General features: G+C 57.5%; 43 protein-coding genes, 1 tRNA gene and 6 pseudogenes (2 of these 50 only partly in view). 39 read left to right on the top strand and 11 right to left on the bottom strand.

Translation table 11 applies throughout. The features are described 5' to 3' along the window. The 19 genes and pseudogenes from ON14_RS01670 to pyk all read left to right on the top strand — a co-directional run. A protein-coding gene (locus tag ON14_RS01670) for a hypothetical protein (protein ID WP_010202626.1) crosses the window boundary here: on the top strand, positions 1–1,654 show its 3' portion. It extends 323 nt beyond the left edge of the window; 1,654 of the gene's 1,977 nt are visible here — the last part of the coding sequence; the start codon falls outside the window, past its left edge; it ends in the stop codon at positions 1,652–1,654. Positions 1,655–1,708: 54 nt separating this feature from the next. Then, positions 1,709–2,628 (top strand): annotated as a pseudogene (gene fmt, locus ON14_RS01665) (methionyl-tRNA formyltransferase). Next, positions 2,625–3,989 carry an RsmB/NOP family class I SAM-dependent RNA methyltransferase gene (locus tag ON14_RS01660; protein ID WP_010202611.1) on the top strand — a complete coding sequence of 455 codons (1,365 nt, stop codon included), beginning with the start codon at positions 2,625–2,627 and terminating at the stop codon, positions 3,987–3,989. Before fmt ends, ON14_RS01660 begins: the two are co-directional and overlap by 4 nt. Positions 3,990–4,002: 13 nt before the next feature. Continuing rightward, positions 4,003–4,665, top strand: coding sequence for a ribulose-phosphate 3-epimerase (rpe, locus tag ON14_RS01655; protein WP_010202609.1), 663 nt, complete (start codon positions 4,003–4,005; stop codon positions 4,663–4,665). A 36-nt stretch (positions 4,666–4,701) separates the two neighbouring features. Then, positions 4,702–5,076, top strand: a complete 375-nt coding sequence (locus ON14_RS01650) for an FKBP-type peptidyl-prolyl cis-trans isomerase (protein WP_010202607.1) — start codon at positions 4,702–4,704, stop codon at positions 5,074–5,076. Between the two features lie 61 nt (positions 5,077–5,137). Beyond that, positions 5,138–5,401 (top strand): phosphoribosyl-ATP diphosphatase, encoded by a 264-nt coding sequence (locus tag ON14_RS01645; RefSeq protein ID WP_010202605.1) that lies wholly within the window; start codon positions 5,138–5,140, stop codon positions 5,399–5,401. A gap of 42 nt (positions 5,402–5,443) precedes the next feature. Further along, positions 5,444–6,286 carry an ATP phosphoribosyltransferase gene (gene hisG / locus ON14_RS01640; RefSeq protein WP_010202604.1) on the top strand — a complete coding sequence of 281 codons (843 nt, stop codon included), beginning with the start codon at positions 5,444–5,446 and terminating at the stop codon, positions 6,284–6,286. 2 nt (positions 6,287–6,288) lie between these two features. Continuing rightward, the gene (hisF, locus tag ON14_RS01635; RefSeq protein ID WP_010202603.1) at positions 6,289–7,041 is read left to right on the top strand and encodes an imidazole glycerol phosphate synthase subunit HisF; all 753 of its coding nucleotides are present in this window, start codon (positions 6,289–6,291) and stop codon (positions 7,039–7,041) included. Next, a pseudogene (hisI, locus tag ON14_RS01630) lies at positions 7,038–7,414 on the top strand (phosphoribosyl-AMP cyclohydrolase). The gene hisF and the pseudogene hisI overlap by 4 nt, the downstream one beginning before the upstream one ends. Then, positions 7,407–8,933, top strand: a complete 1,527-nt coding sequence (locus ON14_RS01625) for an anthranilate synthase component I (RefSeq protein ID WP_010202600.1) — start codon at positions 7,407–7,409, stop codon at positions 8,931–8,933. Before hisI ends, ON14_RS01625 begins: the two are co-directional and overlap by 8 nt. Further along, a complete protein-coding gene (locus ON14_RS01620) occupies positions 8,930–9,499 on the top strand; it encodes a Trp biosynthesis-associated membrane protein (protein WP_010202599.1) in 570 nt (189 codons plus the stop codon). Before ON14_RS01625 ends, ON14_RS01620 begins: the two co-directional genes overlap by 4 nt. A 60-nt stretch (positions 9,500–9,559) precedes the next feature. Continuing rightward, positions 9,560–9,790: a DUF6704 family protein gene (locus ON14_RS01615; protein ID WP_010202598.1), complete on the top strand. Its 231-nt coding sequence runs from the start codon at positions 9,560–9,562 to the stop codon at positions 9,788–9,790. Between the two features lies 1 nt (position 9,791). Then, positions 9,792–10,562 carry an indole-3-glycerol phosphate synthase TrpC gene (trpC, locus tag ON14_RS01610; RefSeq protein WP_010202597.1) on the top strand — a complete coding sequence of 257 codons (771 nt, stop codon included), beginning with the start codon at positions 9,792–9,794 and terminating at the stop codon, positions 10,560–10,562. Beyond that, positions 10,562–11,806, top strand: coding sequence for a tryptophan synthase subunit beta (gene trpB, locus ON14_RS01605; protein WP_010202596.1), 1,245 nt, complete (start codon positions 10,562–10,564; stop codon positions 11,804–11,806). The genes trpC and trpB overlap by 1 nt, the downstream gene beginning before the upstream one ends. Next, positions 11,806–12,588 carry a tryptophan synthase subunit alpha gene (gene trpA, locus ON14_RS01600; protein ID WP_010202595.1) on the top strand — a complete coding sequence of 261 codons (783 nt, stop codon included), beginning with the start codon at positions 11,806–11,808 and terminating at the stop codon, positions 12,586–12,588. The genes trpB and trpA overlap by 1 nt, the downstream gene beginning before the upstream one ends. 33 nt (positions 12,589–12,621) lie before the next feature. After that, the gene (lgt, locus tag ON14_RS01595) at positions 12,622–13,671 is read left to right on the top strand and encodes a prolipoprotein diacylglyceryl transferase (RefSeq protein ID WP_010202593.1); all 1,050 of its coding nucleotides are present in this window, start codon (positions 12,622–12,624) and stop codon (positions 13,669–13,671) included. 104 nt (positions 13,672–13,775) lie between these two features. Then, positions 13,776–18,349 (top strand): annotated as a pseudogene (gene gltB, locus ON14_RS01590) (glutamate synthase large subunit). Further along, positions 18,342–19,799: a glutamate synthase subunit beta gene (locus ON14_RS01585; protein WP_026037461.1), complete on the top strand. Its 1,458-nt coding sequence runs from the start codon at positions 18,342–18,344 to the stop codon at positions 19,797–19,799. Before gltB ends, ON14_RS01585 begins: the two are co-directional and overlap by 8 nt. Before the next feature lie 62 nt (positions 19,800–19,861). Further along, positions 19,862–21,307, top strand: coding sequence for a pyruvate kinase (gene pyk / locus ON14_RS01580; protein ID WP_010202591.1), 1,446 nt, complete (start codon positions 19,862–19,864; stop codon positions 21,305–21,307). Between the two features lie 368 nt (positions 21,308–21,675). Here the strand turns inward: pyk and ON14_RS01575 are convergent. Then, positions 21,676–21,758: transfer RNA gene (locus tag ON14_RS01575), tRNA-Leu, on the bottom strand. 39 nt (positions 21,759–21,797) lie between these two features. Here ON14_RS01575 and ON14_RS01570 point away from each other — a divergent pair. Then, the gene (locus ON14_RS01570) at positions 21,798–22,403 is read left to right on the top strand and encodes an ANTAR domain-containing response regulator (RefSeq protein WP_010202590.1); all 606 of its coding nucleotides are present in this window, start codon (positions 21,798–21,800) and stop codon (positions 22,401–22,403) included. Between the two features lie 19 nt (positions 22,404–22,422). Here the strand turns inward: ON14_RS01570 and ON14_RS01565 are convergent, their stop codons facing one another. Beyond that, positions 22,423–22,854 (bottom strand): PaaI family thioesterase, encoded by a 432-nt coding sequence (locus ON14_RS01565; RefSeq protein ID WP_010202589.1) that lies wholly within the window; start codon positions 22,852–22,854, stop codon positions 22,423–22,425. Positions 22,855–22,940: 86 nt separating this feature from the next. Here ON14_RS01565 and polA point away from each other — a divergent pair, with 86 nt between their 5' ends. The 4 genes and pseudogenes from polA to rpsA all read left to right on the top strand — a co-directional run bounded on the left by polA (position 22,941) and on the right by rpsA (position 29,343). Beyond that, positions 22,941–25,580 (top strand): DNA polymerase I, encoded by a 2,640-nt coding sequence (gene polA / locus ON14_RS01560; RefSeq protein ID WP_010202588.1) that lies wholly within the window; start codon positions 22,941–22,943, stop codon positions 25,578–25,580. Between the two features lie 50 nt (positions 25,581–25,630). Beyond that, positions 25,631–25,896: pseudogene (locus ON14_RS16475) on the top strand (HPr family phosphocarrier protein). Between the two features lie 37 nt (positions 25,897–25,933). After that, entirely contained in the window at positions 25,934–27,652 is a 1,719-nt protein-coding gene (locus ON14_RS01550) for a DUF885 domain-containing protein (protein WP_010202583.1), read from the top strand. Between the two features lie 224 nt (positions 27,653–27,876). Continuing rightward, entirely contained in the window at positions 27,877–29,343 is a 1,467-nt protein-coding gene (gene rpsA / locus ON14_RS01545; protein ID WP_010202579.1) for a 30S ribosomal protein S1, read from the top strand. Between the two features lie 73 nt (positions 29,344–29,416). Here the strand turns inward: rpsA and ON14_RS01540 are convergent, their stop codons facing one another. Continuing rightward, the gene (locus ON14_RS01540; protein ID WP_010202571.1) at positions 29,417–30,034 is read right to left on the bottom strand and encodes a DUF4126 domain-containing protein; all 618 of its coding nucleotides are present in this window, start codon (positions 30,032–30,034) and stop codon (positions 29,417–29,419) included. A gap of 39 nt (positions 30,035–30,073) precedes the next feature. On the opposite strand from ON14_RS01540, the gene coaE reads away from it, so the two are divergent. Both coaE and uvrB read left to right on the top strand, forming a co-directional pair. Continuing rightward, positions 30,074–30,691, top strand: a complete 618-nt coding sequence (gene coaE / locus ON14_RS01535; protein WP_010202569.1) for a dephospho-CoA kinase — start codon at positions 30,074–30,076, stop codon at positions 30,689–30,691. A 34-nt stretch (positions 30,692–30,725) separates the two neighbouring features. Beyond that, positions 30,726–32,798 (top strand): excinuclease ABC subunit UvrB, encoded by a 2,073-nt coding sequence (uvrB, locus tag ON14_RS01530; RefSeq protein WP_010202567.1) that lies wholly within the window; start codon positions 30,726–30,728, stop codon positions 32,796–32,798. A 95-nt stretch (positions 32,799–32,893) separates the two neighbouring features. Here uvrB and ON14_RS01525 read toward each other — a convergent pair whose 3' ends face one another. After that, positions 32,894–33,946, bottom strand: a complete 1,053-nt coding sequence (locus tag ON14_RS01525) for a glycosyltransferase (RefSeq protein WP_010202562.1) — start codon at positions 33,944–33,946, stop codon at positions 32,894–32,896. A gap of 67 nt (positions 33,947–34,013) precedes the next feature. Here ON14_RS01525 and uvrA point away from each other — a divergent pair, with 67 nt between their 5' ends. The 10 genes and pseudogenes from uvrA (at position 34,014) to ON14_RS01475 (ending at position 45,356) form a co-directional block, all read left to right on the top strand. Further along, the gene (uvrA, locus tag ON14_RS01520; protein ID WP_010202561.1) at positions 34,014–36,887 is read left to right on the top strand and encodes an excinuclease ABC subunit UvrA; all 2,874 of its coding nucleotides are present in this window, start codon (positions 34,014–34,016) and stop codon (positions 36,885–36,887) included. A 73-nt stretch (positions 36,888–36,960) separates the two neighbouring features. Further along, a complete protein-coding gene (gene uvrC, locus ON14_RS01515) occupies positions 36,961–38,886 on the top strand; it encodes an excinuclease ABC subunit UvrC (protein ID WP_010202560.1) in 1,926 nt (641 codons plus the stop codon). A gap of 12 nt (positions 38,887–38,898) precedes the next feature. Then, complete coding sequence (rapZ, locus tag ON14_RS01510; RefSeq protein ID WP_010202559.1) at positions 38,899–39,774, top strand: RNase adapter RapZ; 876 nt, start codon at positions 38,899–38,901, stop codon at positions 39,772–39,774. 45 nt (positions 39,775–39,819) lie between these two features. Continuing rightward, a complete protein-coding gene (whiA, locus tag ON14_RS01505) occupies positions 39,820–40,800 on the top strand; it encodes a DNA-binding protein WhiA (RefSeq protein ID WP_010202558.1) in 981 nt (326 codons plus the stop codon). A 109-nt stretch (positions 40,801–40,909) separates the two neighbouring features. Beyond that, positions 40,910–41,536, top strand: a complete 627-nt coding sequence (locus tag ON14_RS01500; RefSeq protein ID WP_010202557.1) for a superoxide dismutase — start codon at positions 40,910–40,912, stop codon at positions 41,534–41,536. Between the two features lie 108 nt (positions 41,537–41,644). Then, entirely contained in the window at positions 41,645–42,652 is a 1,008-nt protein-coding gene (gene gap / locus ON14_RS01495) for a type I glyceraldehyde-3-phosphate dehydrogenase (RefSeq protein WP_010202555.1), read from the top strand. Positions 42,653–42,664: 12 nt separating this feature from the next. Next, complete coding sequence (locus tag ON14_RS01490) at positions 42,665–43,882, top strand: phosphoglycerate kinase (RefSeq protein WP_010202554.1); 1,218 nt, start codon at positions 42,665–42,667, stop codon at positions 43,880–43,882. Then, positions 43,870–44,666: pseudogene (gene tpiA, locus ON14_RS01485) on the top strand (triose-phosphate isomerase). The gene ON14_RS01490 and the pseudogene tpiA overlap by 13 nt, the downstream one beginning before the upstream one ends. 46 nt (positions 44,667–44,712) lie before the next feature. Continuing rightward, positions 44,713–44,961 carry a preprotein translocase subunit SecG gene (secG, locus tag ON14_RS01480; RefSeq protein ID WP_010202547.1) on the top strand — a complete coding sequence of 83 codons (249 nt, stop codon included), beginning with the start codon at positions 44,713–44,715 and terminating at the stop codon, positions 44,959–44,961. A gap of 32 nt (positions 44,962–44,993) precedes the next feature. Next, positions 44,994–45,356, top strand: a complete 363-nt coding sequence (locus ON14_RS01475; protein ID WP_026037459.1) for an RNA polymerase-binding protein RbpA — start codon at positions 44,994–44,996, stop codon at positions 45,354–45,356. An 82-nt stretch (positions 45,357–45,438) separates the two neighbouring features. Here ON14_RS01475 and pgl read toward each other — a convergent pair whose 3' ends face one another. The 6 genes and pseudogenes from pgl to tkt all read right to left on the bottom strand — a co-directional run bounded on the left by pgl (position 45,439) and on the right by tkt (position 53,611). Next, on the bottom strand, positions 45,439–46,242 hold the full coding sequence (gene pgl / locus ON14_RS01470) for a 6-phosphogluconolactonase (protein ID WP_010202543.1): 804 nt from the start codon (positions 46,240–46,242) through the stop codon (positions 45,439–45,441). Further along, positions 46,239–47,213 (bottom strand): glucose-6-phosphate dehydrogenase assembly protein OpcA, encoded by a 975-nt coding sequence (locus ON14_RS01465; RefSeq protein ID WP_010202541.1) that lies wholly within the window; start codon positions 47,211–47,213, stop codon positions 46,239–46,241. Before ON14_RS01465 ends, pgl begins: the two co-directional genes overlap by 4 nt. Next, a pseudogene (gene zwf, locus ON14_RS01460) lies at positions 47,210–48,750 on the bottom strand (glucose-6-phosphate dehydrogenase). The gene ON14_RS01465 and the pseudogene zwf overlap by 4 nt, the downstream one beginning before the upstream one ends. A 35-nt stretch (positions 48,751–48,785) precedes the next feature. After that, positions 48,786–50,384, bottom strand: coding sequence for a glucose-6-phosphate isomerase (locus ON14_RS01455; RefSeq protein ID WP_026037458.1), 1,599 nt, complete (start codon positions 50,382–50,384; stop codon positions 48,786–48,788). Then, on the bottom strand, positions 50,381–51,493 hold the full coding sequence (gene tal, locus ON14_RS01450; protein ID WP_010202538.1) for a transaldolase: 1,113 nt from the start codon (positions 51,491–51,493) through the stop codon (positions 50,381–50,383). Before tal ends, ON14_RS01455 begins: the two co-directional genes overlap by 4 nt. Before the next feature lie 24 nt (positions 51,494–51,517). Then, a complete protein-coding gene (tkt, locus tag ON14_RS01445) occupies positions 51,518–53,611 on the bottom strand; it encodes a transketolase (RefSeq protein WP_010202534.1) in 2,094 nt (697 codons plus the stop codon). A 233-nt stretch (positions 53,612–53,844) separates the two neighbouring features. Between tkt and ON14_RS01440 the strand changes: the two genes are divergently transcribed. Continuing rightward, a complete protein-coding gene (locus ON14_RS01440; protein WP_010202532.1) occupies positions 53,845–54,765 on the top strand; it encodes a heme o synthase in 921 nt (306 codons plus the stop codon). A 15-nt stretch (positions 54,766–54,780) separates the two neighbouring features. On the opposite strand, the gene ON14_RS01435 is transcribed toward ON14_RS01440, so the two are convergent. After that, positions 54,781–55,719: a COX15/CtaA family protein gene (locus tag ON14_RS01435; protein WP_010202531.1), complete on the bottom strand. Its 939-nt coding sequence runs from the start codon at positions 55,717–55,719 to the stop codon at positions 54,781–54,783. 245 nt (positions 55,720–55,964) lie between these two features. On the opposite strand from ON14_RS01435, the gene sufB reads away from it, so the two are divergent. Both sufB and sufD read left to right on the top strand, forming a co-directional pair. Beyond that, entirely contained in the window at positions 55,965–57,383 is a 1,419-nt protein-coding gene (sufB, locus tag ON14_RS01430; protein ID WP_010202529.1) for a Fe-S cluster assembly protein SufB, read from the top strand. Beyond that, positions 57,384–57,671: the 5' end (the start) of a Fe-S cluster assembly protein SufD gene (sufD, locus tag ON14_RS01425; RefSeq protein WP_010202526.1), read on the top strand. Its footprint extends 900 nt past the window's final position; only the first 288 of its 1,188 coding nucleotides appear in the window; its start codon is at positions 57,384–57,386; its stop codon lies off the right edge, out of view.

The raw sequence follows: 57,671 nt of genomic DNA, 5'->3' as shown, positions 1-57,671 counted from the left end.
CCCTAAACGCCACGCCCGCGCAGAAAAGGCGCTGCCTGATCCGGCCTTAGCGTCCTACAAGCCCTCGACAGAGCAGCTACCGGTCACGCACTTTGATGCCGACTCGATTACGACGCTCCTTTCCCAAAACAAGCGTGCCGCGCTAGCTGCGCCGACGGGAGTCGTTGAGGTAGCGCCCGGAACCTGGGTCGGTCGCTGGGCTGTGACGATGGCGCAGTTGGCCGCCCAAACTCTTGCGCGCAGCTCGACAGCGATTCTTGCCACGCCAGATTTTCGGGACCAAGAGCAACTGGAGGCTGCGGTTGCAGCGCTGATCCCGGCGGATCGAATTTTGCGACTCGACGCGCGTCAGAGCGTGCAGCGTCGCTACGGAAACTTCTTGAGAACTCACGACGGCACTCCCTACGTCATCATCGGCAACAGGTCGGCGGTGTATGCCCCAGCGGCACAGCTGGGCCTCATTGCCATTTGGGATGACGGAGATTCGCTGTACAGCGAGAATTTGTCGCCGTACATCCATACTCGTGATGCTGCGTTGTTGCGCCAAGAGCAACAAAGGTGTGCCCTCGTATTCTTAAGTCATTCCCGCAGCACCGAAGTGCAGAGACTCGTCGAAGTCGGGTGGTTGGCGTCGATGAGTCCGGGGGGCATCCGCCCGCCCAAGGTCATTCCCTCGGCTAATCAAGTCAGTCAGGACCGTCTGGCCGCTATTGCGCGCATTCCTTCCTCCGCGTGGAAAGCAGCGCGTGCTGGCCTCGATGAGGGACCCGTGCTGGTGCAGGTAGCACGTCCCGGCTACGCGCCCAGGCTGGCGTGCGCAGATTGTGCCCAAACCGCAAGGTGTACAACCTGTGCTGGGCCCCTCGCGCAACGCTCCGCCTCATCCACCCCCAGCTGTGTGTGGTGTGGCGCATTGGCGGTGAAGTGGCGCTGCCGTGAATGTGACGGAACCCGTCTGAGGATGGTCGGGTCGGGCAGCGCCCGCACCGCCGACGAACTCGGGCGCGCATTTCCGGGGTACCGAGTCATTGTGGCCGACGGCGATCATCAGGTTCTCACTGTGTCGTCTGAACCTTCGCTAGTAATCGCCACTCGTGGTGCTGAGCCGGTCGCGGAAGGCGGCTATCGGGCGGTGTTGCTGCTCGACGGTGCCGGCATGCTGGCCCGCGAAAGTTTGCGGGTGTCAGAAGATTGCCTTCGCTGGTGGTCGAATGCGATCGCCCTCGCGGCAGATGGTGCACCAGCGGTGATCGTCGGAGTTGGCGGTTCGCTCGCGACCGCTCTCGTCACGTGGCGTCAAGAAGATTTTGCGAGTTCGGAACTTGCCGACCGCCGTGAGCTACGGTTTCCGCCGGCGATCCGTGTTGCCACTCTTACGGGAAAGGTTGATCTTGTAACGAACGCGATTAACCAGCTGCCCGTTGAACCACTCGACGTTCTTGGTCCCGTAGACCTGCCCGACGGTGTCGTACGAACGATCATCCGGTTCGATTACAAGGCGGGTGCTGCCGTCGCGGAGCAGCTCAAAGCACTGGTGGTTGCGGCGACTACGGTGTCGAGGAGCAATCGAAAACCGGGTATGCCGCGGGCCAGTCAGCCACCGCCTGGATTGCGAGTTCATCTAGACGATCTCGAGCCCTTTGTCGATCTGTAGCCGTCGTGTGCGAACGCTCATCCATTTTCGCGAGAGAATTGGTGGATGACTTCGTTGCGACTTCTCTTTGCCGGTAGCCCCGAGGTTGCTGTCCCGAGTCTTGATGCACTTGTGGAAAGTGACCATGAGGTTGCGGAGTGCTCACGCGCACCGATTCCGCGCAAGGACGTCGCCGCGTAATGACCCCGACTCCTGTCGCGGCGCGCGCCGAGAACGCTGGCATTGCGGTCATTCGTGCAAATCGCCTCGACGATGAAACAGGTGCCGCCATTGCTGCGCTCGACGTTGATCTGGGAGTGATCGTTGCCTACGGCGGGTTGGTGCCAAAGTCGGCGCTCTCGATCCCACGTTTGGGCTGGATCAACCTGCATTTCTCCCTTCTTCCTCACTGGCGCGGTGCTGCGCCCGTGCAGCGGGCAATCATGGGCGGCGATACTGTCTCGGGCGCGACGGTCTTTCAACTTGTTGAGAAGCTCGATGCTGGGGATGTCTTTGCCACGATGACCGAACCGATTGGTGCGCAACAGACCGCGGGGGCGCTGCTGCAGCAACTGTCGATTTCCGGCGCGGCATTGCTCTCACGCGTAGTCGACTCTTTGGCCGAGGGTACCGCGCACGCTGAGCCCCAGTCCGGTGAGGTCACGTTGGCACCGAAACTGTTGTTGGAAGACGGGCGCATTGACTGGTCACAGCACGCGCAAGTCGTACACAATCAGATTCGCGGTGTCACTCCAGAGCCGGGTGCTTCGACCAGCGTCGATGGCAAGAGGCTAAAAGTTATCGAGGCGGCAATCGCGCGCGATACCCCCTCGCTTGCCCCGGGACACATCAGCTTCGTCGGCAAGAAAGTTTTTGTCGGCACAGCAACGGAACCAATCGAACTTCTCCGGGTCCACCCGGAGGGGCGAAATGCAATGGATGCCGCAGCCTGGTGGCGCGGCCTGAATTCAGAATCAGAGGTGGTGGCTTCGTGAGCTACGCACAGTCAGCCCGTCGAGTCGCGCTCGATGTCATTATGGCGGTGCGCGAGTCGGATGCGTACGCCAACTTGCTTCTGCCGGTTCACCTTGAGCGGGCAAAACTGTCGACCGCCGATGCCGGGCTTGCCACAGAGCTTACTTATGGCACCCTGCGAATGCAGGGCTATTACGACGCGGTCATTGAGCAAGCTGCCGGTCGGACGGTCTCAAAGATTGATCCGCCAGTGCTCGACGTGTTGAGGCTTGCGACTCACCAGTTGCTGTCGATGCGGGTTCCTTCGCACGCTGCCGTCGACGAGTCGGTTCGTTTGGCGAAGACGATTGGTTCACGTTCCGCAGTGGGCTTCGTGAATGCCGTTTTGCGCGCGATCACTAAGCATGAGCCTGACGTGTGGCGTGAGCGTGTGATTGGTGCTGCAGGATCGGGCGAAGAAGCTCTCGCACTGGCGTATTCTCATCCGCTCTGGGTGACGCGTGCGTTCCGTCAGGTGTTGGTTGCTGAGGGCCGCGAGGCTGAGCTGGAGAGCTTGTTGGCCGCTGACAACGTTCCGGCCCGAGTGTCGGTTGTCGCTCTGCCCGGGTTCGCCGAGGCTGCGAAAATCGATGTCTCCGTCGCCGAGTACTCTCCGATTGGTGGCACCCTGCGAGAGGGCGACCCTGGCAAGAATTCTGCCGTGGCGTCGGGTCGTGCGCGCGTGCAGGATGAGGGTTCTCAATTGGCCGCGCTGGCCTTGAGTCGCGCTCGTCCGATTGCCGCGGGGGAGTCGTGGCTTGACATGTGCGCTGGCCCCGGAGGAAAGGCCGCCCTATTGGCGGCCGAAGCGCTTATCGGTGGCGCCAATCTGACCGCTAATGAACTGATCCCCGCTCGAGCGAAGCTAGTACGCAACGCTCTCGCGGTATTCGATGCTCCTCCTGAGGTCTGGGAGAAAGACGGTGTCGACATCGGTCAAGAACATCCCGGGGAGTTTGACCGGATTTTGCTCGACGCTCCGTGCACGGGTTTGGGCGCTTTGCGACGTCGTCCAGAAGCCCGCTGGCGTAAACAGCCCGGTGACGTTGCACAGCTGGGTGCTCTGCAGACAGCGTTGCTTCATTCTGCGCTCGATGCTCTGAAGCCGGGTGGGATTCTCGCTTACGTGACTTGTTCTCCGCACGCCGCGGAGACAAAGGCGATTGTTGGTTCGGTGCTCCGCAAAGTGACGAACGTTACCAAGATGGATACTCCGGCCGTCGTACACAGCATCACGGTGAACGAATTGGATCTCCCCGAGGCGACTCACGTGCAACTGTGGCCTCACCGCCACGGCACCGACGCAATGTTCATTCAGCTCCTCGTGAAGGCTGACTCCTAGATAGGCTCCCGGTATGTCTGTACGTATTAGTCCCAGTATTCTTGCTGCCGATTTCGTCAACCTCGAACGTGATATTTCGCGGATATCGAACGCCGATCTTGTGCACGTCGACATCATGGACAATCATTTCGTACCGAATCTCACGTTCGGGCTCCAGATGACGGAACGTATTCAACAGGTGTCGCCGATTCCTCTCGATATTCATTTGATGATTGATGACCCAGAGCGATGGGCTCCCGACTACGCAGCGTTGGGCGCGTTTGCCGTCACGTTCCATGCCGAGGCCGCTGCTGATGCTGTGGCGTTGGCACGCGCACTGCGGTCGCAGGGAACGAGGGCGGGCATCGCCGTTAAACCTGGCACGGCGATCGAGCCCTACCTAGAACTGCTCGAAGAGTTCGATCAGGTGCTCGTGATGACAGTAGAACCTGGTTTCGGCGGCCAGAGTTTCATGGAAGAAACAATGCCAAAGCTCCGCCAGCTGCGTGAACTTGTCGACAAGCGTGGGCTTGATGTGTGGCTTGAGGTTGACGGCGGGGTTGACGATCGCACGATCGAAATTGCCGCCGCGGCTGGAGCCGACACGTTTGTGGCCGGATCATCCGTTTATCGCGGAGCTGATCCGTCGCTTCGTGTCACCGAATTACGCGAACGGGCAAGCGCTCACCGCCACTAGTCAGCTCGGGCCAACCGCATCTGGTTGACTAGACCCATGAGCGATTCAGGAAAAACCAAGCCAGAGGTCGAGTTCTACGAGGGCCCAGCGCCCACTGAACTCGTCGTTATCGATATTGAAGAAGGAACCGGAGCCGAAGCAACTGCCGGCGCCACCGTTGACGTTCACTACTTGGGCGTCGATTTTGAGTCCGGTGAAGAGTTTGACTCCTCATGGAGCCGTGGACAGTCCATCAACTTCCCGCTAACTTCACTGATCAGCGGATGGCAAGAAGGCATCCCGGGTATGAAGGTCGGCGGTCGCCGCCAGCTCATCTGCCCGCCCCACTTGGCTTACGGCCCGGTCGGTGGAGGTCACCAGCTCTCTGGTCGCACCTTGACTTTCGTGATCGATCTTCTCGGCACCAACTAGCGACAACGCTTCATCTCACAAAACGGCAGGGGACCGTCCTTCGGGGCGGTACCCTTGACGTGTGAAAGACTTCGACGAACTTTTTGCAGAACTGAGCCGCAAAGCGGTTGAACGCCCCGAAGGCTCGGGCTCCGTTGCCTTGCTCGATGCCGGAGTGCATTCGATTGGCAAGAAGATCGTTGAGGAGGCTGCCGAAGTGTGGATGGCAGCCGAGTTTCAATCTGACGAAGAAACTGCGGACGAAATCTCGCAACTTATTTATCACCTCCAGGTTCTGATGGTCGCCAAGGGGCTTTCTCCCGAGGATGTGTGGCGACATCTCTGACGCCAACACACCCCTTTTCGCGCGAACTGACTGAGAGTTGACATGTTAAGAGTTGCAGTGCCCAATAAGGGTTCACTGAGTGATACCGCATCAGAAATGCTTAGTGAGGCCGGCTACGTTGGCCGTCGCGATCCTCGTGCCCTCAACGTGCGAGATGACCGCAACGGTGTTGAATTTTTCTACCTGCGCCCCCGTGACATCGCGACCTATGTCGGCTCTGGTGCTCTCGATGTGGGCATTACCGGCCGAGATCTTCTTTTGGATTCGCAGTCGCCGGCGGTAGAAATCGCCAGCCTCGATTTCGGTGGATCGACGTTTCGTTTCGCCGGCGCTCCGGGGCGCTTCACGGAACTTTCCGATCTGAATGGTGTGCGGGTTGCTACCAGTTACGCCGGGCTCGTCGGCGACTTTCTCGCGCGTCATGGCGTCACGGCTGAACTTGTGAGCCTCGATGGTGCTGTTGAATCGGCGATTCAGCTCGGAGTTGCGGATGCTGTAGCCGACGTAGTCTCGACGGGGTCCACTCTGAGAGCCCAGGGTCTCGAAATTTTCGGCCCAGTCATTCTCGATTCCACCGCTGTGCTTATTAGCTCGACCACCGCAGCGAGCGACGGAGTCGCTACTCTCCAACGCCGGCTCCAAGGCGTTCTGGTCGCCCGCCAATTCGTTCTGATCGACTATGACGTTCCGTTGCGGCTTCTTGATGAGGCGACGAAGGTCACTCCGGGAATCGAGAGTCCCACGGTGTCACCGTTGCACGATCCCGAGTGGGTAGCGGTGCGATCGATGGTTCGACGCTCAGACACGAACCACGTCATGGACGAGCTCTACGCCGTCGGTGCCCGCGCCATTCTCGTCAGCACGATTCACGCAGCGAGGATCTAGCCGTGGCTGTCGCAGTCCGGGTCATTCCCTGCCTCGATGTCGCTGACGGTCGCGTCGTTAAAGGTGTTAATTTCAAAGATCTTCGTGATGCGGGTGATCCCGTTGCTCTCGCTCGGCTCTACTACGAGCAGGGTGCAGACGAAATAACTTTTCTCGATGTCACAGCAACTGTTGAGGGCCGCGCCACGATGTATGACGTTGTGCGTTCTGCCGCGGAGCAGATTTTTATCCCCCTGACGGTCGGCGGCGGTGTCAGAGAGCCGGATGACGTCTCGAAGCTCTTGGCTCATGGTGCCGACAAAGTTGGTGTGAATAGTGCGGCTCTTGCCCGTCCGCAACTCATCGACGATATCTCCCGTCGATTTGGTGCCCAGGTTTTGGTGTTGAGCCTCGATATCAAGCGGCGCGGGGACGGTTGGATCGTCACAACTCACGGCGGCCGAACTGAGACTGATCGCGACGCGATCGAGTGGGCTCACGAAGCAATGGAGCGCGGCGCTGGCGAGTTGCTCGTCAACTCCATCGACGCTGACGGTACCAAGCAGGGGTTCGACCTCGAATTGGTGTCGGCGATTAGCGAATTTGCGACCGTGCCCGTTATTGCCAGTGGTGGTGCCGGCGCACTAGAGCACTTTGCCCCGGCCTTCGCAGCTGGCGCGGATGCAGTCCTTGCGGCATCCGTATTTCACAACCGTCAACTGACCGTTGGCGACGTCAAAGAAGCCCTTCGAAATGATGGATTGGTTACTCGATGAGCGACGAACTTACCCCAGCGACAGTTGCCGAAGTTCTTGAGCGAGCCCAGTTCGCGTCCGATGGTCTACTGCCGGCGATCATTCAGCAGTGGGACACCAAAGAGGTACTCATGCTTGGCTACATGAACGCTGAGGCTCTGACCGCACGCTCACCGAGGGCCGAGTGACTTTTTACAGCCGCAGCCGTCAAGAGTTGTGGCGCAAGGGCGACACGAGCGGCCATCGTCAGTTCGTGCGCACTGCGGCGTTGGACTGCGATCGCGATGCGCTTCTTGTCGGCGTTGAGCAGGTTGGCCCTGCGTGCCACACTGGCGCCCATTCGTGCTTTGAGGTCGATCCGCTTTCTCCGCGCCAGGGGTTCTCTCATGAATAGCACTACCGATCGCGCAGAATTCGATCGCCTAGTTGCCGCAGGTAATCGCGTGGTTCCGGTTATTCGCCAAATTTTTGCGGATGGCGAGACCCCGGTGGGCGTCTATCGAAAGCTGGCACAGGCTAAGCCCGGTACTTTTCTGCTCGAATCGGCCGGTCAAGGCGGGATCTGGTCTCGATTTTCCTTTGTCGGAGTGGCGAGCTTTGGCGTGCTCACGCAACAGGACGACGCTGTCGAGTGGATTGACTACGGATTGTCTAAAGAGCGTGTACTGGGTGACGATTGCCCAAGTGCACCGTTAGAAGCTCTGGCGCACCTCAACGAACGGTGGAAGACTCCGCGTGTCGCCGGGCATCCACCGCTCACGGGCGGTTTGGTTGGATTCATCGGCTGGGAGGCCGTTCGCGAGTTGGAGAATCTTCCCGATGCGCCGCCAGCCGACTTCGATGTCCCCAGCCAAGCACTGAGTTTCGTCTCTGATCTGGTTGTTCTCGATCACCGCAACGGAACTGTGCTCCTGATCTCGACGGTCCTCAATGATGGTCAATTAGACAGTGGTGCGATGTGGACCGAAAGTCAGTCACGTCTCGATGTCCTGCAGGCCGGCCTTGCGCGACCGACGGAGGCTTATCTGGCCGACGTCGATATTGACATCGCGCCGTCACCGATTTCCCGCAGCACTCCCGAGGAATATGCGGAGGCGATTGCGCGATCAAAAGACTTCATTCGCGACGGGGATGTCTTCCAGGTCGTTATTTCCCAGCGCTTCGATCACGAGCTCAGCGCTACGCCGCTTGATGTCTATCGCGTGCTTCGCACGCTAAACCCCTCGCCGTATATGTATTTGCTGTCGCTCGTTGACGTGGATGGACGTCCTTATTCGATCGTGGGGGCCAGCCCAGAAGCTCTGGTCAAGGTCTCGCAAAAGCGGGTGCACATGCATCCGATCGCGGGATCGCGCCCTCGTGGCGTTGACACCGAGCAAGATCTTGAGCTCGCTGAGGAATTGCTCGCGGATACCAAAGAACGTGCTGAGCACCTCATGCTCGTCGATCTGGCTCGCAATGATCTCCTTAAGGTGTGCAGCCCGGGCACTGTCGCGGTCACCGAGTTTATGCAGGTAGAGCGTTTCAGTCACATCATGCATTTGGTTTCCTCGGTGGAGGGGAACCTTGCTGATGGGGCTTCCGCAGTGGACGTGTTTCGAGCAACGTTCCCCGCGGGAACGCTATCTGGCGCGCCCAAACCTCGCGCTCTCGAGATCATTGATGAGTTGGAGCCGGCACAACGTGGCGTGTATGGGGGAGTTGTGGGGTATTTCGACTTCGCTGGCGACGTTGATCTCGCGATCGCGATTCGCACCGTGACCATTGTGGATGGGATGGCGCGAGTGCAGGCAGGGGCAGGACTTGTCGCCGACTCTGACCCCGTTTCCGAGCATCAAGAAGCGCAGAACAAAGCGGCAGCTCCGCTGCGGGCAGTAGCGGTAGCGAATGCCATGCGGCGGCTGAATTCATGATTCTCAAGCGCGCTCGACCCCTAGTTTTGAGTGGTTTGGTTGTTGCGGCAGCGACGGTCATGCTGTCGTGGACTCAAACGTGGTTCACGATCATCTTGCGCGACGGTTCACGCGTGGAGGTCCTCGGCAGCGATGCTGCCGGATCACTCGCCGCTCTCGCCCTCTCAGCGTTCGCTCTGGTCGCCGCGCTCAGTCTCTCTTCGCTCATCGTGCGAAGAATTCTCGGTGTGGTTGCTGCCGCTGTCGGCGCAACTATCGTTGCGGTCAGTCAGGGTGCGCTTGCCGATCCCGTTATCTCCTCCGGCTCATTGATCACGGATGTCACGGGCATCAGCGGGACTGATTCGCTCAGAGCGCTCGTCGACGTTGTCAACGTTAATGCGTGGCCAGTCCCAGCGATCATCGCGGGCGGGCTCATCGTCGTTATTGGTCTCTTCGCGACGTTTTCGGCTCATCGTTGGCCCGTGGCGACGAAGAAGTATGACCGCGCGACGACGGTGGTTGCCGATGATCCGGCATCGCAATGGGATGCGCAGAGCCGGGGAATCGACCCAACCGCCGAGTGAGTGGCATGACCACGAGCTTTACTCCCGCTAGAATTTAAGATCAGCAATGAATGGAGCCTGATGAGTACTGATAATGACCCCGGCCACGGAAATTCGCCGGCGGCATGGACCGCCGTTGTCATCATGTTGGTCGCGTTCGCGATTGGAACCCTCGCATTCTGGTTCGTCATTCCGTGGCTAGTATTTGCCTCGGCTGGTCTTGTGGTTGTCGGACTAATTGTTGGCCAGGTTTTGCGCAAGCTCGGCTATGGCGTCGGTGGCGACAAGCTCACCGTCGAGCCTCACAACTAGAGTGCTCAGCGATTTAGTCGACGGCGCGTTAGAAGATGCCGCCGTTCGTCGGGATTCTGTCAGCCTTGCTGATGTAGAGCGTGCTGCAACTGAAGCAGTCCCTGCTTTGGACGCGCTTGCTGCGCTGTCGCCGCGCGAGCGAGTTCACATCATTGCTGAGATCAAGAGATCAAGCCCGTCACGGGGTGCTCTTGCGGAGATCAGCGATCCCGCATCGCTGGCCTTGTCGTATCAAACAGGTGGTGCGAGTGCTATCAGCGTGCTCACTGAGCAACGTCGTTTCGGTGGTTCGCTTGACGACCTTATGACGGTTAAGTCTGTCGTTCGCCTCCCCGTTCTCCGCAAAGACTTCATTGCCGAGCCGTACCAAGTTTTCGAGGCGCGCGCGGCCGGTGCCGACCTTGTTCTCCTCATCGTTGCCGCTCTTGACCAACAGACCCTCGAGTCGCTGTACAACTTGATCGTCGAGCTCGGCATGACTCCGTTGGTCGAAACTCACTCGGCCGACGAAGTTGCCCGGGCGCTAGATGTTGGGGCAAGCCTGGTTGGTGTCAACGCACGCAACCTGAGCACCTTCGAGCTTGATCAAAATTTGTTCGGTGAACTTGCTGATCAGATCCCGAGCGGTGTGATCCGTATTGCCGAATCTGCCGTGAAGTCTGCTGCCGACGTCGCCCACTATCGACGGGCAGGCGCCGATGTGGTTCTCGTGGGAGAAGCACTCGTCACCGGTGACCCTATTGCCACCCTGCAAGAGTTTTTGGACTGCTAATGCTGAGAGATGAACTAGGCCCCTATTTCGGAGAATTCGGCGGACGTTTTGTCCCCGAGTCGCTGATCGCAGCTCTCGACGAGCTCGATGCTGCCTACAACGCAGCAAAGATCGATCCCGTGTTCCAAGCGGAGCTCGCAGAGTTGCACGCTAGCTACACCGGCAGACCGTCGATCATTACCGAGGTGCCGCGTTTTGCAGCACACGCTGGCGGGGCTCGTATCATCCTGAAGCGCGAAGACCTCAATCACACTGGCTCGCACAAGATCAACAATGTTCTCGGTCAAGCTCTGCTTGCTCGTCGACTGGGGAAGACCCGCCTGATCGCTGAGACCGGTGCAGGGCAACACGGCGTTGCTACGGCCACCGCTGCGGCGCTTTTTGGAATGTCCTGCGTCGTCTACATGGGCGAAGTCGATACCGAACGTCAAGCCTTGAATGTGGCTCGAATGCGCCTTCTCGGCGCCGAGGTTATCCCGGTCACCGCTGGTTCGCGCACCCTGAAAGATGCGATCAACGAAGCCTTGCGCGACTGGGTAGCGAACGTTGAAGATACTCATTATCTCCTCGGCACGGTCGCTGGCCCTCATCCGTTCCCCGTAATGGTTCGCGACTTTCACAAGGTCATTGGCGACGAAGCTCGCGAGCAGGTAATCAAGCTCACTGGAGCCCTACCGACAGCGGTCGCAGCCTGTGTCGGCGGCGGCAGCAATGCCATGGGCATTTTCCACGCATTTCTCGATGACCCGGATGTCGCGCTCTACGGCTACGAAGCTGCCGGCGAAGGCCACCTCACCGAGCGCCACGCCGCTACCCTCACTCGCGGTCGCCCTGGTGTGCTTCACGGCGCCCGCAGCTATATGTTGCAAGACGAAGACGGCCAGACCGTCGAATCGCACTCGATCTCTGCCGGCCTCGACTACCCAGGTGTCGGCCCAGAACACTCATGGCTCAAAGACATCGGGCGGGCCAACTATTTGCCGATAACCGATGCTGAAGCTATGGAGGCACTGCGCCTTCTGAGCAGAACTGAAGGCATCATCCCGGCAATCGAGTCTGCTCATGCCTTGGCTGGCGCGCTCAAACTAGGCAAAGAGCTTGGCCCGGATTCGGTTATTTTGGTCAACCTCAGCGGCCGTGGCGATAAAGACATGGAGACTGCGGCGGAATACTTTGATCTCATTGATGCCGCGGATGCTGCGGCAGCAGCTTCTACCGCAACTCCGGTCGCGGAGGAGAAATAATGAGCACTGTTGAAAACACCATTGCGCAGGCGAATCGTGACCGCTCTGGCGCTCTCATCGGCTATTTACCGGTTGGTTTTCCCACGATCGCGGACAGTATCGAGGCGGCCGTTGCTCTTGCGGAGAATGGCGTAGATGTCATTGAACTGGGCTTGCCATACTCCGATCCAGTGATGGACGGTCCAGCCATTCAGAAGGCCACGCAGCAGGCGCTCGCTAATGGGTTTCGGCTTCAGGATGGTTTCGATGCGGTAGCGGAGATCACTTCCCGAGTATCGACGCCGGTAATGCTGATGAGTTATTGGAACCCGATCATGCAGTTTGGCGTTGACCGTTTTGCCGACCAGCTCACGGCAGCCGGGGGAGCAGGAATCATTACGCCTGATCTGGTGAGCGACGAGGCTGCGGAGTGGATTGCCGCGTCTGAGCGGACCGGGCTCGATCGCGTATTTCTCGCAGCGCCTTCGTCGAGCGATGCACGACTGGTGCGCGCGGTTGAGGCAAGTACTGGATTCGTTTACGCCGTATCGACGATGGGTATTACCGGTGCCCGGTCTGACGTTGACTCGGCGGCCAAGACGCTAGTCGCACGCCTGCGTACTGCTGGTTCGACCAGCGCGTGCGTTGGCCTCGGTATTTCCACCGCTGAACAGGTGCATGAGGTTCTTACCTACGCCGATGGTGCAATTGTCGGGTCAGTATTCGTTAGCGCGTTGGCGACCGGTGGGGTGAGCGCAGTCGCACAGACTGCAGCGTCGCTTTCGACCGGTACGCTTGCTTAGTCGCAGTCCAGAAAGGTGACCGTTTTGTCATTAGTGCCGTTCAGTATTCCGAGCCCGCCCGACTCTTGGTCGACGCTCGCAACAATCCCGTTCGGCCAGTGGTTGAGCGGAATTGGCGTTAACCCGAGCCAAGCAATTGTGATCCACACGTATGCAATCTGCATTCTTGTGGGAATCATCGCAGCGACGTGGCTAACGTCGCGTCGGCTTACGAGCCGCGGTGCTGAGCCTGGGGTCGTTATCGACATCATCATTTGGGCTGTGCCGCTCGGACTCGTTGGAGCACGCTTATATCACGTGTTTACCCACCCAGGAGATTACTTCTTTGAGGGCGCAGATCCGTGGGAAGTTATTCGAATCTGGAACGGCGGAAACGCTATTTTCGGTTCGCTCATTGGTGGCGCTGTCGGTGCGTTCATCGGTGCGCGCCAGACAGGTATCCGTTTCTGGAGCTTTGCGGATGCCCTCGCTCCCGGCATGCTTCTCGCCCAAGCTATCGGCCGCTTCGGCAACTACTTCAACCACGAGCTATTCGGCCAGCCGACTGATCTTCCGTGGGGCCTAGAGATTGAGGCAACAAACTCGGTAATCCCGATCGGTTTGCCTGCAGATACTCTCTTCCACCCCACATTTCTTTACGAAATGATCTGGAACGTTGTCGGCATTGTGTTCTTGCTGACGATGGAGCGCCAGTATGGTTTCGTCAAGAAGCACGTTCTTGGGCTCACGGTTCCGACATTGTCTGCGTCAGGCCCGAGAAGGCTGCAGTGGGGCAAAGTTTGGGCGCTCTACATGGTTTGGTACGGCATTGGCCGTGTGTGGTTCGAGTCCATTCGGATCGACCCAAGCGAGGTCTACCTCGGGCTCCGCGTAAACGTGTGGGGAGCGATTCTCACCGTTGTCCTCGGAGTGATCTTGTTCATCGTGCAATCACGTCGCCATGCGGGTGTAGAACGCAGTGCCTATGTCGATGATCACATCTGGACCGCCGATGGTGTTGTAAACTCCGATGAAACCTATTCCGAGCATGACATTGTCGTCAACGCTGCCGACGAGTCCGCTCCGGTCACTGCTTCGAAATAGTCCGCCACAAGCGGTCACACCCCTCAGGCCACTATCCGGCTCTGAATTTTCTATGGGCCAGAGAAGTCCCTCTCCGCACCAGTAACACGTGAGGACGGTACGGCATGGCTGTTACCCCACCCTTTGAACGCTTTGGTTCGATCCCCGCCGCGGCAGGGATGTACGACCCATCCAATGAGAAAGATGCTTGTGGACTCGCCATGGTGGCGACGCTTCGCGGCACGCCCGGGCACGACATCATTGCGACAGCCCTCGAAGCGCTGCGCAATCTAGAGCACCGCGGTGCCGTCGGGTCTGATGCTGGCACCGGTGATGGTGCTGGCATCATGACGCAGATTCCGGATGCCTTTTTCCGGGCCGTCGTCGACTTCGACCTACCTAGTGATGGTCGGTACGCGGTAGGAATTGCGTTCTTGCCCCACGACACTGACGAGCGCCAAGAAGTTAAGACTGGCATCGAAAAGCTGGCGGAAGAAGAGGACCTTACCGTCCTGGGGTGGCGTGAAGTCCCCATCCAGCCCGACGAATTGGGCAGTCTCGCACGCGACGCAATGCCCGCCTTTGAGCAGCTGTTCTTGCAGTCAAAGCGAGTCGACCTGAAGGGCACGCTTCGCGGCATCCATCTGGATCGCCAGACCTATCGTCTACGCAAGCGTGCCGAACGCGAATTGCATGTCTATTTCCCGTCGCTTTCGTGCCGAACAATCACGTACAAGGGCATGGTTACGACTCTTCAACTAGAGCCGTTTTATCCTGATCTTTCTGACGAGCGCTTCGCATCAAAGCTTGCTCTCGTGCATTCTCGGTATTCCACGAATACGTTCCCGTCGTGGCCGCTGGCACAGCCTTTCCGCATGGTGGCTCACAACGGTGAGATCAACACTGTGCAGGGCAACCGCAACTGGATGCGCGCCCGCCAGTCCCAACTCGAGTCCGCAGTTTTCGGGAACATCAAGACATTCTTCCGGTCAACACGCCAGGCGCGAGCGACTCGGCATCGTTTGATGAGGTTGTTGAGCTACTGAATCTCGCGGGGCGTCCGCTGCCTCACGCAATGATGATGATGGTTCCGGAGGCCTACGAGAATCAGGTCGACGCAGACCCTCGCCGTCGTGCGTTCTACGAGTACCACTCGATGCTCATGGAACCATGGGATGGTCCTGCGGCACTCGTGTTTACAGACGGTTCGTTAGTCGGAGCGACTCTTGACCGCAATGGGCTGCGTCCCGGACGCTACTTGGTCACTGATGATGGGCTCGTTGTTCTGGCGAGTGAAATCGGCGTTTTCGACGTTGAACCGACCAAGGTCGTTCGCAAGGGGCGTTTGCGTCCAGGCAAGATGTTCTTGGTCGATACTCAAGCTGGTCGTCTTATTGAAGACGATGAGATCAAGGCAGAACTTGCGGCATCACAGCCGTGGGCGGAGTGGCTTGAGAGTGGTCGAATTGCGCTCGAAGAGTTGCCAGAGCGCGAGCACATTGTGCACACGCCCGCCTCGGTGACTCGCCGTCAGCGCACCTTCGGTTACACCGAGGAAGAAGTCCGCATCCTCATCGAGCCGATGTCTCGACTCGGTGCTGAACCACTCGGCGCGATGGGGTCTGATACCCCGATTGCAGTGCTTTCTGAGCGCCCCCGTTTGCTGTTCGACTACTTCACTCAACAGTTCGCGCAAGTAACTAACCCCCCGCTTGATTCCATCCGCGAAGCTGTTGTCACGTCGATGCGATTGGGCGTCGGTCCACAGCGCAATCTTCTGGCGGCGACGCCGGATCACGCCAAGCAAGTCGCTCTCGCGTTCCCGGTAATCGATAACGATGAGCTGGCGAAGATTCAGCACATCGAACCGCATCCCGGATCTCGCTTAGCGACGACGATCAAGGGTCTCTATCGGGTCGATGCCGGGCCATCCGCTATGGAAGCGCGTTTGGCCGCAATGTGTGCTGAAGCTGATGCGGCGATCCTTGATGGCGCGGAGTTCATCGTGCTTTCGGACCGCGACTCGAACAAAGATCTAGCGCCTATTCCGTCGCTGCTCATGCTGGCGACCGTGCATCATCACCTCATCCGTCAACAGGAACGGATGAAGGTCGGCCTGATCGTTGAGGCCGGCGATGTGCGCGAAGTTCACCATGTCGCGCTTTTGGTGGGTTATGGCGCATCGGCGATCAATCCCTATCTGGCGATGGAAACCGCCGAAGAGCTCGTTCGTAATGGCACGATTACCGACGTCACTGCGGAGAAAGCAGTTCGCAATCTCATTACCGCCCTGGGTAAGGGCGTTCTGAAGATCATGTCGAAAATGGGTATTTCCGTCGTCAGTTCGTATGCCGGAGCGCAAGCCTTCGAAGCCGTTGGGCTCTCTCAGGTATTCGTGGACCAGTATTTCACCGGGACGAAAAGCATCCTTGGTGGTGTCGGCCTCGACGCGATCGCCCGCGAGAACGCGGCACGTCACATGGCGGCGTACCCAGAAGATCGTGCACCGACCATTCACGAGCGACTCAACACCGGGGGCGAGTACCAGTGGCGTCGTGAAGGCCCGCCGCACCTTTTCAACCCTGAAACCGTTTTCAAGTTGCAGCATTCAACGCGCACCCGTCGCTACGATATCTTCCGCGAGTACACCTCAAAGGTTGACGACCAAGCTGCGAATCTGATGACTCTGCGCGGCCTCTTCACATTCAAGACCGAGGGTCGACAATCGATTTCGATCGACGAAGTTGAATCGGTCGCGAGCATCGTGAAGCGATTCAGCACCGGAGCAATGAGCTACGGCTCGATCAGCAAAGAGGCACATGAAACTCTTGCCATTGCGATGAATCAGCTTGGCGCCCGGTCGAACACGGGCGAGGGCGGCGAGGATGTTGACCGCTTGCTTGATCCCACTCGCCGTAGCGCGATCAAGCAGGTCGCTTCCGGTCGCTTCGGCGTAACGAGTATGTACTTGACCCATGCCGATGATATTCAGATCAAAATGGCTCAAGGCGCCAAGCCTGGCGAGGGTGGTCAACTTCCCGCGGGCAAGGTGTATCCGTGGATCGCACGAACTCGCCACGGCACCCCGGGAGTCGGTCTTATCTCGCCGCCTCCACACCACGATATCTATTCGATCGAAGACCTCAAGCAGCTCATTTTCGACTTGAAGCGATCGAATCCCTCGGCCAGAGTGCACGTCAAACTCGTCAGCCAGAAGGGTATTGGCGCGGTTGCCGCTGGCGTTACCAAAGCAAAAGCTGATGTTGTTCTTGTGTCGGGCCATGATGGCGGCACGGGAGCAAGCCCACTCAACTCGCTGAAGCATGCGGGCACACCGTGGGAGATCGGGCTAGCAGAAACCCAGCAGACGCTCATGCTCAATGGGATGCGCGACCGAGTAGTCGTTCAGGTCGATGGCCAGATGAAGACCGGTCGTGACGTAATTATCGGTGCGCTTCTCGGAGCTGAAGAGTACGGCTTCGCGACGGCGCCACTCGTTGTTTCGGGTTGCATTCTGATGCGCGTGTGCCACTTGGATACCTGCCCGGTCGGAGTTGCAACGCAGAACCCTGAATTGCGTGAACGATTCACCGGTAAGCCAGAGTTCATTGTGAACTTCTTTGAGTTCCTGGCACAAGAAGTTCGCGAGTACCTCGCTGAACTCGGCTTCCGCACGCTCGAAGAAGCAATCGGGCATAGCGAGCTTCTCGACATGAACCGAGCGATCTCTCATTGGAAGACCGATGGCCTCGATCTCAGCCCGGTGTTCAATGGCCCAGAGTTTGCGGCAGACGCGCCTCGCACTCAGTCAGTAGCTCAGGACCACGAGCTAGACGAGCACTTCGACCAGAAGCTCATCGAGTTGAGCCGTGATGCGCTCGACAACAAGACGTCAGTCGAGATCGATCTGCCGGTTCGCAACACTGATCGTGCGGTCGGCACAATGCTGGGGCACGAAGTTACTCTTCGCCACGGTGAGCATGGTCTGCCCGCGGACACCATTTCGATTACGCTGCATGGATCTGCTGGCCAATCTCTTGGCGCCTTCGTACCGGCCGGTATCTCGATAAAGCTGTACGGCGACAGTAACGACTACGTCGGTAAGGGGCTTTCCGGAGGATCGATCGTCGTCAGACCCGATTTGGCGAGTGTCTTTGCCGCAGAGAACAATGTGATCGCGGGAAACGTGATCGGCTATGGCGCTACCAGCGGAAGCATCTTCATCCGCGGCAAGGTTGGTGAACGATTTATGGTTCGCAACTCTGGCGCAACGGCGATTGCCGAGGGTGTCGGCGACCATGCTCTTGAGTACATGACCGGTGGTCTCGTTCTCATTCTTGGCGCAACGGGCCGCAACCTCGGCGCAGGTATGTCCGGGGGAACCGCCTACGTTCACGAGTTGCGTGAAGAGCGCGTTAATGGTGAGTCGCTGAGTTCCGGTGAACTGGTGCTGAGCGGGCTCGGCAGCGCTGACATCGAAATAGTTAAAGATCTGCTTGAACGCCACTTCGAAGAAACCGGGTCCGTTGTCGCAGAGGGAATGCTTGCAGACATGCAGTCGACCGCGGCGCAATTCACGAAGGTCACTCCGCGTGACTACGCGGCGGTACTTCAGACGCGAGCAACCGCATTGGCCGAGGGACTTGACCCTGACGGGGACGTCACCTGGGCGCGAATTAAGGAGGTAACCGGTGGCTGATCCCAAGGGATTCCTCAAGGTACAGGAGCGGGAGCTCCCCAAACGACGTCCAGTTAGCTTGCGCTTAATGGACTTCAAAGAAGTGTACGAACAGCAAGAATCGAGCCAGTTGGTTCGACAGGCGGGGCGTTGTATGGATTGTGGCGTCCCGTTCTGTCATCAGGGGTGCCCGCTAGGCAACTTGATTCCCGAGTGGAACGACCTCATGCGTCGTGGTGAGAGCGCTGAAGCGATAGAGCGACTTCACGCGACAAACAATTTTCCCGAGTTCACCGGGCGACTGTGTCCGGCACCGTGCGAAAGTTCGTGTGTTTTGGGGATCAATCAGCCCGCGGTCACGATCAAGCAGATCGAAGTCTCGATCATCGACCAAGCGTTTGCCGACGGCAATGTGACACCGCATCCTCCCGGACGTCTCACCGGCAAGACCGTCGCCGTTGTGGGGTCTGGCCCCGCCGGGTTGGCCGCAGCACAGCAGCTGACGCGTGCTGGTCATACCGTTGCAGTGTTCGAGCGTGAGGACCGCATCGGTGGTCTGCTGCGCTACGGTATTCCTGATTTCAAAATGGAGAAGCGACACATAGAGTCCCGTCTCGCTCAAATGCAGGCCGAAGGAACGCGTTTTCGGGCGGGCGTAAACATCGGGGTCGACATCGCTTGGAATGACCTGCGCGCACGATACGACGCAGTAGTCGTAGCGACGGGCGCGACTGTTCCCCGCAATCTCCCGGTTCCCGGCCGTGACTCTCTTGGCGTGCATTTCGCCATGGAGTACTTGGTGCAGTCAAACAAAGTCGTCGCTGGCGACACCGTGAGCGAACAACTCACCGCTGAGGGCAAGCACGTGGTTGTCCTCGGTGGCGGAGACACGGGAGCTGACTGCATCGGTACTGCGCACCGTCAGGGCGCACTGTCTGTAACGAACTTAGCCATCGGTGTTCAGCCTCCCGCTGAACGTCCAGAACACCAGCCGTGGCCCCTCACTCCAACGCTGTTCGAAGTATCGAGCGCACACGAAGAGGGCGGTGAACGCCTCTATTTGGCTTCGACTGTCGAGTTCGTCACTAATGCTGTTGGCGAGGTTCGCGCAATCAAAGTTGCCGAGACCGAGTTCGTTGATGGCCGCCGTGTACCTAAGGCAGGAACCGAGCGTGAGATTCCTGCCGACCTCGTGTTGCTGGCGTTGGGTTTCACTGGCCCCGAAAAAGAATCCCTCGATCGTCAGCTTCCATTGGAGTCAGATGATCGTGGAAACCTTACGCGCGATGCCGACTACCAGACAGAAACCCCCGGCGTGTACGTTGTCGGTGATGCTGGTCGCGGCCAATCACTAATCGTCTGGGCTATTGCTGAAGGTAGGGCCGCAGCATCCGCTGTAGATCGCTATCTTGAGGGGGAGACACAATTGCCGTTCCCCGTTTCTCCTACCGACCGCGGTATGACTGTTTAACTGTTTCACCACCACTAGTACGACCACCCCGTTCAACCACCACTGAATCGTCAAAGGAAGTTATGAGACGCGCAAAAATCGTCGCGACACTCGGCCCGGCTACGTCGAGCTACGAGAACATCAGGGCAATCATCGATGCAGGTGTCGATGTTGCTCGCATGAACCTCAGCCACGGAACGTACGCCGTTCATGAGGAGGTGTATGCGAATGTGCGCCGCGCTGCTGAAGACGCTGGCCGCGCCGTTGCCGTAATGGTTGACCTTCAGGGTCCTAAGATCCGTCTCGGCAAGTTTGAAGATGGTCCCTACGATCTCGCAGTCGGTGACATCTTCAAGATCACGACAGACGATATCCTCGGCAACCGTGAGATCTGCGGCACAACTTTCAAAGGTCTCCCGCAGGATGTTGCTCCTGGCGACTTCTTGCTTATTGACGATGGCAAGGTCAAGGTCAAGGTTGTCAGCTCGACCGACACCGTCGTCACGACCGAGGTCATCGTTGCGGGCGCTGTCTCCAACAACAAGGGTATTAACTTGCCCGGAGTAGCTGTCAACGTGCCGGCACTGTCCGAAAAGGATGAGGACGACCTCCGTTGGGGGCTCAAGCTCGGTGCTGACCTCATCGCCTTGTCATTCGTGCGTAATGCCGATGACATCATTCGTGTGCACGAGATCATGGATGAAGAGGGCCGTCGTGTTCCTGTCATCGCCAAGATTGAGAAGCCACAGGCCGTTGACCATCTAGAAGCGATTATTGACGCCTTCGACTCGATCATGGTTGCTCGTGGCGATCTCGGTGTAGAGCTTCCGCTCGAGGCTGTACCGATCGTGCAGAAGCGCACGGTGGAGCTTGCACGTCGAATGGCGAAGCCCGTTATCGTTGCCACTCAGATGCTTGAGTCGATGATTTCAAGCCCTGTACCGACGCGAGCAGAGACCTCTGACGTCGCAAACGCGATCTTGGATGGTGCTGATGCTGTGATGCTCAGTGGCGAGACCAGCGTGGGGGAGTACCCCGTGATTACCGTTCAAACGATGGCGAAGATTGTTGAGTCAACCGAGGAGCACGGTCTCGACCGTATCGCTGAGCTTGGCACAAAGCCGAAGACTCAGGGTGGGGCAATTACTCTTGCCGCAGCCGAAGTTGCCGCCTTCGTAGAAGCTAAGTATGTCTGTGTGTTTACAGAGTCGGGTGATTCCGCGCGCCGCATGTCGCGACTGCGATTCCGTATTCCGATGAAAGCATTTACTCCGAACCCAGATATCCAGCGCCGGATGGCACTGATCTGGGGTATTGAGTCATTTGTTGTCGATCGCGTTACCCACACCGATGAAATGTACCGCCAAGTTGACGAGGTCTTGCTCGATCAAAACCTGGCTGAAATTGGCGACACGGTCGTGGTGATTTCTGGTTCCCCTCCCGGAATCGCTGGATCGACGAACGACTTGCGCGTGCACGTAGTTGGCGATGCGATTAACGCCAAGGCCCCGGCCTGGGCTACTAAATAGCTTCCGCTTTTAGCTTAAAACTAGGGTGCCGGCGTTGAACTGAGGAGTTCGACGCCGGCACCACTGTCTTAATTTCGCCGGACTCGCGGGCGCGGCTGCGCCACACTCTGCACGTAGGGTACGGCGCGACTCACCATGCCCCTCGGGAGCTCTCCAGTCGCCCTCGCGGCATGCCAGCAGCCGGAGGCAGCCGGATCTCGCAGACTCGTGAACCATGGCACCAGCAAGCGATCAGGCGGCTACCAATCGTGATTACAGCTCACAGAGAGAAGCGATCCCTCATGAGGAGTCATGCCGTGACCGTCCACGTTGGGACGAAGACTGACCGATTACCGAGAATAGTGATCGGTTTTCGATAATAAATGTTGTGCCGAATGTGGGACTCGAACCCACACGTCCTTTCGAACAAAGCATTTTGAGTGCTCCGCGTCTACCATTCCGCCAATTCGGCTGACTACAACGCTGAATAGAATACCGTAGGCTTGCGCTTGTGACTGACCAAAACACCAATAAAACTGCTCCACGTCGCGTTGTCGTTGCCGAAGATGAGTCCCTCATCCGCATGGACATCGTTGAAATTCTCCGAGACGCCGGCTACGAGGTTGTCGGAGAAGCGGGTGATGGCGAGACCGCCGTTGCTCTTGCGACCGAGCTGCGCCCGGATCTGGTCATCATGGATGTCAAGATGCCTCAGCTCGACGGAATCTCTGCCGCAGAGCGCCTGAGTGCTAACCACATCGCGCCCGTTGTGCTGCTCACTGCCTTCAGCCAGAAAGAACTCGTTGAGCGGGCGTCAGAGGCTGGCGCTCTGGCGTACGTGGTGAAGCCATTCACGCCGAACGACTTGCTTCCGGCCATTGAGATCGCGCTCAGTCGTTATGCCCAGATCATTACTCTCGAAGCAGAGGTCAGCGACCTTGTCGAGCGTTTCGAGACCCGCAAGCTCGTAGACCGAGCTAAGGGTCTCCTAAACGAGAAGATGGGGCTCAGCGAGCCTGACGCGTTCCGTTGGATTCAAAAGGCGTCAATGGATCGTCGATTGACGATGCACGATGTTTCCCAGGCGATCATCGACCAACTGAGCGCTAAGAAGTAACTAGCGCCCTCGCGTTGCCTTACGAGGTAGGGCGGTCCTTGAGGATGTTAGTGATTCGCACGGTGGAAAGCCGACGCTCTTGATCGTCGCGAATGACGATCTCGTGGGTTGCCAGAGTGCGGCTCAGCGCAATAGCAGTACACGTGGCCGTAACGATTCCTTCGCGCACAGCACGAGTGTGAGTCGCGTTGACCTCGATTCCCATCGCAATTCTGCCGGGACCGGCATGAATCGCTGAAGAGATTGATCCAAGCGACTCACCAAGCACCACGTGAGCGCCGCCGTGCAAAATGCCGATCACTTGAGTGTTTCCTTCAACCGGCATCGTCGCGACCGAACGGTCGGCGCCGAGTTCCAGAAACTCGATCCCCATTTTTCGAGTTAATGCTCCGCCGCCTGACTCAATAAGACGGGCGATAAGTTCAGGATCAAGGTCATCGGGATACTTCACAGCGGAGTCCTTCGAGCTAAGTCGTTTCGGCTGTCGGCAGGCGCGGCTAGGCTGGCTGCGTGACGGATATTCAAAAGCCTACCCTCATGATCATTGACGGCCACTCGCTGGCCTTCCGAGCGTTTTATGCGCTGCCAGTTGACAGTTTTCAGAACCGTGACGGGCAGCACACAAATGCCATTCATGGATTTTTGTCAATGCTTATTTCGCTTCTGGGGAATGAGAAGCCAACGCATCTTGCTGTCGCTTTCGACATCTCGCGCTATTCCTTCCGCACTCGGGAGTACCCCGAATATAAGGGCACCCGAGGCGAGACTCCGGTCGAGTTCGTCGGCCAGATTCCTCTCCTTGAAGAAGCTTTGAAGGCGATGGGTATTCAGACGCTCAGCAAAGAGGATTACGAGGCTGACGATATTCTCGCCACTCTCGCGCACGAGGGTTCCAGTAACGGGTTCCGTGTCCTCGTGGTTTCTGGTGACCGCGATGCAATTCAGATGGTCAATGACGACGTGACGCTGCTCTATCCCAATGCTCGTGGTGTTTCTGAGCTCAAGCGATACGACCGCGATGCGGTATTCGAGCGCTACGGTGTCGAACCCCATCGATATCCTGACGTTGCTGCTCTGGTCGGCGAAACTAGCGACAATCTCATCGGCGTCGACAAAGTGGGGGAGAAGACCGCTGTCAAATGGATCAACCTCTACGGGTCGCTCGACGAGGTTCTCGCTCATGCCGAGGAGATCAAAGGTGTCGTCGGTCAGAACCTGCGCGATCAGATGGACCGTGCTGTTCGCAACCGCAAGTTGAATCATCTGCTCACGAATGTTGAATTGCCTGTCACCGTGACAGACCTCGATCGTCGACCAATTGACGAGGCAGCTGTTCAAGAAGTTTTCGATCGCCTCCAGTTCAAGACACTGCTTCAGCGCGTGCTAAAAATTGCGGCCGCGGAACGGGGCGACGAGCCGTCAATATCGGCGCCAGCCGACTCTGTCTCGACGGTTCCCGTCGTTCGCACGATGGTCGACGAAGAGCTCGCGAAGTGGATTGACACCAACAGTGCTCAGGGAACTAAACCGCTCGGGCTGACTATTGCCACAGTCGAGGGCACCGTCACAGGACTAGGGCTCGCGACGGCCACAGAAACAGCCTTCGTGCCGTGGGCATCCGACCGGCTCGACTACGTCGCCCTGACCAACTGGCTAGCCAGTGATGCGCCGAAATTCATGCATTCAGCGAAGGCGCAGCTCAAAATTGCCTCGGCAAATGGTCTTGAGGTCGCAGGCATCGCGTTTGACACCATGCTTGCAGCTTGGGTTCTCAAGCCCAGCGCAAAACCCGAGGAGCTAGAAGCTCAGGTTTACAACTATCTCGGCGAGACAATTGAGCAAAGTGACCCCAACCAGTTGGTTCCCGAGACCGAGGCACTGAGCCCGGCTACGATGTCCTGGTACGTCGTGCGGGTGGCGGCTTATCTTGTCGACAAGCTTGACGAGGGTTCGTTGAGCGTGTTGAACGACATCGAAATGCCCCTCGTTCCTGTATTCGCCCGCATGGAGCGCACGGGCATTGCCGTGAATCGACAGTTGCTGAACGACCTCAGCACATCGCTGTCAGAAACAGCAGCTGAGGTCGCGCGCAATGCCTTCGAGGTGATCGGTCGCGAGATTAATCTGGGCAGTCCCAAACAGCTCCAAGAGGTGCTCTTCACGCAGTTGGAGATGCCGAAGACTCGGGCGAACAAGACAGGTTACTCAACGGATGCTGCCAGTCTGACGGACTTGCAAGAACAGGCTCCGCATCCGTTTCTTGACTTGCTCCTCAAACACCGAGACGCCACAAAACTCGCCCAGATTATCGCCGGCATCGAGAAAGCGATTGACGAATCTGGCCGAGTTCACACGACGTATGAGCAAGCTGGTTCGAGTACGGGGCGCATTGCATCCAACGAACCCAATCTGCAGAACGTGCCGATTAAGACGGCGACGGGTCGCCAAATACGCTCCGCCTTCGAGGCCGGTGCTGGCTTCGATACGTTGTTGACGGCGGACTATTCTCAGATCGAAATGCGCATCATGGCTCACCTGTCGGGAGATGAGGGTCTTATCCAGGCTTTCAACGACGGCGAGGATCTTCACCGCTTTGTCGGCTCGCGGATCTTTGGCGTTGAGCCCGCTGCCGTGACGTCCGAGATGCGATCAAAAGTGAAAGCAATGTCGTACGGGTTAGCGTACGGGCTTAGTGCTTTTGGGCTCAGTAAACAGCTCCGCATTGAGACCAGCGAAGCTAAAGCATTGATGACCGACTATTTCGCGCGATTTGGGGCGGTACGGGATTATCTTCGCAACGTCGTCGAGCAGGCTCGCGCTGATGGTTACACCACTACTATTTTTGGTCGGCGACGCCCCTTCGGCGATCTCAACTCGAAGAACCGCGTATTGCGCGACAATGCCGAACGGCAGGCGTTGAACTCTCCAATTCAGGGTTCGGCTGCAGACATCCTGAAAATTGCGATGCTCCAGATTGACGCAGACATCCGCGCTGAAGGATTGAAGTCAAGAATGTTGCTTCAGGTTCATGACGAATTGGTGTTCGAAATCGCTGCGGGAGAACTTGAGCGGATGACTACCATTGTCCATGAGCGAATGTCAGGAGCGGCTACGCTTTCTGTTCCTCTTGATGTGCAAATTGGAACCGGGCATAACTGGGATACTGCGGCCCACTAGAGCCTGCGCTGTTCAGAACTAGCAATAACTACCGTCACAAGGGAGTCGATATGACGAGCAAAACTGTATCCATCGGATCGAAGGTTGGGCTCCATGCTCGACCAGCGTCGGTATTCGCTCAGGCAGTGAGCGCCTGTGGAGTAAAGGTGATGCTCACCGACTCTGCAGACAAGACCGTCAATGCAGCAGCATTCTTAGCGTTCTCTCTTTAGGGATCGCGTACGGAGATTCTGTAACGCTAACCTCCGATGATGACGGAGCCGAGGCTGCGTTGGAGTCGCTCGCACAACTGTTGGCCAGTGAACTAGATAATTAGGCACCTAGTCGCACAACGATAGAGGGAGCCAACAACGATGTCGGATTTAGATCCTCAGCACGCGGCCATCGCTGCGGCCAGTGCCCGCGAAACAACCCCAATTGACGCGATCGCCGAAGAATGGGTGGAGACGCTCACCATTCTCGACCCCGCAATTGCCACGTGGATCGGGTTGCCGGGAGAGCATTCGGGCTACGCCGACTATTCGCCTGATGGCCACGCCCGTATGGTCAGCGCCACGCGGGAGGTACTGGCTCGTCTCGAGAATGCCGCAGTCATTGACGACGTAGATCTGGTCACAAAGACCGAGATGGTGTCGACATTACGACTCGATCTTGACTCTGATGCTGCCGGCTTGTGGCTGCGCGACCTCAACAATTTGGCAAGTCCTGCCCAAGACATTCGCGGCGTGCTCGACCTTATGCCGACGGCGTCGGCAACAGACTGGTCAGCAATCGCCGATCGTCTCCACAGCATTCCCGCAGCGATTGACGGCTACATCGCGACGCTTCGCCAGGGAATTGATGAGGCCGTGGTGCCAGCGCAACGGCAAGTCGCCGAAGTAATCGTCCAGACTAAGCAAATCGCCGCCGCCGGGGGCTTTTTCGATAGCTTCATCGCGGGCGCTCACTCGGTGACTGACGATGACTCTCCGTTGGGCAAGGTATTGGCAACGGGTGCTGCTGAAGCGGGCAATAGTTACGAAAAACTGGAGGAGTTTCTTCGGACTGAGCTCGCACCGAAGGCGGCCGCCGAGGACGCGTTCGGCCGCGATCTTTATGCCCTTCAGTCGCAGCGGTTCCTCGGTGCGAAGATCGACCTCGATGAGACTTACGAGTGGGGCATCGAAGAGTTGGCCCGCATGGCCCGTGAGCAAGAAGAAATTGCCCGTGAAATCAAACCGGGAGCAACGGTTGCCGAGGCGATCGCATACCTTGATTCCGATCCTTCTCGTACTCTGCACGGCACGGACGCGTTGCGCGAGTGGATGCAGAAGCTCAGCGACGACGCGATAGCCGCGCTTGCAGGCACCCAGTTTGATATTGCCGAACCGATGCGGGCCCTAGAGTGCATGATTGCGCCGACCCACGATGGGGTCATTTACTACACGGGTCCGAGCGATGACTTCTCCCGTCCTGGGCGCATGTGGTGGTCGGTGCCAGAGTCGGTAACCGAGTTCACGACGTGGCGCGAGGCAACCACGGTTTACCACGAGGGCGTTCCCGGTCATCATCTGCAGATAGCTCAGGCTGTTTATAACCGTGATCAGTTGAATACCTACCGGCGTCAATTGTCGGGGTCGTCTGGTCATGCTGAAGGTTGGGCACTCTATGCTGAACGTTTTATGAGTGAACTTGGATTTCTGGATGATCCCGCCGACCGTTTCGGAATGCTCGATGGTCAGCGCATGCGCGCCGCCCGTGTCGTTCTCGACATCGGTGTTCACCTCGGCAAGCCGAAGCTCAGCGGCACTGGGGGCTGGGATTGGGATTATGCGCTTGAATTCATGACCAACAATGTCACTCTTGATCCCGCCAACGTGCGCTTTGAGGTGAACCGTTATTTCGGCTGGCCGGGCCAAGCGCCGTCGTACAAAGTTGGTCAGCGTATTTGGGAAGAGCTGCGTGATGAATGTAAGGCTCGCGAAGGAGCGTCGTTCGACTTGCGCGCCTTCCATCGCCGCGCGTTGAACATTGGGGGAGTCGGTCTCGACACTCTTCGAACAGCGCTAATGGCGCCGTACGAGCAACGCTGAAACCAATGGGCGGTTGTCCGCCCGTGCGGCAGAGAATCAATTCCGGGGAAATAGTCAGAAACACCGCGCCTCACTGGTTGGGTTTACCCCACTTCAGGCGTTAGGCTGGAGTGTCGCAATTGCGACTTCTTATTCGCCTGCCTTCGGCGATCACAAAGCAACATCTTGCCGTTGGCCCAATAGTGCGCTTCTCGAAGCGCAACCCATACCGGAGCTACTACTACATGACAATCGCAACGACCGACAAGGCACCCAAGCAGGTCGCCATCAATGACATTGGATCTGCTGAAGATTTCCTCGCCGCGGTCGAAAAGACTCTGAAGTTCTTCAACGATGGTGACCTTATCGAAGGTACCGTCGTCAAAATCGATCGTGACGAGGTTCTCCTCGACGTCGGTTACAAGACTGAGGGTGTTATCCCCTCTCGTGAACTTTCCATCAAGCACGACGTTGACCCCACAGAGGTTGTTAACGTTGGCGACACCGTTGAGGCTCTTGTTCTTCAGAAGGAAGACAAAGAAGGCCGTCTCATCCTGTCCAAGAAGCGCGCGCAGTACGAGCGTGCATGGGGCGATGTTGAACTCATCAAGGAATCGGATGGCGTTGTCACCGGTTCTGTCATTGAGGTCGTCAAGGGTGGACTTATCGTTGACATCGGTCTTCGTGGATTCCTCCCCGCATCGCTCATCGAGCTTCGTCGCGTTCGTGACCTCACGCCGTACCTCGGCCAAGAGATCGAAGCCAAGATCCTCGAACTCGACAAGAACCGCAACAACGTTGTTCTTTCACGCCGTGCACTCCTTGAAGAGACGCAGTCGGCTAGCCGCACTTCGTTCCTCAACAACCTCGCCAAGGGCCAGGTTCGCAAGGGTGTCGTGTCGTCGATCGTCAACTTCGGTGCATTCGTTGACCTTGGTGGCGTAGACGGCCTCGTTCACGTTTCTGAGCTCTCCTGGAAGCACATCGAGCACGCTTCAGAAGTTGTTGAAGTCGGCCAAGAAGTTACCGTCGAGATTCTTGAGGTTGACCTCGAGCGCGAGCGCGTGTCGCTGTCGCTCAAAGCAACGCAGGAAGACCCGTGGCAGGTATTCGCCCGCACCCACGCAATCGGACAGGTTGCTCCCGGTAAGGTCACCAAGCTCGTTCCGTTCGGTGCGTTCGTTCGCGTCGCAGACGGCATCGAGGGCCTCGTGCACATCTCCGAGCTTTCGGGCAAGCACGTTGAGCTCGCCGAGCAGGTCGTTTCGGTTGGCGACGAAGTATTCGTCAAGGTCATCGACATCGACCTTGAGCGCCGTCGAATCTCGCTGAGCCTCAAGCAGGCCAACGAGGGCGTTGACCCCGAGGGTACCGAGTTCGACCCGGCACTCTACGGAATGCTCACCGAGTACGACGACCAGGGCAACTACAAGTACCCGGACGGCTTCGACCCCGAGACCAACGAATGGAAAGATGGTTTCGAGTCACAGCGCGAGAAGTGGGAGCAGGACTACGCTGCCGCTCAGGGTCGTTGGGAACTGCACAAGAAGCAGGTTGCTGCTGCCGCGATTCAGGAAGAGTCGATCAGCAGTGCGCCTGCTGGCTCGTCCTCGTTCTCGAACGACGAGACCGCATCTGCTGCGGGCGCTGGAACGCTCGCAGACGACGAGACTCTTGCCGCGCTGCGCGAGAAGCTCTCGAGCAACAACTAGTTCCTAGATGGATGTTTGTGGCCAGTCTCCTTCGGGAGGCTGGCCACAGTCAGTTAAGGACGACGATTGAGGGTTACTGTCGCGCTGGTCGAGAGCGTCGTAAGCGTCGTAAGCGTCGTAAGCGTCGTGCCCGACGGATGCGCAGGACCACGAGCGCAATCAGCGCCAGCAGCGCCACAAATCCGATAACCGGTACTAGTAGCGCCATCACGCTCAAGAGAACGCTGCTGAGATCTTCAGCGGCACTGACAACTGGTGCCGCAGCGCCTGCTGTCGCCGCGTTGAGTGCCGGTCGTGCAAGCATCTTTGTTGCGTGAGTGCCGAACGCGAGAACTACGCCGATAGCAACGGGAACCCAAGCATTGGAGGTGAAGAAACTGGCGGGGTCAGTAACAACCGCAGTCTCCGAGGCTGCACCGGTACCGAAGGCGATACCACCTGCGGCTGGCCGCACCACGCTTTGAATCCAGTCGTTGACTGAATCGACAACGGGAACTTTGTCCGCGACTATTTCGACAACGAGAAGTACTCCTAAAACGGCCAATACCCACGGGTTCTCGAGCCACGCCCATCCGGCCGGTAACGCGACAAAATCGAAGACTCGGCCGGCGAGGCCCAAAATCAGCAGCGGAATATAGGCATTGAGTCCAGCTGCGACAGCCAGACCGCTACCGGTGAGCACCTCGAGCATCCGGAGTTCCTTTCAACACGCTGAGGCTAGCATTAGAGCATGCACTTAATAGCGCTTACGGGAGGCATCGCGTCCGGCAAATCTACGGTCGCCCAGCAGTGGGCAAAGCAGGGTGCCGCTGTTGTCGACGCGGATGCGCTGGCGCGCGAAGTGGTCGAGCCGGGTTCACCGGTTCTTGCCGAGATCGCAGAACGATTCGGATCCACGGTGCTTTCTCCCGACGGCTCGCTTAACCGTGCGGCACTCGGCGCCTTTATTTTCAGTGATCGGGAGGCCAGAGAAGCGCTAAACCGCATTACTCATCCCGCGATTGGAAGGCTCGCCCAGAGCCACTTTGATGAGGCTGCCCGCGTGGATCCGGACGCGATTGTGGTGTACGACATTCCGCTATTGGTGGAGTCTGCCCAATCTCTCGAACGTTTCGCGTTGGTCGTGACGGTAGAAGCCGAACCTGAGGTGCGTGTGCAGCGTTTGGTCGAGCATCGTGGAATGACGGCCTCGGAGGCGGAGAGACGCGTTGCTTCCCAAGCGTCGTCACGTGAACGTCGCGCCGTGGCGGATTTCGTGATTGACGCGGGCGATTCACTAGCTGACACCCGAAACCGCGCCGATGCCGTGTGGGAATCGATTCGCAGTCGGCTGCACGGTGCCCTCTAATAAAGTTGTCAGAGCGGTTGCTTAGACTGGCGCTATGCAACCAACTCGCTCAGTGCGTCCGTTTGAGGTAATTAGCGAGTACACCCCCTCTGGTGACCAGCCAGAAGCGATCCGGCAGCTTGCCCAACGCATCAATGCGGGTGAGACCGACGTGGTCTTACTCGGCGCTACCGGTACCGGCAAGTCGGCGACCACCGCGTGGTTGATCGAACAAGTCCAACGGCCGACGTTGATCATGTCGCACAACAAGACTCTCGCGGCTCAACTTGCGAACGAGTTCCGCGACCTTATGCCCAACAACGCTGTTGAGTATTTCGTCTCGTATTACGACTACTACCAGCCCGAGGCTTACATCCCGCAGACCGATACTTTTATTGAGAAGGATTCTTCGGTGAACGCTGAAGTGGAGCGTCTTCGACACTCCACGACGAACTCTCTGCTGAGTCGGCGTGACACGGTAGTGGTATCCACGGTATCGAGCATCTACGGATTGGGAGCGGCCGAGTCGTATCTCGAAGCCATGATTGCGCTTCAGGTAGGTATGCGCATTGACCGTGAGACGCTGATCCGCAAGTTCGTTGGAATGCAGTACCAGCGCAACGATTACGATTTTTCCCGCGGAAATTTTCGCGTGCGCGGCGACACGATAGAAATAATCCCAGTTTACGAAGAACTCGCGATTCGCATTGAGATGTTTGGTGACGAGATCGAGGCCCTGTACTCGCTGCATCCATTGAGCGGCGAGGTTGTGAAGAAGATGGATTCGGTTTCGGTGTTTCCCGGCACGCACTACTCAGCGAGTCCAGAGACCATCAAACGAGCGATCGTGTCGATTCAGGAGGAACTCGCTGATCGACTAGCGGTGCTTGAGCGGCAAGGAAAATTACTTGAGGCACAGCGTCTGCGGATGCGCACGACCTTCGACATCGAGATGATGGAGCAGATCGGATTCTGCAACGGCATTGAGAATTATTCGCTACACATGGACGGCCGCCAACCGGGGGAGCCACCAAGCTGCTTGTTGGATTATTTTCCCGAAGATTTCCTCGTCGTGATCGATGAGTCGCACGTCACGGTTCCGCAGATCGGCGCAATGTACGAGGGCGATGCCTCTCGCAAGCGCACTCTGGTCGAGCACGGCTTTCGATTACCGAGTGCTCTCGATAATCGACCATTGAAGTGGGAAGAATTCTTGGGTCGTGTCGGCCAAAAGATTTATCTTTCGGCGACGCCTGGCAAGTACGAACTCGGCATTACGGATTCGATCGTTGAGCAGGTGATTCGTCCCACCGGTCTTATCGACCCGCAGATCGTTGTGAAGCCCTCGAAGGGTCAGATCGACGACTTGCTCGAGCAAATTACCATTCGTGTCGAGAAGAATGAACGCGTTTTGGTCACTACTTTGACCAAGAAAATGGCGGAAGAGCTCACTGAGTTCTTGTCCGAACACGGCGTACGCGTGCGCTATCTCCACGCCGACGTCGACACTCTGAGACGAGTCGAACTTCTTACTGAGCTTCGCCAAGGCGTTTATGACGTCCTGGTCGGTATCAACTTGCTGCGCGAGGGGCTTGACCTGCCTGAGGTGTCCCTCGTTGCTATTCTTGACGCCGATAAAGAGGGCTTCTTGCGTTCGTCGACATCGCTCATCCAGACTATTGGGCGGGCAGCCCGTAACGTCTCGGGCGAGGTACACATGTACGCCGATGTCGTTACTCGGTCCATGCAGTTCGCGATCGAAGAAACTGATCGGCGCCGTGAAAAGCAAGTCGCGTACAACACAGAACACGGAATTGACCCGCAGCCGCTTCGCAAGAAGATCGCCGACATTACTGATGCTTTGTTACGTGAGGGTGCCGATACTGCTGAGCTGCTTTCTACTCGTACAAGAGACGGAAAGAAACGCACTCCAACGCCGCACTTGGCCCGCGAGGGAATCGCCGCTGCGGGGGGAAACGATCTTGAGCAGATCGTTTCCGATCTCAACGAACAGATGCTTCAGGCCGCATCCGAATTGAAGTTTGAACTTGCAGCCCGACTTCGTGATGAAGTTCAAGATCTCAAGAAAGAACTTCGACAAATGGAACAGGCTGGACACTTGCGATAGTTAGTGGTGGGTTACTGACCTGAAATCAGTTTCGCATCTCGTGCCGAGCGCAGACCCAGCCGTCAGTAACCTTCTGTGCAGTAGTTCTTCTTCGACTAAGAGAGCGATTCATGGAGCTCGACCATGGCACGCGCTAACGGCATCGCATCGAACGGCAGTGCGGTGTCTCGTGCTGCTCGTCGACGTACCTCAACAGGCTCGCTTTGGAACGCCGTAACGGCCGCGGCGATGTGCTCAGGGTCGGCTTGCGAATTGATGCCGCCGCCGGCGCAAAAGTCGATGTGGTGGTGGTCCGAACCGATCATGACTGCCGGGGTCCCCGAAGCTAGAGCTTCGAGGGCCACCTCATGACCAACGATTCCTGATGCGGTCACGAGTGCGAAATCCGCGGTGGCGAACACTTCTGAGCGCTCTGCGAGCGATAAATCGGCGGCGCTCAAGAACTGCACAGGAATACCTTGAGCACTTCGTTCGAGTCTGTGACGAAGCGGACCATCGCCGATGACGACAAGGTGAACGTCATGATTCTCTGCGGTCAGTGTGCGCACTGATTCGATAGCGAGCGACACTGACCCCGAAGCAGTGAGCGGTGCAGCGCAAACAAGGATCAGATCGGCCCCACTCGTGTCGCGTAACGCTGCGTTGTGCCGTAACGGAGTGAAAATCTCCAGGTCAACGCCGGCTCGTATCGTCATCAGCGTTTCTACAGAGACCTGTTCGGGGGAGTGGGCGGTGTTCTGCGGTCCGCAAATAATCCGCTCAAAGTTTGTCAGCGCGGGATCGGATGCCCAGCCGGCTGCCATTCCGTCGGCGAAGAGTAGCGCCGGAACTTGGTTGTCCCTCGCCCAATTTCCCAGTTGGCGAAAGCTGAGGCGATCTGCAACCTCGAGGCGATCGGGTGCTAGCCGCTCAAGAGCACGTCGAATGGCGAAGGGGATAGGGACGAAACCTCTCCGTAAAGCCGCAGAATGCGCCGGTACCGAGATCACAGTTCCGAATTCCGTCCACGTCACAGAAGAGACCGAACCGGGCACGATGACCGAAAATTCGTGGCCTGCCGCGCGGTAGGCGATGCCGCGCGCACGAACTGCGCTAGACGGCGAAAGGGCCGAGACTGAATAGAAACTTGTCACGTGCGCAATATGCATCTGCTCATTATCGCGTGGATAGGGCAAACGTTCAGGCAATGTCAGTGGCCTCCGTAGAATAGTAAGAGTGACTACTGCACAGTCGATCCCCAATTCTCACCTCAGCGTCCGCGGCGCTCGAGTCCACAATCTAAAGAATGTTGACCTCGAAATACCTCGAGACTCCCTCGTGGTCTTCACTGGTCTTTCCGGTTCGGGAAAGTCCAGCCTGGCCTTTGACACGATCTTTGCCGAAGGGCAGCGACGCTATGTCGAGTCGCTTTCTGCCTATGCTCGTCAGTTCCTCGGTCAAGTCGACCGCCCTGACGTAGATTTCATCGAAGGTCTTAGCCCCGCTGTCTCTATTGACCAGAAGTCGACAAACCGTAACCCACGCTCGACTGTAGGAACAATTACAGAGATCTACGACTACATGCGGCTGCTGTGGGCACGAATTGGTGTCCCACATTGCGCAGTGTGTGGCGAGAAGATTGAGAGTCAGTCGGTTCAGCAGATTGCCGACCAACTCATGAAGCTCGACAGCGGCACTCGCTATCAAATCGTGAGCCCTGTTATTTCGCAGAAAAAGGGCGAGTTTGTTGACCTGTTCGCTGAACTAGCGTCAAACGGTTATTCACGAGCGCTAGTGGATGGCGATGTTATCCAGTTGAGTGATCCGCCGAAGCTTAAGAAGCAATACAAACACGACATTTCCGTTGTCGTCGACCGCCTAGTGGCGAACGACGATATCCTCACCAGGCTAACGGACTCGTTGGAAACAGCTCTTCGGCTGACCGACGGTACTGTCGCGATCAACTTCGTCGACGAAGAAGGTGACGCTGCGTGGCGCTCGTTCTCCGAGAAGTTGTCGTGCCCTAACAATCATCCGATTCAGCTCACTGAAATCGAGCCGCGAACGTTCTCGTTTAACGCTCCTTTCGGCGCCTGCCCGGAATGCTCTGGCTTGGGAACCCGCATGTCGATCGATGCAGACCTTCTCATCGCCGATGATTCGGTGAGCCTATCTGAGGGCGCAATTTTGCCGTGGACGAACTCCGGAAAGGGCTTGTACAACTACTTCGAAAAGCTACTGGGGGGTTTGGCTCAAGACCTAGACTTCTCGCTCGATACGCCGTGGGGCGAGCTGCCCGAAGACGTTCGCGACGCGATACTCACGGGAAACAATTTCAAAGTTTCAGTCAAGTGGAAGAACCGCTACGGCCGAGAAATGAAGTATTCGACGGGGTTCGAGGGCGTAATCCCGTATATCGAACGCAAATATCTTGAAGCTGAAACTGACGTGCAGCGTCAGCGTCATGCGGCCTACCTGCGGGAGATCCCGTGCCCGGTATGCCAAGGCAAACGCCTGAAGCCTGAAGTGCTCGCCGTAACCGTTGCTGATCGCAACATCTCTGATATTTGTGAGCTCAGCCTCAGCGATGCCTATGCCTTCATGAACGGGATCAGCCTCTCAGAGCGCGACGCTCGAATCGCAGCGCAAGTACTACGTGAAATTCGCCTTCGGCTCGAGTTCTTGGTCGAGGTTGGCCTCAGTTATCTCAACCTTGCTCGCGCAGCGGCAACGTTGAGCGGTGGCGAGGCCCAGCGGATCCGGCTCGCGACTCAAATCGGCTCGGGACTAACCGGGGTTCTTTATGTGCTCGATGAGCCAAGCATCGGACTCCATCAGCGAGACAATCGCCGGTTGATAGAGACTCTCGTCAAATTGAAGAATTTGGGCAACACGCTCATTGTCGTCGAGCATGACGAAGACACGATTCGAACTGCGGATTGGATCGTCGATATTGGTCCCGGTGCTGGCGAGCATGGTGGCGAGGTCGTCCATTCCGGTTCCTATGCTGATCTGTTGAAGAATACGAACTCGATCACGGCGGATTACCTTTCAGGTAGAAAAGCGATCGAGACACCAAAGAAACGTCGACCAGTAGATCGTGATCGTCAGGTCACCGTCGAAGGTGCCAAGGCGAACAACCTTAAAAATGTCACGGTGAAATTTCCCCTCGGCACGTTTACCGCGGTCACCGGCGTCAGTGGTTCGGGAAAATCGAGCCTAGTCAACGACATCCTCTATAAGGTCCTCGCTAATGAGCTCAACGGAGCTCGGCAGATTCCCGGCAAACACACTCGTGTTACCGGGCTCGAGAACCTCGACAAGGTCGTCCACGTTGATCAGAACCCGATCGGCCGCACGCCACGCTCAAATCCCGCGACGTACACGGGCGTCTTCGACAAAATCCGCACGCTGTTCTCGGAAACCGGCGATGCGAAGGCCAGGGGTTATCTTCCCGGACGCTTCAGCTTCAACGTGAAGGGCGGTCGGTGCGAGAACTGTTCCGGTGATGGCACAATCAAGATCGAGATGAACTTCTTGCCCGATGTTTACGTCGCCTGTGAAGTGTGTGGCGGAGCTCGGTATAACCGCGACACTCTTGCTGTCAAATACAAGGCGAAGAACATCGCTGAAGTGCTCGATATGCCCATTAGCGAAGCCGCAGAATTCTTCGAGGCGATCTCGAGTATTCACCGCTACCTGAAGACGCTCGAAGAGGTCGGTCTCGGCTACGTTCGACTCGGACAAAGCGCGACAACACTTTCTGGTGGAGAAGCGCAACGCGTAAAACTCGCTACCGAACTCCAAAAGCGATCGATGGGGCGCAGCATCTATGTCCTCGATGAGCCGACCACTGGTCTGCATTTTGAGGACGTGCGTAAATTGCTTTTGGTCCTCAACGGCTTGGTAGATAAGGGCAACACGGTGATCGTGATCGAGCACAATCTCGACGTAATTAAATCTGCAGACTGGCTGATCGATCTAGGTCCCGAGGGTGGTGCTGGAGGTGGAGAGCTGCTGTTTACTGGCACTCCGGAAAAACTTGCCAAGGTGAAAGATAGCCACACCGGACAATTCCTTGCGGAAATTCTCAGCGGCACCCGTGTCTAATTCAACGGCCTCGTTGCTAGCGTGATGAACGCGTGCGAAACAGAGTCCCCGGAGAGAGCAAGAGGAGCACAAGTTGGCTGAAACTGTCAGTTGGCGGCCTCGCGCGGGTGATATTCCTGCCGAACCCGGTGTCTATCGTTTCACTGATGAACGCAAACGCATCCTTTACGTTGGCAAGGCAAAGAATTTGCGCTCCCGGCTGAGCAACTACTTCGCGCCGCTGTCGTCGCTTCATGAGCGCACTCGTCGTATGGTGCTTTCTGCGACGAATGTCGAGTGGACAATTGTCGGTAACGACTTTGAAGCTCTCCAGCTTGAATACACGTGGATCAAAGAGTTCGATCCGCCCTTCAATGTTCAGTACAAAGACGACAAGTCGTATCCGTATCTTGCGATCACCATGGGCGATGCTGTTCCCCGAGTCTTGGTAACGCGCAACCGAAATTTGCCCAATGCTCGTTATTTCGGACCGTATTCGCGAGCGTGGGCGATTCGCGACACCGTTGATGTCATGCTCAAGGCGTTCCCGATGCGCAGCTGTTCGACGTCGGTTTATAAACGAGCTCAACAAACCGGCCGGCCGTGCCTTCTCGGCGACATCGGAAAATGCGCGGCCCCCTGCGTCGGGAGGGTCACGCTGGAGGAACACAAGTCGATAGCCCTTGACTTTGCTTCGTTCATGGCGGGCAACGATTCACGGATGCTCAACTCCATTCGGTCCCGCATGAGCCAGGCTGCAGAAACTCAAGACTATGAATCTGCCGCCCGCTATCGGGACCAGATCGGCGCGATGGAAACCGCGTTGGCAAAGAACCAAATCGTTCTCGCTGACGATGTTGATGCAGACTTCTTCGGGATCGCTCATGATGATTTGGCCGCCGCCGTGCAGCAGTTCATCGTGCGTGGTGGTCGTATTCGCGGGGTGCGCGGATGGGTCGTTGATAAAGAGCTCGATGTCGATCTCGGGGGACTCGTGGAGTCGGTACTGCAGAACGCCTACGACGACACAACGCCACCACGCGATGTTCTAGTTCCCGCCCTGCCCGAAGACAGCACTGTGTTAGAAGAATGGTTGGCTCAACGAAGGGGAGTAGGGGCCCGGGCTCGGCTGCGTGTCGCCAAGCGAGGAGAAAAGGCTGCGCTCGCCCAAACAGTAGAGACGAATGCCAAAAACGCGCTAATGCTGTACAAGTCAAAACGCAGCGGGGACTTCGTTGCCCGGTCGCAGGCGTTGGCAGATATTCAAGAAGCGCTAGGCATGTCAGAAGCACCACTTCGAATGGAATGCTTTGACGTGTCACACCTCTCGGGAACGAACGTAGTCGCCTCCATGGTTGTGTTCGAAGACGGGGTCCCCAAGAAGCAGCATTATCGACGCTTCAATATCGCAGAAACGACCGACGACACCGACTCCATCTATCAAGTGCTCAAACGCCGTCTCGCGTACCTCGCTGCTGGAGCAGCGGTGCCAGAGGCAGGCACGGCAGCCTCCGAGGCGTCTGCAGCTTCGTCCGCGGATCCAGACTCTGGAGCACAGCCTGCGACGACGAAGTTCGCCTACCCTCCGCAACTACTCCTCGTTGACGGCGGACAACCGCAGGTTTCTGCCGCACAACGGGCCCTAGAAGAATCTGGTGTTTCAGGGATTCAACTCGCGGGAATCGCGAAGAGGCTCGAGGAGATTTGGCTGCCGAACGCCGACTTCCCCGTCATCCTGCCACGCAATAGCGACGCACTTTTTTTGATTCAGCGTTTGCGAGATGAGGCACATCGCTTTGCGATCACGCATCAAAGGCAGCGACGTTCTAAAGATGTTTCCTCCGTTCTTTCCACCGTTCCCGGGCTCGGCCCGTCGCGAATCAAAGCATTGCTTCAGCACTTTGGTTCGGTCGCACGCTTGAGAGCGGCATCTGCTGAGGAGATCACTGAAGTCCCGGGCGTTGGTGCTTCGACAGCGGACGCCATCATCCAGAAGCTCGTGCAACCTGACCTCAGGTAGTCTGAGATCATCATGAAACCCGTTACCGAACAGCAAGAGATGCTCATCGTTACCGGCATGTCGGGCGCTGGGCGATCGACCGTTGGCAACGCCCTCGAAGATCTCGGCTGGTATGTCGTCGACAACCTTCCCCCTCAGATGCTTCTTCCGCTTGTCGACCTCGCACACCGCGCGGGAGACTCTCTTCCCCGTGTCGCCGCAATTATCGACGTGCGTGGCGGAAAATTATTTTCTGATGCTCAGGAAGCTATCCAGTCGCTGCGTGGGTCAACTTCTCTGAGGGTGCTCTTTCTCGATGCCGAAGATGCCGCATTGGTACGCCGCTTCGAGCAGGTTCGCCGACCCCATCCTCTTCAAGAGGAGGGCACTCCGCTTGACGGAATCGCTGCCGAACGCACTCGAATGGCAGAGATTCGGTCGAGCAGCGATATCATCATCGACACTACCGACCTTAATATTCACCAGCTCGCGACAACGATCATCGAAAAGTTCTCGGCGGAGAACGACGCCGGTTTGCGTATTACTATTGAGAGCTTCGGATTTAAGTATGGCCTTCCAGCAGACGCCGATATGGTAGCTGACTGCAGGTTTTTGCCTAATCCTTTTTGGATTCCCGAACTCAAAACGCTTGACGGACTCGATGAACGGGTGCGCGCGTACGTGGTCGGGGCAACGGGAGCACAAGAGTTCGTTGCGGACTATGCGCGAGCTCTTGAGCCTGTTTTCGCCGGCTACCAACGCGAAAATAAGCGCCACGCAACGATTGCAATCGGCTGTACCGGTGGTAAACATCGGTCGGTCGCGATTGCAGAAGAATTATCCGCCATTTTGAGCGGCTTACCCGGAGTAGCGGTAAGCATTAAACATCGGGATCGCGGACGAGAGTAGATTGCTCATCCATGACGACCCTCATCCTGAAAGAAAGGCCAGTTAGTGGCATTAACTGCTGAAGTCAAAGACGAACTGGCACGAATTCAGTTGGGCAAGACCACCGAGCGCGCGGCTGAACTCGCGACAATTCTGCGTTTCTCGGGCGGACTGCACCTGATTTCGGGACGCATCGCCGTCGAGTCTGAATTGGAAACCGAACTTCTCGCTCGTCGCGTTCGCCGTGACATCGCTGAGCTCTACGGTGTGCGCTCTGAAGTGTCACGCGTCGCATCGTCTGGTGGTCGCCGATCGAACAACCTTTTGGTTCGTGTTCTTGACGGGGGAGAAACCCTAGCGCGCCAAACCGGTCTCCTCGACGCGCGACGTCGTCCGATCCGTGGTCTTCCGAACCGAGTCACCACGGGAGGCCGTGGCGAGTTGGCAGCGGTCTGGCGTGGTGCCTTCCTGGCTGCGGGATCGCTCACCGATCCTGGCCGCTCTGCAGCGCTTGAAGTTATTTGTCCCGGAAACGAAGCGGCTATGGCGTTAGTGGGCGCGGCGGGCCGTCTTCGCGTAGCAGCAAAGGCTCGCGAGGTGCGTGGGGTTCATCGGGTAGTGGTTCGGGATGGCGAAGCAATCAGTGCGATGCTGACCATCATGGGTGCCGAAACCACCGTTGTAAGTTGGAACGAGCTTCGCCAGCGCAGGGAAGTGCGTGCTACCGCCAACCGCCTCGTGAATTTTGACGATGCTAATTTGCGTCGTTCAGCGCAGGCCGCAGTTGCAGCGTGCGCACGAGTTGAACGCGCTCTTGAAATCTTGGGCGAAGACGTTCCAAAGCACCTTCGTTACGCCGGCGAACTTCGATTGAGCCACCGAGACTCGAGCCTCGACGAGCTGGGTCATCACGCCGACCCCCCGATGACGAAAGATGCCGTGGCCGGACGTATTCGACGACTCCTTGCCATGGCTGACAAGCGAGCAAGCGACCTTGGTGTAGCAGGAACTGAAGCGAACCTCCCCACGGAGTTAGAGGAAGCTTAGCGTTCTATCCATGCGGCACGTGTGCCGGATGGACGTGGTTAGACTGGAAGCATCTCGCCTGCTCGTGCTTGCCAGCCGAGCGGGATTCACGATTCTAGGAGGACCTCCGATGGCTGAATACACCCTTCCCGAACTTTCATACGATTATTCTGCGCTCGAGCCGAGCATCAGCGCGATGATTATGGAGTTGCACCACAGCAAGCACCACCAGGCCTACGTCACCGGGGCGAACGCCGCGATCAAGGGTCTCGCTGAAGCTCGCGACTCCGGGGATCTCTCGAACGTCAATAAGCTCGAAAAAGACCTTTCCTTCAATCTTGGTGGTCACGTTAACCACTCCATCTTCTGGACGAATATGTCGCCGAACGGTGGAGACAAGCCGACTGGCGACCTCGAAAGCGCGATCGATGATCATTTCGGGTCGTTCGATAAGTTCACCGCACACTTCACCGCCACGGCGATGGGCGTGCAGGGCTCGGGTTGGGCAGTGCTCGCTTGGGACTCCATCGGTGAGCGACTAATCATCGTTCAGTTCTTCGACCAGCAGGGAAACCTGCCGGCCGGAATCGTGCCCCTTCTCATGCTTGATGTGTGGGAGCACGCGTATTACCTCGATTACAAGAACGTGCGTGCTGACTATGTCAAGGCGTTCTGGAACATCGTTGATTGGGCTAACGTTCAAGACCGCTTCAGCGCCGCGCGTTCGAAGACAAACGGTCTGCTGCTACTCTCGTAGCGGCATCGTGGCCGGGTTAGGCCCCGGCTTTATCCCTGTCTCCGCTAAATGTATTACCCCACCACTACAGCACGACGCGTCGTAGACGCCTGATTTTCTGGAGCAACAGTGAGCGTAAAAATCGGTATTAATGGTTTCGGTCGCATTGGTCGCAACTTCTTTCGAGCGGCTATGGCCAAAGACAGCAACATTGAAATCGTTGCAGTCAATGACCTCACAGACAACAAGACTCTCGCTCATCTCCTCAAGTACGACACAATCACGGGCCGTCTTGACGCCGAGGTAACTTTCGACAACGACCAGATCGTCGTCAACGGAAAAGCGATCAAGGTCTTTGCAGAGCGCGACCCCGCAAACCTTCCTTGGGGCGAATTGGGCGTCGACATCGTTATCGAGTCGACTGGTCACTTCACCAAGTCCGTTGATGCTGCCAAGCACATCGCCGCAGGCGCCAAGAAGGTAATCGTTTCGGCCCCCGCGTCTGGTGACGACGTAGCTACTGTCGTTCTTGGTGTTAACGAGGGCGACTACGATCCCGCCATCCACAACATCATCTCGAACGCGTCGTGCACCACCAACTGCCTCGCGCCGTTGGCAAAGGTGTTTATGGATAACTTCGGCATTGACACGGGCTTTATGACGACGGTTCACGCCTACACTGCGGACCAGAACCTTCAGGATGGCCCGCACGGCGATCTGCGCCGAGCACGCGCCGCCGCGCAGAACGTCATTCCGACGTCAACCGGTGCAGCTAAGGCTCTCGGCATGGTCATTCCGGAACTCGTTGGCAAGCTCGACGGCTACGCATTGCGCGTTCCTGTGATCACCGGCTCGATTACGGATCTCACCATCACCACGTCCTCCGAAGTGACCGTCGAACAGGTCAATGCCGCCTACAAGGCAGCAGCTGAAGGTCCCCTCAAGGGCATCCTCAAGTACACCGAAGACCAGATTGTCTCGAGCGACATTGTTGGCGACCCACATTCGTCGATCTTTGACGCGGGACTGACCAAGGTCATCGGCAATCAGGTCAAGGTTGCATCGTGGTACGACAATGAGTGGGGTTACTCCAACCGTCTCGTTGACATCGCCGAGTACGTCGGCGAACGCCTCTAACCCCCGACGAATATGAGCCTCAGAACTCTTTCAACGCTCTCGGATCTCCGAGGAAAGCGTGTCATCGTTCGGTGCGATTTGAATGTTCCTCTCAAGGACGGTCAGATCACCGACGATGGCCGCATACGCGCGTCCCTGCCGACTCTCAACGCTCTCATCAATATGGGAGCTCGGGTCGTCATCATCTCGCATCTCGGGCGCCCCAACGGGGAACCAGATTCGCAGTACAGCCTCGAGCCCGTGGCTCAACGCCTTTCGGAACTCCTGGGCAAGGCTGTTGTCTTTGCTAAGGACACTGTTGGCCACGCCGCCGAGCAGGCTGTCTCCGAGCTAGATGACTGTGGCGTAGCGCTGTTGGAGAATCTGAGATTCAATTCTGGTGAAACGTCTAAGTCAGAGGCGGAACGCGAAGAGTTTGCTAGCAAGCTCGCTCGTTTCGGCGACGCGTTCGTCTCTGACGGTTTCGGTGTAGTTCACCGCAAGCAGGCAAGTGTCTTCGAGCTGGCGAAAGCTCTCCCGAGCGCGGCAGGCATTTTGATCGAAACTGAACTCGGCGTCCTCGAACGTCTCACAGTTACCCCTGAACGGCCATACACGGTCGTTCTGGGCGGGTCAAAAGTCTCAGACAAGCTAGACGTCATCGGTGCTCTTCTTCCGCGCGTCGACTCGCTTCTCGTCGGTGGCGGCATGCTTTTCACTTTCCTTGCAGCCCAGGGTTACAAAGTTGGTGCAAGCTTGCTCGAGCAAGATCAGCTTGAGACTGTAAAGCAGTACCTCTCGCAAGCTTCAGAACTGGGGGTCGAGATAGTTCTCCCCACTGACATCAATGTCGCGGCCTCGTTTGCGCCAGACGCAGCTCACCAGATCACAACGGCCCACGCTATTGAGGACACGGAGTTTGGGCCCGCAGGCATCGGGCTCGACATCGGACCAGAAACTGCCGCTCGATTCGCTGAAGTGATCGGAGCGTCTAAGACGGTGTTCTGGAACGGTCCTATGGGCGTGTTCGAATTCCCCGAGTTCGCTGCAGGTACCAAAGCGATCGCGCAAGCATTGGTAGACACCGATGGATTCGGCGTAGTGGGCGGTGGCGATTCCGCGGCGGCGGTTCGCGCGCTAGGTTTTGACGACGACCAGTTTGGTCACATTTCTACGGGTGGCGGTGCAAGCCTCGAGTTCCTCGAAGGCAAGCAGCTTCCCGGACTGGAGGTACTTGGATGGCAAAGGTAAAGCGCGTCCCGCTTATTGCGGGCAACTGGAAGATGAACCTCGATCATCTGCAGTCGATCGCGTTCGTGCAAAAACTCGCATGGACGCTGAAGGATGCCCACCACGATTTCGGTGCCGATGGCGCCGAGGTGGCAGTTTTCCCCCCGTTCACTGATCTGCGATCAGTTCAAACCCTCATCGCGGCCGACAAACTTGATGTGCGGTTCGGTGGCCAAGACCTTTCGGAGCATGAGTCTGGTGCCTACACCGGTGAGGTCTCTGGTGCCTTCTTGTCTTCCCTTGATTGCCGCTACGTTCTCGTCGGTCACTCCGAACGTCGCACGATGCACGGAGAGACGGATGAGCAGCTCTCACGCAAGGTTGCTGCAGCGATCAAGAACGGACTCGTTCCCGTGCTGTGCGTCGGAGAGACCGCCGACGACCTCGAGCAACACGGTCCGAGCGCAGTTCCAGTCGCTCAGCTGAAAGCCGGGCTCGCTGGTATTTCCGGTACGCCGGATATCGTCGTTGCCTATGAGCCTGTGTGGGCTATCGGCTCAGGAAAAGCGGCAACGCCTGAACAGGCCGAGCAAGTGGCGTCGCGCCTTCGCGAGACACTGGCCGAAGTCTTGGGTGATGACGTTGCGCTGCGACTCGAATTCTTTATGGTGGTTCGGTGAAGTCTGCGAATATTGCTAGTTTGATGCGAGAGCCAAATATCGATGGAGCACTCGTAGGGGGAGCTAGTCTCGATGTTGCGGAATTCGCAAGCATCTCGCGGTTCTCCAAACACGTCGGCACCTAGCCGTTATACTGTTCGAGGCCTGTACGGCCTGTTCGAAAGGTTCTTTGTGGAAATTCTCCAGGTTGTGTTGCAGGTATTGCTCGGCATAACGAGCTTGCTGCTCACACTTCTTATCCTCCTCCACCGCGGTCGCGGTGGAGGCCTCTCCGATATGTTCGGCGGGGGAGTGACATCCAATCTCGGTGCATCGGGAGTTGCAGAACGCAACTTGAACCGAATCACTGTGATCCTGGGAGTCGTGTGGATCAGTTGCATCGTTGTTCTTGGTCTGATCACCAAATTTGACGGCGCATAGGAACCTCAATTCTCACTAGATAGGGGAACACAGTGGCATCAGGCGGTAGTGCAATTCGCGGTTCACGTGTGGGTTCAGGGCCCATGGGCGAACAAGATCGTGGCTTTCAGGCTGAGCGTGTTCAGATTTCGTACTGGGACGCTCTCGGTAATGAAACGGTGCGCTCTTTCTCGGCCATAATCCCGGATGAAGAGATCCCGGAGACGATTGATTGCCCGGCCTCTGGTCTTCCTGCAGGGCGTGACAAAGAGAACCCGCCTTCGGTAGCAAAAATTGCTCCGTATAAGACGCATCTCGCGTACGTGAAAGAACGCCGCAGCGACGATGAAGCCGCTGAGCTGCTCGACGAAGCACTCACCCAACTCCGCACTCGTCGGGGAACACTGAGTTCCTAACGAACGGCTCGAATTTCTCGGAGCGTTAACGAAGCGATGGCCCCAACCGAATCGGTTGGGGCCATCATTTCGTTAACTCGCTTTAGTGCTCATCTGTCGAGTCCGCACTTGTCCAGAACTCTCCAGGATCAATGAGGGCGTCTGGAACTTGAGCTGCAGCGTCAGAATCGACGAAGAACAGGGTCTTACGACGTCCCTCGAGACCCGCGGCTGGAACTTCGTTGTAGCTTGCGCCGGCGAGGGTAAGTCCGAGGGCGGAGGCCTTATCGCTGCCTGCCACTACAGCCCAAATGCGTACTGAAGAATTGAGAACCGGTAGCGTTAAGCTGAGGCGTTCGCTAGGTGGTTTGGGCGCATTTTGCACCGCGATCACGCTGCGTTCGATCTCCCGAATACCTTCTCGCTCGGGAAAGAGCGAGGCAATGTGCCCATCAGGTCCAACACCAAGAAATACGATGTCAAAGTTCGGGTACTTACCAGAGCGTGCTGCGTGCGTGGCTAATTCTTGGGAATACGCGTCAGCTGCTTCATCCAAGCTCACTCCCGCATCTGACGCCGCAAACTGGTGCACGCGGGACGGGTTCACCGGGACGTGAGCGAGAAGTGCGTTGTGCGCCTGAACGTCATTGCGTTCCTGATTGCCTGCGGGAAGCCAGCGCTCGTCGCCCCACCAAAAGTTGACTCGTGACCAATCTACGTCGTCTCGTTTTGCGGATTTATTGATCGCTTCGAGTACAGCCTGCCCCATCGTGCCACCCGTGAGTACGACGGTGGCTTCATCAAACTCGGAGATAATCTGGGGAACCTTGGTGAGAAACCGTTTGGCTACGGCCTTGGCCAACTCAGGTTTGGTGGAGTAGACAATTGCACGCCGTTCGTTGCTCACGAGTTGCTCGCTTTCGTTGAAGTCTCCGCCTGTGACGCTGTCAGTTCTCGAACTCCGCGGCGAACCACATCTCCGAAGAGACTATCGGGGTCTAGTCGACGAAGTTCTTCAGCAAGACAGTCTCGCAGGCTTCGTCGAGGCATCGAGATGTCGTGAACGGGTTGATCAGGTTGAGTCAACGTCGCGATGCTGGCAACGTTACGTTCCAAGTGGATGGTTCCCGATTTACGTTCAAGCACTACCGAGTGGATTCCGGTTGGCACCGGAGAACCGTCGGCCACCTCGAGTGAAACATTTACTTGGAGTTGCATCTGTAACCAAGCGGCGAGGAGCATCGTCGAGGGAGAGTCGGCCGCGCCACTAACGGTCACCGCAGTAATCGACTCATAGGGCGGTTGATCGAGCACGGCTGCAAGCTGTGCTCGCCAGAGCGTGAGCCGGGTCCACGCAAAATCGGTGTCACCGGGAACGTAGGTTTTGCACATACGATGCATTGCCTCGAGAGGATTGGCATTCGCTGCGGCATCAGTGATGCGACGCTGGGCGATGCGGCCAAGCGGTGACTCTGAGGCGTTTGCTGGCGCCTCGCCGGGCCACCAGGCGACGACGGGAGCATCGGGGAGTAAAAGGCCGGTGACGAGACTTTCTTGGTCGAGAGCTGCATCGCCATACGCCGTAACAACAATTACTTCGCTTGCGCCAGCATCGCCGCCGACACGAATCTGTGCGTCGACGCGGGGTACTTCGTCGACTGTGGGCGACGCGCTGCTGGTTGAGATCACCAATACCCGCATAGGGTGCTCGCGAGATGCATCATTTGCGGCTTCGATCGCTTCTTCTTCATTCCCAAGTTCTGCGGCGATGATCAGCGTCAGTACTCGGCCGAGCGCTACGGCCCCGCCTTCCTCGCGGATACGAACGAGCGCCTTCGAAATCTTAGAAGTAGTGGTGTTGGGCAGATCTACGATCATGGTCTTCTCCAAACTCGTCCGTCGCGCGCCATGAGGTCATCAGCCGACGTCGGACCCCAGGTTCCGGGACGGTATTGTTCCGGAGCGCCCTGCGTTGCCCAGAATTCTTCGATGGGGTCGAGAATCTTCCAGCTCAGTTCGACTTCTTCATGCCGTGGGAAGAGCGGAGGGTCGCCAAGGAGCACATCCAGGATGAGACGTTCATACGCTTCCGGACTGGCCTCGGTAAATGCGTGTCCGTATCCGAAGTCCATCGTGACATCACGAACATGCATCTCTGCTCCGGGAACCTTGGAGCCGAACCGGATAGTGACGCCCTCATCGGGCTGTACCCGGATCACCAAAGCATTCTGCCCGAGGGCCGAAGTTCGGCTCTCTTCAAAGAGATACTGTGGCGCACGTTTGAACACAACGGCGATTTCCGTCACGCGTCGGCCTAACCGTTTTCCTGCGCGGAGATAGAAGGGCACTCCGGCCCAACGACGTGTGCCGATGTCGAGACGAATAGCTGCATAAGTCTCTGTTTTGACTCCGGATTCATCCCGTCTTCTTCTAGGAAGCCGTCGACTTTTTCGCCACCCTGCCATCCGCCTGCGTATTGACCACGTGCCGTGTGGGCGGAGAGATCTGCCGGCAAACGGACGGCCGAAAGAACTTTCTCCTTCTCAGCGCGCAGATCAGCGGCGTCAAACGACACAGGCTCCTCCATGGCGGTAAGAGCAAGCAGCTGCAGCAAGTGATTCTGGATTACATCTCTTGCGGCGCCAATTCCGTCGTAGTACCCGGCACGGCCTCCTACGCCAATGTCTTCAGCCATGGTGATTTGCACGTGATCAACGTGATTCGAATTCCACAAGGGCTCGTAGAGCTGATTGGCAAAGCGGAGCGCCAGAATGTTTTGCACGGTCTCTTTACCGAGATAGTGGTCGATCCTGAAGACGCTGTCTGGTGGAAATACGGATTCGACAACATCGTTGAGTTCGCGCGCGGTCTTCAGATCGCTACCAAATGGTTTTTCGATAACGACGCGGCTCCACTGGCCATCACGCTGTTCGGCCAATCCTGAGTTGCGTAGCTGCTCGGTGACTTGAGGAAAAGACTTGGGTGGGATCGAGAGGTAGAACGCATGGTTGCCCATGGTTCCACGCTCGCGATCGAGGTCCGCGAGCGTAGTCTTCAGGCGCTCAAAGGCCTCAGCGTCATCGAACTCGCCCTGCACAAACCGAATCCCCTGAGCGAGCTGCTGCCACACATCTTCATCGAAAGCGGTGCGCGCGTACTGCTTGACAGCGTCGTGAACGACTTTCTCGAAGTCCTGGTCTTCCCAGTCACGGCGGGCGAAACCAACAAGTGCGAAGCCGGGGGGAAGCAGTCCCCGATTGGCCAGGTCATAAACGGCGGGCATCAATTTCTTACGCGACAGGTCGCCAGTGACACCAAAAATAATCAGAGCGCTTGGCCCAGCAATGCGATTGAGCCTGCGATCAGAACTCAAACGCAACGGATTAAAGTCGGCGCTGATTTCAACGGGGGACATGCTTCTCCTCTACGTGCAGCACGAGCGTGTGACGGTTATCCGATCGCGTCGAGCAAAAGCGGTAGCGAAACCTTGGGGTTCGACACCGTCAAGCTCAATACAGGGCGTCCGTGCTCGGCGAGTACGCTCGCATCGCCCGCAGCTTGAGCGCGGATGAACTGCCCGAAAGTGAATGGACGATCAGGGATTTGGAGGTCGGTCTCTTCAATCACAATAATCTGCAGGAAAACGCCAACTGCGGGTCCTCCCTTGTGGAACTGCCCAGTTGAGTGCAAGAAGCGCGGACCCCAGCCGAACGTAACCGGACGCTTGGATCGTGCGGCCGCACGTTCACGAATCTCAGCGAGTTCGGGATACGCCGTGCGATCGGCGTATGCCTGGATCGCTACGTAGCCGTCGTCGTCGAGGTAGGAGAGAAGCGAAGAAACAACCCCAGCGAGGTCATCGCTATCAGCCACAACCGCGTCAGTTCCGCGAACCTCTACGTCGCCGACGGTGAAGGCCGGCTCCAGTGGGGGAGTCGGGTTATCGATGAGTTGCCGAGCGGCGTTTTTTGCGGCTTCAACATCAGGCTGATCGAAGGGATTGATGCCGAGCAGTCGGCCAGCGACGACCGTCGCGTATTCCCAGAGGAGCAATTGACCGCCGAGTGATCCGGCAATTTCGATCTCACCATCAATGACCTCTTTCGTGTCGTCCCAATCGCCAACGAGCCGAACGATCTGAAGATCGTCGAGTCCTTCGGAGATTTCCGGGGAATCGATCTGCAAAACTACGGGCAGGATTCCCTTGCCGAGCTTTCCTGTCGATTCAGCGATGAGCTGCTCAGCCCAATCGCCGAAGCCCAGAATGTGGGTACCGTCGGTAACAATTCCGAGCTTGTCTTTGAGTGGATCGGCTCCAGCGATCGCCGCACCAAGGATCAATCCCGGATTGCTGAGGTTGTCGACAGCAAGCTCAACCATCACGGCTTCTGCTTCATCAAGCAACTCTGACAGGTCGACGCCAGCGAGCCCCGAGGGCACAAGGCCAAATGCAGTGAGCGCCGAGTAGCGCCCGCCGACGTTGGGATCAGCGTTAAAGACGCGGTACCCCGCGGCGCGAGCCGCGACATCCATCGGCGAACCGGGATCAGTGACGATCACGATACGTTCGCGCGGATCGATGCCAGCATCCGTAAAGAATTTCTCGTAGATTCGTTTCTGAGAGTCAGTCTCCAGCGTCGATCCCGACTTCGACGAAATGACCACTGCGGTGGTCTGAAGCCGATCAGCGAGAGCTGCTGAAACCTGAGCGGGGTCTGTCGAGTCAAGAACCGTCAACTCAACACCGTACGTACGAGTGATGACCTCAGGAGCGAGCGACGATCCGCCCATTCCTCCCAAAACAAAGTGGTTAACGCCCTCGGCACGGAGCTTGTCGCGCAATGCGTAGATGTCTTCAATCATGGGTCGCCCGACCGACACGGCCTCAACCCACCCCAAGCGTTTGGCCGATTCTTCTTCAGCGTCGGGGCCCCACAGGGTGGCGTCCCCACCGGTGATGCGGCTAGCTACGAGATCATTGACCAATTGGGGAACGATGCGATCGACGGCTTCCGCCGCAGCACCTGAAACTGCAATCTTCACACTCATTTTGCGGCCTCGAGAGCGGCAGAAACGGTGTCGAGGAGTTCATTCCACGAGACGATGAACTTCTCAACGCCTTCCCTCTCCAGCAGCTCCGTGACTTCGTCGTAGGAGATGCCGAGTGCGGTGAGAGCATCGAGAGTGATGTTCGCAGCAGCGTAATTTGTGGTGACTTGCTCACCATCGATGACGCCGTGGTCGAAGGTCGCTTCGAGTGTCTTCTCCGGCATCGTGTTCACGGTCTCGCCGACGGCCAGTTCCGTAACATACAGCGTGTCAGGAAGGCTCGGGTCCTTAACGCCGGTGGACGCCCACAGCGGACGCTGTTTGTTGGCGCCAGCGGCGATTAGCGCACGTGCGCGATCCGTCGAAAACGCGTTTTCGTAAACCTGGTACGCGAGGCGGGCATTGGCGATGCCTGCCTTGCTCTTGAGCGACTTTGCATCGTCCGTACCGATTGCATCAAGACGCTTATCGATCTCGGTGTCGACACGCGACACAAAGAACGATGCGACCGAGTGGATCTTAGCCAAATCATGACCCGCAGCTTTAGCCTTTTCGAGTCCAACGAGGTAGGCCTCGATGACGTCTCGGTGACGTGCCAAGCTGAAGATGAGCGTGACGTTGACGCTGATGCCGGCGGCAATGGTCTCAGTAATTGCTTCGAGGCCCTCCACAGTCGCAGGAATCTTGATCATTGCGTTCTCACGAGCAACCTTTGCCCAGAGCTGCTGAGCCTGGGCGATTGTTCCCGCGGCGTCATGCGCAAGGCCGGGCTCGACCTCGATCGATACGCGACCATCGCGACCATCAGTCGCGTCGTAGACGTTGCGGAAGATATCGCTGGCAGCAGCAACGTCATCCGTCGTGATCTCGAACACAGCTTCGGTGACGCTCTTGCCTTCGGCAGCGAGAGTGGCGACTTGCTCGTCGTAGGCCTCGCCCTTCGCCAGCGCCGTAGCGAAGATCGTCGGGTTGGTGGTGACTCCAACTACATTGCGCGACTCGATGAGCGACTGGAGCCCTCCCGAGTTGATTCGCTCGCGCGACAGGTCGTCAAGCCAGATGCTTACGCCGACACCTGAGAGTGCTGCGGTGGGTGTTTCGTTTGTCATTTCTATCTCCCTTGTCTGGGGTGCCTAAACGGCATCCAGAGAATCGTGTGCGGCGGCCACTACGGCCTCGGTGGTGATCCCAAACTCACGGAACAGAGTCTTGTAGTCGGCAGATGCACCGAAGTGGTCAATCGAGATGCTGCGGCCAGCGTCTCCAACGTACTCGCGCCATCCGGTGGATACTCCCGCTTCTACGGAAACGCGTGCACGCACTGTAGAAGGCAAAACGGACTCGCGGTATTCCGCTGTCTGTTCAGCGAACCATTCAAGGCTCGGCGCGGATACAACGCGAGCGTTAATGCCTTCGGTCTTGAGTACCTCGCGTGCTTCGACAGCAAGCTGAACTTCTGAGCCAGTAGCGATCAGGATTACATCCGGAGTTCCGTTGGGAGCCTCGGCGAGCACATACGCTCCCTTGGCGACGTTGGATGCTGCTGCGAAGATTTCGCCGCTAGCAGCTGCTTCCCCGCGCTCAAACACGGGCACGTTTTGGCGGGTGAGGGCGATACCGGCGGGGCCGTTGCGACGCTCAAGGATCGTCTTCCACGCCCACGCAGTTTCGTTGGCGTCAGCCGGGCGTACGACATCCATTCCTGGAATCATGCGCAGGCTTGCGAGCTGCTCGATCGGCTGGTGGGTCGGGCCGTCCTCGCCGAGGGCGATTGAGTCGTGAGTCCACACGAAGATCGACGGCACCGCCATGAGTGCGGCAAGTCGAACCGCAGGACGCATGTAGTCGCTGAAGATGAGGAATGTGCCGCCGAACACGCGTGTATTTCCGTGCAGAACGATGCCGTTGATGATCGCGCCCATGGCGTGCTCACGGATACCGAAGTGCAATACGCGGCCGTACTCGTTGCCACTCCATTCGCCCGTTGAGTGCTCGCTCGGGATGAATGACGCTCCGCCAGCGATAGTCGTCAGGTTCGATTCCGCAAGGTCGGCGGAGCCGCCCCAGAGTTCGGGCATTACTGCACCGATCGCGCTCAGAACCTTGCCACTTGCTGCGCGTGTGGACACATCCTTGCCTGCTTCGAACTGGGGGAGTGCCGCATCTATGCCGTCGGGTAGTTCGCCGGAGAGAACTCGGTCGAGCAGTGTCTTGCGCTCAGGGTTTGCTGCTGCCCACTGATCGAACGTCTCGGTCCATTCGGCACGCTGCTGCTTGCCACGCTCCACAGCCAGACGGGTATGAGCGATCACATCATCGTCGACGACGAAGCTCTGCTCAGGGTCGAAACCAAGTGCCTTCTTCGTGCCAGCAAGTTCTTCCGCACCGAGGGCTGAACCGTGGATCTTTCCCGTGTTCTGCTTGCTGGGTGCTGGCCAGCCAATAATGGTGCGCAAAATAACCATTGACGGCTGATCGATGACAGCCTTTGCCGCTTCGATTGCGTCATTCAGGGCCTCTACGTCTTCTACGTATTCGCCCGTTTTCTTCCAGTCGACAACTTGTACGTGCCAGTTGTAGGCCTCGTAACGCATCTTGACATCTTCCGTGAAGGCGATGTTGGTGTCGTCTTCGATGGAGATTTGGTTGCTGTCGTAGAACGCAATGAGGTTGCCGAGCTTCTGGTGGCCCGCGAGCGAGGATGCTTCTGCGGATACGCCTTCTTGGAGGTCCCCGTCGCCAGCGATTACATACACAAAGTGGTCGAACGGGCTCGTGCCTGGGGCCGCGTCGGGATCGAAAAGTCCACGTTCGAAACGTGCGGCGTAGGCGAAGCCGACGGAAGACGCGATTCCCTGCCCAAGAGGACCGGTCGTGATCTCGACGCCCTTGGTGTGACCGAACTCGGGGTGTCCTGGAGTTAGCGAGCCCCATGTGCGCAGAGCCTTGAGGTCATCGAGCTCGAGTCCATAGCCGCCCAGGTAGAGCTGTACGTACTGAGTGAGTGAACTGTGGCCAACCGAGAGGATGAACCGATCACGGCCAAGCCATTGGTCATCGCTTGGATCACGACGCATAACCTTTTGAAAGAGCAAGTACGCGGCAGGCGCCAAACTCATCGCGGTACCGGGATGCCCGTTACCTACCTTCTCAACAGCATCTGCCGCCAGAATTCGAGCGGTGTTTACCGCTTTATTGTCGATGTGATCCCACTGAAAAGCTGCCACGAGAATAATGACCCTTCTGCACGCGAAGTGCCTGACCAGAAACGATCAGGGCACATGGACTACCCGCCACGCGACGTCATTGGCTCGGTCGATGATCCTGACCCGCCATAACAACTGTGCGCGAGCAAGCCACCGAGAGGCGGGCAACCCAAGTATAGGGAACCAGACAGGTGAACGTCGCCTTGCTACGGTCGCGGTCCGCGCAATTTCTCCAACGGCTTAGAATCGTAGGTATGGATGTCACTTTAGAAGACCGAGCGCAGCAGGACCGCATCGGCATCCTCCGCAAAATTCGCGCCTACGTCGCGCTTACTAAACCTCGAGTGATCGAGCTGCTACTCGTGACCACGGTGCCTGTGATGGTCCTTGCGGCTGGCGGCATCCCGAGTTTATGGCTGGTTTTGGCCACTCTCGTCGGCGGGATTCTCAGCGCTTCGTCAGCTAACGCCTTCAACTGTTACATAGACCGCGATATTGACCGTGTGATGGCCCGCACGAAGAACCGCCCGCTCGTCACTGGCGAACTCAGCGACCGTGAAGCACTCCTCTTTGCTTGGATCAGTGGAGTTGGGTCCGTTGTCTGGCTCGGTTTGCTCACGAATTGGCTTGCTGCGTCGCTCTCGTTGTTCGCAATTCTGTTTTACGTCTTCATTTACACGCTGCTGCTGAAGCGCCGCACCCCGCAAAACATCATCTGGGGAGGGATCGCAGGCTGCATGCCCGTTCTCATCGGATGGGCCGCAGTTACCAATGATCTGTCTTGGGCTGCATGGGTCCTTTTCGCAGTGGTGTTCCTGTGGACCCCGCCGCACTACTGGCCGCTATCGATGAAGTACCGCGCTGAGTACCAATCGGTGGGTGTGCCGATGCTCGCCGTTGTGCGGGGGCGCGCCGCTGTTGGTCTCCAAGTCATTTTGTACGCATGGGCAACAGTTGCCTGCTCATTGCTGCTGGTTCCGATTGCCGATATGGGGATCGTCTACACGGTGGTTGCCGCCGGCAGCGGTGCGTGGTTCATCATTGAGTCGCACCGGTTGTACTCCACAGCCATTCGCCATGGTGAAGTCAAGGCGATGCGCGTCTTCCACAGCTCCATTAGCTATTTGACGCTTGTCTTCCTCGCGGTTGGAATTGACCCACTGCTGCCGTTCTAGCAATAGCTCTTCGTACTAGAGCGCGGCTGGAGCCTTATCGGCGGCGGCAGAAACCTGTTGCGTCACGGAAGAACGCAGTGAGAGCACCACGACGGTCATCGCAGCAGCAATCGTGCAGGCAATAATCATGTGGCTGCCAACCAACAGAATAGGTAGTCCCGAACGAGACTGGATGATTCCCACTAGCGCTTGAACGACTTCGAGCACGAGCAGCAATATGGCGAAATTCATCACGCGGCGGTGACCGCGGATTGCGAGCATTATTACGAGTGCGAGCGTCGTGACCACCAGCGCGTAGCCGGGCCAGCTGTGCACGTGTTGAAGGATGGTGGCATCGAGCCCGTTGCGCGCAGTACCGTCATCACCCGCGTGCGGGCCCGCACCGGTGGTCAGGATCCCGGCGATGATCGTGAGCGCCACGAATAGGCTTGTCACATGGGTGAGAATCGCAATCGGTTTCGAGACAAGTAGCTGATCGCCTCTAAGCCCGGTCCAGACCCGATAGACAAGAGCAGCGCTCACCGCCACGAGGATCGCGGAGATTGCAAAGTGCACGCCAACAACGCTCGGGTCAAGCTGAACCCGTACTGATAGACCACCAATGAGGCCCTGAAGTACAGTTCCGCCCAAGATAACGAGCGCCAGGGTCATCAGGTCCCGGCGTTGACGACGAAGTCGAAGCACCATCAGCACCATCAGGATCGCGACGAAACCAACGATGATCGATAACAGTCGGTTGCCAAACTCGATGGCCCCGTGCAAGCCCATCTCGGGGGTTGCGACTAGTGAGGCATCGGTGCAGAGGGGCCAAGTTGGGCATCCGAGGCCGGAGCCGGTGAGACGAACCGCGCCGCCAGTCGCCACAATCAGGATCTGGATAACCAGCGAAGTCACTGCAAAAAATCGCACTCGAGCATCGACGGACTTGGGTAAACGTGCGATGACGGCGTTCACGGCCGTACCTCCTGTTATTTCTAGCTTCTGCCTGTAGAATGGATTGCGTTCAGGAACACAGCCCATGCCGGGAAGTCAATGATGACAGCGAGGTAATCCTTGCTCGTCCTGTTTCAGTCTAAGTTCGCCCACGAAGTGTTTTGTCACCGTGCAGGCGAACCTCACGAAATATTCCCGGCAATGTGCTGTGCGAAGGAATGCCAACGCAGCCACCTTGGTTGATAGAGGCAGGAAAAGAGGTACCAATGTCTGACGTGCTGATCGATCGTCCGGAACTCAATGGCATGGGCCAGTATGAGTTTGGCTGGGCTGACTCCGACGCTGCGGGAGCTTCTGCACGACGGGGCATCAACGAAGAGGTCGTCCGCGACATCTCTACGTTGAAGAATGAACCCGAGTCCATGCTCAAGCTGCGTCTCAAGGGCCTCGAGCTATTCGGCCGTAAACCAATGCCGAAGTGGGGTGCCGATTTGTCGGGCATCGACTTCGACAACATCAAATACTTTGTGCGCTCCACTGAGAAGCAGGCGCAGACGTGGGAAGACCTTCCCGCCGACATCCGCGATACCTACGAAAAGCTGGGCATCCCCGAGGCCGAACGCAACCGCCTCGTGTCTGGCGTCGCAGCTCAGTACGAGTCTGAGGTCGTCTTCCACTCGATTAACGCTGAGCTTGAAGCTCAGGGCGTCATTTTCATGGATACCGACACGGCGCTCCGCGAGCACCCTGAGTTCTTCGATGAGTACTTTGGCACGGTAATTCCGGCTGGTGACAACAAGTTCGCCGCGTTGAACACTGCAGTGTGGTCTGGTGGTTCTTTCGTCTACGTTCCCAAGGGCGTTCACGTAGAAATTCCGCTTCAGGCCTACTTCCGTATCAATACCGAAAATATGGGCCAGTTCGAACGCACGTTGATCATTGCTGACGAAGGCTCCTACGTTCACTACATCGAGGGTTGCACTGCCCCGATTTACAAGTCGGACTCGCTGCACTCTGCCGTAGTAGAAATTATCGTGAAGAAGAATGCACGCGTTCGATACACGACGATTCAAAACTGGTCGAACAACGTGTACAACTTGGTGACCAAGCGCGCCATCGCTCATGAGGGCGCGACGATGGAGTGGATCGATGGCAACATCGGCTCCAAGGTCACGATGAAGTACCCCTCGATCTATCTGGTAGGCGAGCACGCAAAGGGCGAGACTCTTTCGGTTGCTTTCGCGGGCCCGGGTCAGCATCAAGATGCCGGTGCCAAGATGATCCACATGGCGCCGTACACAACGTCGTCCATCGTTTCCAAGTCTGTTGCCCGTGGTGGCGGCCGAGCTGGTTACCGTGGTGAAGTCCGTGTCGATGAGAAGGCCCATCACTCCGCGAATACCGTTCGCTGCGATGCCCTCTTGGTTGACACCATTTCGCGCTCTGATACCTACCCGGCGATTGACATCCGTGTGGATGACGTTCAACTTGGCCACGAAGCAACAGTTTCGAAGGTCAGCGCTGAGCAACTCTTCTATCTTCAGTCTCGTGGCATGGAAGAAGATGAGGCAATGGCGATGATCGTCCGCGGCTTCATCGAACCCATCGCGCGCGAACTGCCCATGGAGTACGCCTTCGAACTCAATAAGCTCATTGAACTGAGCATGGAAGGATCCGTCGGCTAAATGACGCTCGTTACACCAGAACAACACGGACTTAAGGCCCATAGCGACGGCGGCTGGGATGCGGACGACAAGGGTTTCGTTCCCGTTCAAACGCGCTCTGCGCGCCCCAAGTCGTTCGAACACGCCGATTTCGCGCCCGTCAACGGCCTAGAAGCGGATTGGAAGCTCACTCCGGTGAAGCTGATCAAGCCGCTTCTCGATGACGTGCTCGACGGCACACCCTACGCGATTGAGACCGACGCGCCTGAGAACGTCACGGTTGAGTGGGTAGCTCGTGACGACGCGCGC

The organism is Salinibacterium sp. PAMC 21357 (assembly GCF_000247645.1).
In the GTDB taxonomy this organism is placed as follows: Bacteria; Actinomycetota; Actinomycetes; order Actinomycetales; family Microbacteriaceae; genus Rhodoglobus.
The sequence above is the reverse complement of the archived record's forward strand: the minus strand, read 5'-3'. Positions and strand labels throughout refer to the sequence as shown.

What these genes read in the sequence shown, in the direction of transcription:
- rpe (WP_010202609.1), top strand. Translation starts at nt 4,003, where the DNA reads ATGTCTGTACGTATTAGTCCCAGTATTCTTGCTGCCGATTTCGTCAAC.
- ON14_RS01650 (WP_010202607.1), top strand. Translation starts at nt 4,702, where the DNA reads ATGAGCGATTCAGGAAAAACCAAGCCAGAGGTCGAGTTCTACGAGGGC.
- hisG (WP_010202604.1), top strand. Translation starts at nt 5,444, where the DNA reads ATGTTAAGAGTTGCAGTGCCCAATAAGGGTTCACTGAGTGATACCGCA.
- ON14_RS01625 (WP_010202600.1), top strand. Translation starts at nt 7,407, where the DNA reads ATGAATAGCACTACCGATCGCGCAGAATTCGATCGCCTAGTTGCCGCA.
- ON14_RS01620 (WP_010202599.1), top strand. Translation starts at nt 8,930, where the DNA reads ATGATTCTCAAGCGCGCTCGACCCCTAGTTTTGAGTGGTTTGGTTGTT.
- ON14_RS01615 (WP_010202598.1), top strand. Translation starts at nt 9,560, where the DNA reads ATGAGTACTGATAATGACCCCGGCCACGGAAATTCGCCGGCGGCATGG.
- trpB (WP_010202596.1), top strand. Translation starts at nt 10,562, where the DNA reads ATGCTGAGAGATGAACTAGGCCCCTATTTCGGAGAATTCGGCGGACGT.
- trpA (WP_010202595.1), top strand. Translation starts at nt 11,806, where the DNA reads ATGAGCACTGTTGAAAACACCATTGCGCAGGCGAATCGTGACCGCTCT.
- pyk (WP_010202591.1), top strand. Translation starts at nt 19,862, where the DNA reads ATGAGACGCGCAAAAATCGTCGCGACACTCGGCCCGGCTACGTCGAGC.
- polA (WP_010202588.1), top strand. Translation starts at nt 22,941, where the DNA reads ATGATCATTGACGGCCACTCGCTGGCCTTCCGAGCGTTTTATGCGCTG.
- ON14_RS01550 (WP_010202583.1), top strand. Translation starts at nt 25,934, where the DNA reads ATGTCGGATTTAGATCCTCAGCACGCGGCCATCGCTGCGGCCAGTGCC.
- rpsA (WP_010202579.1), top strand. Translation starts at nt 27,877, where the DNA reads ATGACAATCGCAACGACCGACAAGGCACCCAAGCAGGTCGCCATCAAT.
- ON14_RS01540 (WP_010202571.1), bottom strand. Translation starts at nt 30,034, where the DNA reads ATGCTCGAGGTGCTCACCGGTAGCGGTCTGGCTGTCGCAGCTGGACTC.
- coaE (WP_010202569.1), top strand. Translation starts at nt 30,074, where the DNA reads ATGCACTTAATAGCGCTTACGGGAGGCATCGCGTCCGGCAAATCTACG.
- uvrB (WP_010202567.1), top strand. Translation starts at nt 30,726, where the DNA reads ATGCAACCAACTCGCTCAGTGCGTCCGTTTGAGGTAATTAGCGAGTAC.
- ON14_RS01525 (WP_010202562.1), bottom strand. Translation starts at nt 33,946, where the DNA reads ATGCATATTGCGCACGTGACAAGTTTCTATTCAGTCTCGGCCCTTTCG.
- rapZ (WP_010202559.1), top strand. Translation starts at nt 38,899, where the DNA reads ATGAAACCCGTTACCGAACAGCAAGAGATGCTCATCGTTACCGGCATG.
- ON14_RS01500 (WP_010202557.1), top strand. Translation starts at nt 40,910, where the DNA reads ATGGCTGAATACACCCTTCCCGAACTTTCATACGATTATTCTGCGCTC.
- ON14_RS01490 (WP_010202554.1), top strand. Translation starts at nt 42,665, where the DNA reads ATGAGCCTCAGAACTCTTTCAACGCTCTCGGATCTCCGAGGAAAGCGT.
- ON14_RS01465 (WP_010202541.1), bottom strand. Translation starts at nt 47,213, where the DNA reads ATGATCGTAGATCTGCCCAACACCACTACTTCTAAGATTTCGAAGGCG.
- ON14_RS01455 (WP_026037458.1), bottom strand. Translation starts at nt 50,384, where the DNA reads ATGAGTGTGAAGATTGCAGTTTCAGGTGCTGCGGCGGAAGCCGTCGAT.
- tal (WP_010202538.1), bottom strand. Translation starts at nt 51,493, where the DNA reads ATGACAAACGAAACACCCACCGCAGCACTCTCAGGTGTCGGCGTAAGC.
- ON14_RS01440 (WP_010202532.1), top strand. Translation starts at nt 53,845, where the DNA reads ATGGATGTCACTTTAGAAGACCGAGCGCAGCAGGACCGCATCGGCATC.
- sufB (WP_010202529.1), top strand. Translation starts at nt 55,965, where the DNA reads ATGTCTGACGTGCTGATCGATCGTCCGGAACTCAATGGCATGGGCCAG.